A 40,676-nucleotide genomic window follows, 5' to 3' on the forward strand; every position below is an offset into this window, starting at 1 on the left:
CCATTTCAAGGTTATGCCAAGAACTCATTGAAAATCAAATCAATGATACCGAGACAGTCATATTAGGACTTCAACCCCGAGGAATATATTTCGCCGAAAGAATTGCCAAAGAATTAAGTCAACTATTGGGTTTCAACATACCATCAGGGAAATTAGATGCCACCTTTTATAGGGATGATTTTAGACGTAGAGACCCTGTTTCTCCTAATAGCACAGATATCCCCTTTTTAATTGAAAACAAAAGGGTCATTTTGGTCGATGATGTTTTAGCTACTGGCCGAATGGTACGTGCTGCCTTAGATGCCTTGAATTCATTTGGTCGTCCAGCAAAAGTTGAACTTTGTGTCTTAATTGACAGAATATATAATAGAGATTTGCCCATCCACGCTGATTATGTAGGTAAGAATGTCAACACATTACCTACGGAAAAAGTATTGGTAGAATGGAAAGAACAAGGCCATGAGGCTGATAAAATTTGGTTAATAACGCATCAATGATCCTTTAAATATGTTGAAATCGCCACATTTACTGGGAATAAAAGATTTGGATGAAGAATCCATTCATTTAATTGTAAAAACAGCCAAAGAGTTCAAAGAAGTTTTAAATCGACCTATCAAGAAAGTTCCTTCTCTAAGAGATGTGACAATCGCGAATGTTTTCTTTGAAAACTCCACCAGAACAAGATTATCCTTTGAATTAGCCGAAAAAAGACTTTCCGCAGATACCATCAATTTTTCAGCTTCAGGAAGTTCGGTAAAAAAAGGTGAAACTTTATTGGATACCGTTAATAATATCTTAGCCATGAAAGTGGATATGATCGTGATGAGACATGCTAGTCCCGGAGCGCCACACTATTTAGCAAAGCATATTAAAGCCAATATTATCAATGCAGGCGATGGAACGCATGAACATCCCACACAAGCCTTATTAGACACATTTTCATTGAGAGAAAAATTAGGGGACTTGGGTGGCAAAAAAATAGCTATTATTGGGGATATTCTGCATTCTCGAGTAGCATTATCGAACATTTATGCCCTAAAAAAACAAGGAGCAGATGTCCGATTATGCGGCCCTAGCACACTGATACCTAAACACATTCAATCCTTAGGCGTAGAAGTTTCTCACGACGTAAAATCTACTTTAGCTTGGTGCGATGCAGCCAATGTGTTGAGAATACAATTAGAAAGACAACAAATTAAATATTTCCCAAGTCTTAGGGAATACGCACAATTTTTTGGAATTAATCGACAAATGTTAGAAGAATTACCCAAAGAAATTGTTTTGATGCACCCTGGTCCGATCAATCGAGGTGTAGAATTAAGTTCAGATGCAGCTGATTCGCCACATTCTATTATACTAGATCAAGTGGAAAACGGAGTAGCCGTCAGAATGGCCGTTCTTTACTTACTTGCTTCGATGAGGTAATAGGTAAAAGGTAATAGATAATAGGTAATAGGTAAAAGTTTTCTATTTTCTATTTTCTATTTTCTCTTTTCTATTTTCTATTTTCTCTTTTCTATTTTCTATTTTCTTTTCACAGCATCTGCTTCACATCAATTCCAAAGCCACATTGATAATGTCCTAGTGGACATTTAATTTTTCCATGATCCCCACAGGGGCGACAAGCAAGATTTTCTTTTGTTTCAATGATGGTGCTATCATCTGCTAGCGGACCAAAACCAAAAGCAGGAATGGTAGAGCAAAAAATAGCTACAGTGGGTACATTTACTGCAGAACAAATATGCATGGGACCTGAATCATTCACATAGCTTTTTTTACTTTCTTTGAAAATATAGGCGGAGGCTAACAAAGGATGTTTCCCTGTTTCATTATAAATAGGTCGATCAGTTCCCTCAAAAGCTAAAGCAATTTCGTTTGACAAATCCTTTTCATTTGGAGAACCCATCAAAACTATGGATTGATTGATTGGTAACAATTGAATAAATTCAATCCATTTCTGAATAGGAAAACGCTTAGTTTCCCACACACTCCCAGGGGAAATACAGATATATTCTTTAGGTATTAAACCTTCCGGCAATTCAATTTTGGGTGGATTCAAATAGGGTTTATATATCTTATCCCCTAACCAATCCTTTAATAAACTGGAATTTCGTTCAATTTCGTGGTCACCATTGCCGAAATAATGAGCCATTTTTTTTGTAAATAACTTAGAAAGTGGATTCTTATCAAATCCAACAACCGATTTTGCACCAATACTGAGACTTAACAAACCCATCCCAAAAAAGCGTTGCACAACAAAAACTTGGTCAAAATTTTCCCTACATAAATCTCTTCTTAATTCTTGCCAATTTCGGAATTTATTTTTTTTATCGTAGGTCCAAACTTTTTTCAAATTATCATGATCATAGGCTTGAAAAACACTTTCATTTCCTTTCCGGACTACAATTTGAATTTGAGTTTCAGGAGACTCCAAACGAATTTTTTCTAGCAAGGATGTGGCTAAAATGGCATCCCCTAAAAATGCTGTTTGTATAATTAATACTTTGGATGAGAAGCCCATTTGAAAAAAAAGAATGAATTGGCCATAAATTTAGTTAAATTTGAGACATTTTTAGTCAATTTCCCCTACATGAATTCAATTCAAAGCATAACTCTTTCTAATGGAATCACCATTGTTCACCGACAAGTGGTTCACACAGAAATATCCCATATGGGAATTATGTTAGATATAGGTAGTAGAGATGAGAATTTAGATAACCAAGGAATCGCTCATTTTTGGGAGCATTTAGCATTTAAAGGAACTAACAAGAAAAACAACATCGATATCATCAATCGATTAGAAGTCATTGGCGGTGAATTAAATGCTTATACAACCAAAGAAAAGATTTGTTTTCACGCCTCTGTTCTTTCTCCGTATTACGAGAGGGCATTAGAATTATTAACAGATATCACCTTTCATTCAACCTTTCCAAGTAAAGAATTAGAGAAAGAACGTAGTGTAATTTTGGAAGAAATGTCCATGTATTACGATGCTCCTGAAGAAGCTATCCAAGATGATTTCGACGAATTATTATTCCCTAACCATCCTTTAGGGATGAACATTTTGGGTACCAACCAGACGGTTAATTCTTTTCAAAATACCGATTTAAATCAATTTATTGAGAATAATTTAGATACCTATCGAATTGTATTTTCATCCATTGGAAAACTTGATCATCAAAAAGTTTTCAAATGGGCAGAAAAACATCTAGGCAATATTCCAGCCAAAAAACAAATTCAAAAAAGAATCATTCCAGCTGAAATGATTCCATTGGAAAAAGTGGTAAAAAGAGGAATTACTCAATCGCATGTTGCCATTGGAAGGCAATCGTTTGGAATTGAACATCCAGATCGTTTAGCCTTTTTTATGCTAATCAATTTGTTGGGCGGACCTAGTATGAATTCATTATTAAATGTCTCTGTTCGTGAAAAACATGGTTTGGTATATTCGATTGAAGCAAGTTTCACCTCATATATGGATGCTGGATTTTGGGCTATCTATTTTGGCACAGAACCCAATCAAGTCAAAAAGTCAATCAAATTAATCCATCGAGAATTTGAAAAGCTACAAGATAAAATACTTAGTCCCAATCAATTGCAAAAAATAAAGTCACAATTAAAGGGACAATTAGCTATGGCTGAGGAAGGGAATTTGAATTTTATGTTGATGATGGCCAAAAGTTTATTAGATCGCGAAAAAATAGAGAGTTTGGAAGAAATTTTCGAACAAATCAACGTCATAGAAGCAAAAAAAATCCAGGAATTAGCTATTGAAATGCTAGATCCAAAGCGTTTAAGTTGTTTGATATTTGAACCCTAAATTCAACATTTTGCATCTTTACTTACATATTCCTTTTTGTAGACAAGCTTGTCATTATTGCGACTTTCATTTTTCAACTCAATTAAGTGGTAAGAGGCAGTTGATTAATGCAATTTTAAAAGAAATTGAGTTGCAAAAAAATTACTTACACCATACCACTTTATCAACCATCTACTTCGGTGGAGGTACTCCTTCCCTATTAAATTCTTCCGAATTAGATGAAATTTTCGATAAAATACATGCACATTTCTATGTATCACATGATGCAGAAATTACCTTTGAAGCAAATCCAGAAGACCTAAGCAAAGAATATTTAGCCATTTTGAAACATAAAGGAATCAATCGATTAAGCATTGGTATTCAAAGCTTTCAAGACAAAAATTTAGTTTTCCTTCATCGAAATCACAATACAGAATCCTCTAAATTAGCCATCCAAAATGCTCAAATGGCTGGATTTAAAAACATTAGCGTAGATTTGATTTTCGGAATTCCTGGAAGCACTCGCTTAGAATTGGAAAAAGATATTTTGACAGCGGTAGAATTAGATGTGCAACATATATCGGCTTATAGTTTAACAATTGAACCCAAAACAGTCTTTGGAGTTCGCAAGAGTAAAAATCAATTTCAAGAAATTCCAGATGGTGAAATGGCGAAACAATTTCAAATTACCCATGATTTATTGGAAGAAAATGGCTTTGAAGGATATGAAATTTCCAATTTTGCCAAAAATGGAAAATATTCCCAACACAATACAAGTTATTGGATGCAAGAAGAATACTTGGGAATTGGACCATCCGCCCATAGTTTCAATGGAATCAGTAGACAATGGAATGTTTCCAACAATATCAAATATTGCCAATCTATCGAAAATTCATTGATTAATGCGGAAATCGAACATTTGAGTGAGGCAGATAAATTGAATGAATACATCATGACTCGATTGAGGACCCAATGGGGAATAGACCTTGAATATATCAAAAATGCAGGTTCCAATGAACAAATTGAAACCATTCATGGATGGGTTATTGACAAATATGGTAAAATTGAAAGGAATCACTTTATACTAAATCAAAAAGGCAGAATTATTGCTGATAAATTAAGTAGCGATATTTTCATCGTTTAGTTCATGAATTAAAAAGAGAATTGTATTTTTGCAATCTGAAAATTAACCCTCCAAAATAGTATGGCCCAACGAATTGATATATCGAATACCAAACGCAACAAAAAAACAGCGTCAAAATTCGAAAAAATCATTTCGAATGAAATAGATCCGAAGCCTAAACATACCCTAAAATACTATTTTAAAAAATTACTGAAAGTTTTATTTTATTTATGGATAGCATCCATAATAGCCATTTTCTTACTCAAATTCATTCCAGTTTATTTTACTCCAACCATGTTTGTACGTAAAATAGAAGCATTGAAATCTGGGGAAGAAAGTAAAATTTATAGTAATTGGACCCCCTATCATGAAATTGATAAAAATTGCGCTTTGGCAGTCATTGCCTCGGAAGACCAAAGATTCCCTACTCATAGCGGATTCGATTTTGAGGCCTTACAAGGAGCATTAAAGAATAATTTAAAGGGGAAAAAGATTAAAGGTGCAAGTACAATTTCCCAGCAAGTAGCCAAAAATGTATTTTTATGGCAAGATAGAAGTTATTTAAGAAAAGGATTAGAAGTTTACTTCACCTTTATGATTGAACTAATTTGGGGCAAAGAGCGAATTTTAGAGGTTTATTTAAATGTGGCAGAAACAGGCAAAATGACTTTTGGTGTAGAAGCAGCTTGCCGTCGATATTACCAACATTCAGCTCTCGAAGTTAGTCGATCAGAGGCCGCAAGAATCGCTGCTGTTTTACCAAATCCTATTCGATTTTCGATTGAAAACCCTTCCAATTATGTGCTAAGAAGAACTAATTCCATTCAACGACAAATGCGAATGCTTGGAGGTAAAAAATACCTGAACGAACTTAAATAAGTTCTTTGGATGGATCCCAAAACACTTGAGAAAAGTTAACAATTTGGTCATCGATCACAATAATCCCTTCGGATTCCAGTAATTTTTGCATTCTATTTTCTCCGAAATGAGACTTTCCAGTTAAAAGACCCATACGATTAACTACTCGATGAGCCGGCACATCAGTTAAGGTATGACTAGCATTCATAGCCCATCCAACCATTCTTGCCCCTCCTTTCATACCTAAATAAGATGCAATCGCACCATATGAACTAACACGTCCATATGGAATTAATTGAACAACCTCATAGATGGGATCAAAAGAATTCATTAGGAATAAATTTAGATTTCTTCCTTCCTTTCCGCAATTTCTTTTTCTAACTCAGCATACCATTTGGTACCAAATTTACGAATGAGCGGATCTTTTAAGAATTTATAAACAGGAACACCTAATTCTTTTCCATGCGAACAAGCATCCGAACAAATGGTCCATCTTTCATAATTAATTGCCTGATATTCCGCTAATTTAGCAATTCGAATGGGATATAAGTGACAAGAAATAGGTTTACGAAAATCGGTTTTACCTGCAAAATATGCTTGCTCAATTCCGCATTTCAGATATCCTTTTTCATCGTAAATGGCATAGGCACATTCTCTACCTTTAATGATAGGAGTTGAAAAGTCACCATCTTCATCCTTTACCCAAGTACCCGATTGCGCAATTTCTTGCAAGCCAATTTCAGACAAAAAAGGTTTAATATCGTCTTGTATACGTTCCAATATCCCTAATTCTTCTTCTTCCAGAGGTGCGCCTAAATCTCCCTCCACACAACAGGCACCTTTGCATTTCGCTAAATCACAAACAAAAAACTCATCAGCTACATCTTCACTGATTACCGTATCATCTATTAAAATCATATTAGTTAATTTGTCAACAAAGGTAAAAGAAGTTCGGGCATACAAACAAAAGATTTACACAATTTAAGGTCACCAAAAAACGTTCTAGTCAAATAAATTTGATATTTTTGTCATTAGAATAATTATTACTTGCATTGATTATTACTTTTATCCCATAACATGCTAAAAAAGAACTTGTTTCTTTTCCTGTTGATATTTCTAACTCTTCCAGGTTTAGCTTATCAAAATATTCCAGATAGTGTCTCTATTGGAAATGTTAAGGTACACATACATCCTTCGGCAAAACCTATTTTGGAAAAAGAATGGAATATGATTAGTGGCAACCGTAAATATGTCGCGGGATTAATTGCAAAAATGAGGTTATACTTCCCCGTAATTGAACCCATTTTAAAACAAGGAAATATTCCAGATGAGTTCAAATATTTGTGCGTTCAAGAAAGTAGCTTAAATCCAAACGCAGTATCTACTTCCCAAGCAGTCGGATATTGGCAATTTAAACTGGAAACAGCGAAAGATGTGGGGATGAAGGTTAATCAAGATGTAGATGAAAGAAAACATATTATAGAAGCAACTAAAGGTGCAGTTAACTATTTTACTCGGAATAATGGTGTTTTGAATAATTGGCTAAGTACATTACTATCGTATCGGGTAGGCTTAGGGACTTTAAAGAAATCAAACTATTATCCTAATTGGATTAATAAAACTGAAATTGAAGTCGACTCATCCACTGATTGGTACGTTTTACGTTTTCTAGCGTACAAGAATTTTTGGGAGGATCAAGTTGGATGTTACAGCGATCCTTCCGCTGAAAAAAATGATGTTAGTTTAGTGTGTTATAATAATGTCGAAGGTAAGAATCTTTATGAACTTTCAGATGAACTAAAAATTAGTTTTGATGAATTAAAAAAACACAATCCATGGATTCTTAAAGATTATTTACCTAACGATAAATCCTACACGATTTATCACCCATCCAATGTTTCAGAATTTGTTTCAGAAACACAGTCTCAACCCATAATTAGTCAGACAGGCATAAAAGATGTCAATCCGATTGATGATGATAACTTAACTGCTTCCATTGATTCAACTAAATTATATTTACCGGTACAAAAAGATAAAGGATTATATCCCAAAAAGAAGTACAAGGAAATCTTAAGTAATGAGGTGGAAGTTAAAATTCACAAAATTGTACCAGGTGACAATTTAACTGGCATTGCGCATAAATATGGTATGAGCTTAGATGCTATTTTAAAGCTGAATGATTTAGAAATGAATTCATTATTGAGCATAGGTCAACCCATTAAGTACTTGAGAAAAATTCCCATGTTAGAACTTATTTCTCAAAAATTGGATGAAAAAGCGCAAAGATTAGCTGAAAAACTACCCAAAAAAGAAGAAGAAATAGAGGAGAAAATTGTCGTAGAAGAGCAAAAGGAAGATTTTACTAAAAGAAAAGTTAGCACTAAAATCGACAAAGAACCATTGTTGATCGAACCTGCTATTAGCAGAGAAATAAATATTCAATCGGAAAAAGAGGCAAAATCCAATTGGGTGGATTCTCAATTACCTCAGAAAAAAGTGGATACAAGTATCCATAAAGTAGCACCTTTAATTGTAGAGAAAGAGATAAAAACGACTGAAAAATTATTGCAAAAAAAACCTGCTTTTCATGTAGTGAAAGGAGGAGAAAATCTTTTCAGAATTGCCAAAATGTATCAAATATCCCTCGAGGATCTCCGAAAATGGAATTCTTTGGGTGCTAATCAAGCTATCAGTGTTGGACAAAAAATCCAATTAACACCTCTTAAATAACTCGAAGCAAATACAAGCCATCTCTTAGAGGCAATAACATCTTTTCCACACGGGGATCTTCAACACATTTTTGATTAAATGCTCTTAAAGCATTGGTTGATTTATCATTGGCGTTTTCTTGAACCACTTTACCACTCCACAAAACATTATCAACTAAAATTAAACCACCTTGACGCATTTTAGAGATAACTAAATCAAAATACATGGCATAATTTCTTTTATCTGCATCAATAAATACCAAATCAAAAGGGCCTTCAATATTAGCTATTTCATTTTTTGCATCGGCGATGCGATAATCAATTTGATTTTTCCAAGGTGATTGATCAAAAAAGGAACGTGTAAAGGTTTCTAATTCTTCATTGACATCAATGGTAATCAATTTTCCAGCGTCCGTAAGTCCTTCAGCTAAACACAAAGCCGAATATCCAGTGTAGGTTCCTATTTCAAGAATTAAATTCGGTTGAATCAATTTGGATATCATGGATAAAAACCGACCTTGCAAATGACCTGACAGCATCCGAGGTTGCAAAACCATGGCATGAGTTTCCCGATTTAGCCTTTTTAATAAATCACTTTCCGGATCCGAAAAAAGAGTGGAATAATCTTCTATTTCCTCATTGATAAAATCCATGGCTTATTTAATACCCGTATAAAAGAAATCAAAAGAAGTATCAGGTTGGTCATTCAAATAATAATCATCCACTTGGATGGAATTAACTAATTGATGATTTGATTTGGAAGCGATAACCCGACTTAAACGGTTCGCAATATCATAAGGAACTTGTAACCAGGTTCTTGGTAAATTATACTGAAGATTAAAAATATCAAATCGAGTAATTTTTTGAACTGATTTTTTATTTTCTTCGTAGTAAGATAAAACTTTTTCATTCCCATGAATTCCTTGTGTAATAACCTGAGAAAAATGTTTTTTCATGATATTTTCCAAGGAAATAGCTTCGTATTCTCTTACATGCCAAGGGTTTCTGGTTAAAGAAAATTTTTTATTAACGGTGGTAAGATATAATTTTCCACCTGGCTTTAACACGCGAGCTGCCTCTTGTAAAAAGAAATCATCATTCTCTATATGTTCTATTACTTGAAAGGTCACTACAAAATCATAGGTATCTGAAGGTATATCCTTCAATGGTGGCAAAAACATATCAATAAACTTGAAAGCAGGATATTCTCCACTCAATTTTTCAAGTAATTCCGTATTTTTATCTATACCTGTATAGTGATCAATTTTATCTGAAAGTACGGCTACACCCCTGCCTGTTCCACAACCAATTTCCAACAAATTTCCATTGACCAAAGAACTGACATAATTGTAAGGAAACAATAAACGTTGATGGATAGGATTATCAGACGCGATTTCAGAGGAGGCTATTTCAGTCGTTTTATACATATTTTAAAATTTGAGTACAAAGGTAATCATTATTCTAAAATGAGTTAATAGATTAATCAAGCTAAACTTAAAAAGCCATAAATAAAAGAATAAAAAAAATACCGAAAAAATTACCGAACTTTGTACAAAATCAAGATAACGTCGTGTCAATAGAGAAAGATCAAAATTCATTTAGAAAGCCATTCAGACATTTTACAACTCCAAAAACAGATAATAAAGAATTTGTATTTGGCATTCAATCCGTTTTAGAGACATTAAGGTCTGGAAAAGAAATTGATCGTTTATTGGTTCAACGAGAATTAGGGAATGTGGAGATTTTGGATTTAGCAAAGGAAAAAGGAGTTCAAGTTCAAAAAGTTCCCTTAGAAAAGCTTAACCGAATTACTCGTAAAAATCACCAAGGTGCAATAGCTTTCGTATCTGCTATTCATTATGCTAAATTAGAAAATGTCATTGCAGATACCTTTGAAAAAGGACAAATTCCATTGATTTTGGTCTTGGACCGTATAACAGATGTAAGAAACTTTGGTGCAATTGCTAGAACAGCCGAGTGTGCTGGAGCACATGCGATTGTTATTCCTTCTCGAGGAGCCGCTCAAATTAATGCGGATGCAATGAAAACATCTTCTGGAGCATTGAATTTTTTACCCGTTTGTAAAGAAGAAAGTCTCATTACATCGGTTGAATTCCTACAAAATTCAGGTTTAAAGGTGTTGGCTTGTACCGAAAAAACCAAAAATTCCATTTATCAAATGGACTTAAAAGAACCATTAGCCATTATAATGGGTTCAGAAGAAGATGGTATATCTGATGAATTACTTCGAAAAGTGGATGAATTAGCATCCATTCCTCAAAGTGGTCAAGTAGGTTCCTTAAATGTATCTGTGGCAGCTGGCGTTATAATATTCGAAGCAGTTCGTCAACGACTTAATTAAGCATCTCGTTTTATTTGTGAAGCTGAAGCTTGAGCGCTAGGCAATATGGTTACGTCGGCAATATTTACATGTGCAGGCGCCAAAACGATATACTTTATTAAATCCGCTATATCTTCAGCAATCAAAGGGGTAAATCCTTGATAAACAGCATCCGCCTTAGCTTGATCTCCCTTAAAACGAACGGAAGAAAATCCAGTATTGACAGCTCCTGGAGCTACATTTGAGACCTTGATACCAAAAGTGTTTAGATCTTGGCGCATACCTTGAGAAAGGGCTTCTACGGCAGCTTTAGACGCACAATACACATTTCCATTGGGATATACTTGTTTTCCTGCGATGGAGGAAATATTAATGATATGACCCTTTTTGTTTTGAATCATCAAAGGAATAATGGCTTTTGAAACATGCAATAAACCCATCACATTACTATTCATCATAGCTTCCCAATCTGTTAATTCACCATCCTGAATGGCTGACAAACCATGCGCATTACCTGCATTGTTCAATAAAACATCAATGTTTTTCCAATCGGATGGCAAGGAATCAATGGAATTGACCACTTGAAGATTATCACCAACATCAAAAGTTAATAGTAAAGTAGAAGTTCCGATTTCTTCAGCCAACTTAGATAAAGCGTCTACTCTGCGACCACAAAGAATTAAATCAAAGCCCTCTTTGGCTAAGGAAAGAGCACTAGCACGACCTATACCCGAACTAGCTCCTGTGATAAACGCAATTTTTCTCATGAAAATTAAATTTTTAACGAAGTTAAGTCCAAAGTCCGCTTCTAAAAAATTTGAATGTATTTTTGTAAAAAAAATGGTAAGATGAATTATTTAATTGTAGGATTAGGGAATATTGGACCTGAATATTTGTTTACCCGACATAATATTGGATTTATGGCTTTGGATTATTTATCCAAACAAAAAGACATTTCATTTTCCAATGATCGATTAGGTTCAATCAGCCAATATCGATTAAAAGGAAATCAAATTTATATATTAAAGCCCAATACATTCATGAATTTAAGTGGAAAGGCGGTGAATTATTGGTGTCAACAATTAAAAATAGAAAAAGAAAACCTACTCATATTAACCGATGATATAGCGCTACCATTTGAGACACTGCGCCTCAAACCAAAAGGATCAGCAGGCGGACATAATGGATTGAAGAGTATAGAAGCATCACTAAATACGCAAGAATATGCTCGTCTAAGAATGGGAGTAGGAAGTGAATTTTCAAAAGGACGTCAGGTAGATTATGTTCTTGGTAACTTTTCGGAGAAAGAATTTGAAGTAATTCCTTTCATTCTGGATAGGACAATTACAATTATCGAGAATTTCTGCTTAGAGGGCATTCAAAAAACAATGAACAAATACAACCAATAATTGTACTTTTAAAAGAATATTATAATTTTTCCGAAAAAATAAAATTAGAATTATTCAAAAGATAAAAACAAATGAGCCAAATAATATTTGGTTTATTTAAAAAATATATAATTAAAATTCCGAAAAGTCATTAAATTAAAGAATTTTTAATCCTAAGCATTCAAAAATTGTTCAAAACAAAGTTTGGTGATATAAAAAAAATACAATAATTTTGCATTGTTGATTTAAGTATTAAATATAACAAATCTTATGAAAAGCAAAATTTTAACGATTAGCTGCTTAGTTGGACTAAGCATAATCACAACAGCGGTAAATGCAAGCGGTAATACTTCTAATGTAGAAGGTTCGACAGTAAAAATGTCAGTAAACAAAGAGACTCTTTCTGAAAAAATTCAGACTTTAATAAATAAGAATAATTCAAAAACACAATCATCTGCAGCAAGTTTGACCATCTCCATCTTAGAAGATTATCAAAACAATCAGATGAATTATTTAGTTATTAACAAAGAGGAAAAAGCAATATTCAATCAAACAATTAAATCGATTTTTAGCCAGGCACAAAATATTTCTGATGAAAAGTCGTTGAATTGGATAAAAGAAATTAACAAATCGGCAAAGGCTATCAATGCAATTTGGGCTTCTTTAGATCAAAATCCAGTTGTAGAAAATGAGTTAAATCCACTTTCTGAGAATCAAGTAGAATTGATAATTGTTTTATAAAAATAGATTGTTAGTAGTTTTCATAGTTAAATAGGTTTAGAGGTAATCAAAAAAGGTGTCGTTCATAACAACACCTTTTTTTTATTTTTTTTTGCACTAAACTTATATAATTAACAAAAATGTACTATATTTGTATAAATTTTCATAGTTAAATAGGTTTAGAGGTTAACAATAAGGCAAGAAGTTTCTTCTGGCCTTATTTTTTTTAACTAGCTTTTTAGAAAAATTTAATTGATACTCGCACCATTCCACATCTTGGAACCTGGCATCAAAAAGTCCAATTTCCCATCTTGTCCTTCTGCCATTAAAATCATTCCTTCACTTTCTAAACCCATCATTTTACGTGGTGCTAAATTGGCTAAAAAAGTTACTTGCTTACCTATTACCTCCTCTGCAGTAAAGGATTCAGCAATTCCACTTAGTATAATACGAGTTTTAAAACCATCATTTACACTCAATTTTAATAGTTTTTTACTTTTTTCCATTTTTTCAGCAGCCACTATTGTTCCCAAACGAAGATCCAACTTCGCAAAATCATCGTAGCTAACCGTTTCCTTTATTTCAGGCAATAATTTACTAGCCATTTCCATCGATTTTTTTGTGTCATTTAATCGATCCACTTGAACTTGAATGACAGAATCTTCAATTTTCTCGAATAATAAGCCTGGATTAATTAATTGTTGACCATCTGAAATGCAGGTAAAATTCCCAATCATAGACCAATCACAATCTGCCAAACCTAAAGCATTCCGTAATTTAAGAGCTGTGAATGGCAAGAATGGTTCTAAAGCAATACTTACATGAGCAACCAATTGAACAGCATAGTTCAAAACAGAACCTGCCTTAGCAGTATCTTCCTTCATTAATTTCCAAGGTTCCGTCTCTGCTAAATATTTATTCCCCAGCCTTGCTACTTCCATTGCTAAAACCAAAGCATCTCTAAATTTATAATTCTCTAAAGCGAAGGCCAATTTCCCGGGAATCTCATTTACCGCTTCCATTAAATCCTTATCTAATGAGGTCAAATCCCCTTTGGTTGGCACCTTGGAATCAAAATTCTTATCTATTAACACAAATGCTCTATTTACGAAATTTCCCAAAATAGCTACTAATTCCGAATTATTTTTCGTCTGAAAATCAGCCCAAGTGAAGTCTGCATCTTTACTTTCAGGACTAGAAGCTGTCAAGGCATACCTCAAAACATCCTGTTTGCCCGGAAAGTCCTGTAAATATTCATGCAACCAAACAGCCCAATTCCTTGAAGTGGAAATTTTATCGCCTTCTAAGTTCATAAACTCATTGGCTGGCACTTGGTCAGCCAATTGATAATCGCCGTGCGCCATGCACATGGCTGGAAAAATCAAGGTGTGAAAGACAATATTATCCTTACCGATAAAATGTACAATTCTAGAGTCTTCCGATTTCCAATACTTCTCCCAATCGGGCCTTAATTGGCTTGTCATGGAGATATAACCAATAGGGGCATCAAACCATACATACAAAACTTTACCATCCGTGTCAGGCAAAGGAATTGGAACACCCCAATTTAAATCACGTGTCATAGCACGAGGACGCAAACCTTCCTGCAACCAAGATTTAACTTGGCCCGTCACATTCGATTTCCACTCAGGATGTGAAGCAATGTATTTTTCCAAAGCAGGTTGAAACCTATCCAGAGGCAAAAACCAATTTTTGGTTGGCTTTAAAACAGGTGAAGAACCACTTAATGTAGATTTTGGATTTAACAATTCATTGGGCGACAAAGTAGTACCACATTTTTCACATTGATCTCCATAAGCACCCGATTGCTTACAAGATGGGCAATCACCCACAATGTAACGGTCTGCCAAAAATTGTCCCGCTTCTTCGTCATAAAACTGCTGAGTTATTTCCTCTACAAATTGACCGTTATTGTATAAATTCAAAAAGAATTCCTGAGATAATTGATGATGTACGGAATCAGATGTTCTGCCATATATATCAAAAGAAATACCAAAATCCTCAAAGGAAGATTTAATAACTCCATAATAATGATCTACTACCTCCTGAGGCGTCTTACCCTCTTTTTGAGCCTTAATCGTAATGGGAACTCCATGCTCATCTGTTCCTGAAACAAAAATAACATCCTTTTTTTGCAGACGTAAAAATCTTACATAAATATCTGCAGGAAGATAACATCCGGCTAAATGCCCAATATGTATGGGGCCATTGGCATAAATCAAAGCTGCTGTTACGGTTGTTCGAGAAAATTGAGACATCATAAAATTTAATTTAACACAAAAATAGTTAAAAAAATCGGACCGACTTGTGAAAAAATATGGATAAAATATAGAATCACTTATTGTATTTTAAAAATCCTATTCGTATATTTGCGGACAATTTAAAAATCAATACGTACATGTTAATTATTTCAATCAAAGAAAACGAGTCGATAGATAAAGCTTTAAAGCGTTTCAAAAAGAAATTTGAGAAAACTGGTGTAGTAAAAGAATTACGTAGAAGATCAGCTTTCGAAAAGCCTTCAATTGCTCGTCGTACTGAATTAATTCGTGCATCTTACAAGCAAAAGACTTACGGAAACGTAAACAACTAGTTTCTCGTATTTTCATAAATAATTGACTATTTTCGATTATGAATCGCGAAATAGTCAATTTTTTTTTGGAACACCTAGCCATAGAAAGGCGACTAAGCCAGCATACCATCACCTCCTACTCTACTGACTTACAACAGTTTAGCCAATTCCTAGACACCTTTCTTCCTCCCAAATTACTAATTGAATTAAACCACAAAGACATTCGACAATGGATTATTGAATTATCCAATCAGTCCATTGAAAACAGGAGTATCAATCGAAAAATTGCCACCTTACGCACGTTTTATAAATATTTACTTCGAACTGGGAGAATTAGTGACAATCCAATGAGTTCGATAAAAATGGTCAAAACTCAAAAAAAACTACCTCAATTTTTACGAGAAAGTGAAACAGAATCACTACAACAAGATATTGTATTAAGCACATTTGAAGAACATCGAAACTATTTGGTTTTTCTATTATTATATGGAACAGGTATTCGATTAGCTGAATTAATTTCTATCCAACGTAGTTCTGTTAATTTCATCAACCATACACTCCGGGTTTTAGGAAAAAGAAACAAGGAACGAATCATTCCAATTCCACATATGTTGACGGACTTAATTATCAAATATCTGGAAATCTGTCCATTTGAACATGAAAATTTACTTTTAACAGATAAAGGAGAGGCTCTTTACCCGATGTTCGTTCAGCGATTAATCAAAACCAAATTATCGGAAGTAAGTACATTAGAGAAATTATCACCGCATACCTTGCGACATACCTATGCCACCCATTTATTGAATCAAGGAGCAGATTTAAATGCAATTAAGGAATTATTGGGGCATGCCAATTTAGCAGCAACACAAGTTTATACGCATAATTCGATGGAAAAGATGAAACAAATTTATCAACAAGCACATCCCAAAGCTTAATTGGGCAAAATCATTGGACCTTGTTGATTAATATTTGAAACATAGCTTTCCGAACCTATACCCACTTTAGCAAATTCATTTTCCATAGCCTTCGCAACTAGTTGAGCGGTTTCTTTCCCTTTAGACAAGGCAAATAAAGATGGTCCTGAACCCGAGATAGAACAGCCCAAAGCTCCTGCAAGAAGCGCTGCTGCTTTCACTTCTGCAAATTGAGGAATCAATATAGAACGGGAAGGTTCAATGATCACATCCACCAAAGATCGGCCAATCAAATCATAATCTGGCAATAATAATCCAGCAACCAAACCGGCTACATTTCCCATTTGTGTAATGGTTGTAGATAAGGATATTTCTTTATCCAAAATTCCACGAGCATCTTTTGTATTTACCTCTATTTGAGGATGCACAATACTAGCAAATAAATCAGCAGGAGTTTGTATTTGAACGATATCTAAGGGATTGTAGGAACGGATAATAACAAATCCTCCTAATAAAGATGGCCCAACATTGTCAGCATGAGCAGAACCACAAGCAACCCGTTCTCCTTCCATGGCAAAAGGAAGCAATTCTTTCTGAGTTAATGGTTTGCCCATCAATTCATTGGCAGCAAATACGCCAGCAACCGCTGAAGCAGCGGAAGAGCCTAATCCAGAACCCAATGGCATATCTTTATGTAAAGAAATACTGAATCCTTGTTCTGGCTTTCCGATAAATGCCAAATATTTTTGAATAGCTATGCCAGCGGTATTTTTTTCAACTTCTAAAGGCAATCGGCCATCATCACCAGTAATTTCTTTGATGATTATTCCTGGCTCATTTCGTTTTTCCAATACAATTTCATCACCGGGATGGTTAACCGCAAAACCAAATATATCAAAACCACAAGCAACATTAGCGACAGTCGCTGGGGCGTATACACGTATCTTTTCCATTATTATGCTAAATTACTTCCCAGTGAAACAATATCAGCAAAAACACCAGAAGCTGTCACCTCTGCCCCTGCTCCAGGTCCTTTGATTACCAAAGGTCGATCATGGTACCTTTTTGTTGTGAATGCAATTACATTATCTGCCCCATCCATTTGAAAGAAAGGGTGTTTTTCATCTACTGCTCGTAAGCCAATAGTTATTTTTTGATCCTCTAAAGTAGCAATGTAACGAAGCACCTTACCTTGATGATAAGCTTCATTGATCATTTTTTCAAAAAAGTCATTTGAATACGCTAATTGATCAAAAAATGCTTCCACTGATTCCGCTTTTTCGCAATTTTCTGGAATAATTTTCTCTATGGTAATATCTTTGAATTCCAATTTTAAACCTATTTCCCGACTCAAAATCAATATTTTTCTTGCGACATCCATCCCACTCAAGTCTTCCCGTGGATCAGGTTCCGTATAGCCTTTTTCTTTAGCTTGTTTGACCACTTCGGCAAAAGATTTCCCTGGTTTAAATTGATTGAAAATAAAAGATAAAGTCCCTGATAAGACACCTTCAATTTTAGTAAAACGATCACCAGAAGCAATTAAACCTTGTAGCGTATTGATCACAGGCAAACCCGCTCCAACATTGGTTTCATACAAAAATTTAACCCCTTTCGCTAAAGCAGTTTGATGCAATTCAGCATATAAATCATATGGACCAGAATTTGCAACTTTATTAGGAGTTACTACGGAAATATTGGACTTAAATAATCCCAAATAATGTTGGTAAATATGCTTATCCGCTGTGCAATCAGCAAAAACTGAATTAGGTAAATTGAATTCTTTAATGCCTTGAACAAAATTGGAAATATTATTTTCAATACCCTTGGTATTTAGGATCTCAATGGCTTCTGTGAAAGAAATACCATCTCTATCAATCCATTGCTTTTTACTATTCGCAATTCCGATTAACTTAATTCTTAGTCCCTTATATTTCTCCAAATATTTCTCTTGTCCAGACAATTGATTCAACAATGTTTTACCAATGAGTCCCGCACCTACCAAAAATAAATGAATGGTTCTAATTTGAGAAAAGAAAAAAGTCTCATGAATCACATTCAATGCTTTCGACAAGTCTTTTTGCTCAATAACAACAGAAATATTTAACTCAGATGAACCTTGGGCTGTAGCAACAATATTAATGCCATTTTTACCTAGGACAGAAAATAATTTGCCACTAACACCAGTATGTTGTCGCATTCCTTCTCCAACTACTGCTATTACGGAAAGATTTGTTTGAATATCAATTCCTTCAATATCTCCCATTTCAATCTCTTGCGAAAACTCTTTTTCTAAAAGATCTTTTACGACACCTGCCATTTGTGGCTCGATAGCAAAACAGATCGAATGTTCAGAAGAAGCTTGGGAAATTAAAATAACAGATATCTTTTCTCTGGAAAGGACTGTAAATAATTTAGCAGAAACACCTGCCACACCAATCATTCCTGAACCTTGAAGATTCACCAATGCTAAATGATCAATAGAAGAAATACCCGTAATGATATAAGGTGTTTTAGTCGCTTCACGACTTACGACAGTTCCATTAAACGAAGGATTAAAGGTATTTAATACTCGAATAGGAATATTTTTAGCAAAAGCAGGTTGCAAAGATGGAGGGTAAATCACTTTGGCACCAAAATGAGTTAATTCCATCGCTTCCGCATAACTAATGAAGGGAATTGTAAAAGCGCTAGAAACTTTTCGAGGATCTGCCGTCATCATTCCATCCACATCCGTCCAGATTTCAATTTCCTTCACCGACAAAACTGCTCCTAAAATGGAAGCCGTGTAATCTGACCCTCCACGACCTAAAGTGGTCGTTTCTCCAACAGAATTTGAACCAATAAAACCAGTAATTAAACCAATTTTATCTTCATTCTTCTCAAAGAAATGTTGTACTAGGTTATTTGTTTGAATAAAATCTACATCTGATTTACCGAATACGTCATTGGTTTTGATTATTTCTCGAGAATCTATATAAAGAACAGGTAATCCCTTTTGAGCTAATATAGCTGTTATTAAAGAGGTAGATAATCGTTCACCAAAACTCACCAACAGATCGGATGATTTGGGAGAAAGTTCTTTCAATAGGCTTATTCCCTTTAAAACATCCCGCAACTCATTCACTAAAGTCCGGACAGAAGCAATCACTTGTGATTGTCCGGTCACAGGAATAAAATGCTTAATTAATTCAAAATGCCTATTTTCTATCGTAGAAATAAGATCCTCTGCAGGTTTTTTACCTGTGGATGCTAATTTGCCAGCTTCTAACAACTGATTGGTAACTCCACTCATCGCGGAAAATACAACGGCAAATTTTGTTTTAGAACTCCAATTGGATTCAATGATGGTTAAGACTGACTGAATACTGTCAACACTCCCGCAGCTCGTTCCTCCGAACTTTAATATTTTTTCCATTAATATAGAAGAGAAAATGATTCCCACCTTTACAAACAGGTGAGCAATTCACAAAGATACAAGTTAACGGTTATTTTCACCTATAATTCGGTGTCCTTTATGGCTTCTTTTACTTGATTTTTTATAATTATCCGATAAAACAGAAATATTTCCATCTGTTTCAAGTATAGATAAGTTGACATGAGAAATATCGTCTACACCATGTTCTCTGATGGCAGCATTTAATTCATCCATACTTATCTGTGCTTTCACTAATCCTTCTTGATTTAATCGGCCTTCATAAACCAAAAGAATGGGCTCCCCCTCCACCAATGCTTTTAAGGCGGAATTATTCTGTGTAAATTTTTTCAATAAAAAATTCATCAGAAACAATGCAAAGGCTGCGACTAAACCACCTATTAATGAGGAGTCAGACCCGACCATGGCATTTTGAACTGAATTAGAAATTAAGAGGATGAATACCACATCCACAACCGATAATTGCGCAAATTCCTTTTTCCCAAAAACACGAATAGCCGCTACGATAAACACGTAAACGGCTATTGATTTAAGGGCTATGATTAAGTAGCCTTCCATAATTTTTATTTTTTCTTTTCTGCTGCCATCACCATTGCAAGGTTTAATTTAGCAGCCAAATCATAGACATTTGTTAAGTCTTGGACAGTTTGGTTTCGATCCATTCGAACAATTAAAGTAACCGCTTTTTTAGCTTGAACATCTTTAGTCAATTCTACTTCTAAATTGGCAAAATCAATTTGACGATCATCAATGAAATAATTTTTATTTTCATCCACCGTTAAACGGATAACCTCATTAGCTGGAGTACTCTGAGGCTTACTAGTTTCAGGCAATAACAATTTAATGGCATCAGGAGAAGCCAAAGTTGAAATCATTAAAAAGAACATCAATAAGAAAAATAGAATATCGGCTAATGCCCCCGTTTCTACCTCCGATGCTTCTCTATGTCTTTTTCTAAAATTCATACGAATTAATTAAAAATTAGGCCTTATTAGCTGGCTTATGAAGAATATCTAAAAAGTCGATAGCTGTAATTTCCATTTTATTGATGGTTCTATCAATCATCGTCGTCAATAAAGTAAATAGCACATAAGCAATAATACCTACAATTAATCCAGATGCCGAAGTAACCATTTTTTCATAAATACCCCCTGCAATAGTTGCAATATCAATTTTATTGGAAGTTGAAATATTATGGAAGGTACGAATCATACCCGTTACTGTTCCCAAAAACCCAAACATCGGGGCAATTCGAGCAATAGCGCTTAAAATACCCAGGTTTTTCTCCATGTTATAAATTTCCACTTTCGCTTTATTTTCAATAGCTGATTCAATATCGCGTATAGGTGAACCTAAACGAGAAAGTCCTTTTTCTAATAATTTTGCAATAGGATATTGAGAAGTTTTACAATAATTAATGGCACTTTGAACATTACCAGCTACCAACATATCATTGATGGTATGTAAAAAATTCTCATCCAATTTGGCTGTTTTACGGATATATAAATATCGCTCAATAAACAAGAAAACAGCTCCAGCAAATAGCAATCCGATAGGATACATGACATATCCACCTTTGCCTAACAAGTCTAAAATTGAAAATTCCTCTACTACTTTAGCCGCTTGTTGAATTGGCTCTGAATTGACTAATGAATCTGCGACAGCGGCAGAAGAATCAAGGGCTTGTGTGCCTGCTTGAACTAATATGGTAGCTAGCGAAAATGCCATAAATGATTTGACTATTTAGAAAATTGATTAATTTCAGAATGATTTACAAGTTTACGATTTTTTTTTCACAATTTCTATGTCTTAGGCTTGGATAAAACCCTATAACTTAAAAACCCTTCTTTTAAACTATAATTAGACATGTATAATTGTTTAATGTGAAGCTCTTTCATTACTACTTCAATCAAAATATTTGCATAAGGAAAAATACTGGCTCTAAACTTTTTCATTCCAGGTAATTGAATTCGGCCTGAGTAATCCAATTCTTCTATCAAACGTTTGTGATGATCAAATATTTCAAGGTCCAATTGTTGAAAAGCATTTAATGTAGAAGAATCCATATTCTTGGAAGCTTTTTCTAAATCCCAAATCGTTTCAAATGCTCCTGCAGCTCCTATGAGCACTTTTGGTTGAAACCTTTGAACTTGAAAAAACAATTCTTGAAGATGTTCTTTAATATAATGAATCAATTGAGGTTTAAACGATTGATCAAATTCATTCTTCACTTGAAACAAGGATTGCAATTTTAATCCTCCTAATTCAAAACTGCTTCGCCACATAATTTGATCCGATTGAAATAATATGAATTCCACACTTCCTCCTCCAATATCCATCACCAAACTTGTATCAGACCAATGGCTGGGAAGTGATTGATAAATTCCTTTAAAAATATATTCCGCTTCTTCTTCACCTGTTATGACGAAAACTTGAAAACCAAATTCATCTTCAATCAAACGAATGAAATCAGGGGAATTTTTGGCATTTCGAATGATACTAGTACCTACCGCCAAGACTTGATCGGTCTTATACTTTTCTGTTAAATCCTTAAATTCTGTTAATGCTAAACGAGCTCGATTGAAGGCCTCTTCTTGAATTACGTACCCATTCATCGCTCCTTTTCCTAATTGCACCGCACGTTGAAGATTTTCATGGATGATTAATTTTCCATCGAAAGAATTAAAAGAAGCAATTAATAATTGGAAAGTATTGGTACCTAAATCGACGACTGCGAATTTTTTTGACATTTGAACATAAATTTGAACAAAATTAAACCAAAATATGGTTTAAGTCTTAAATTAATTTCTTTAAATTAGAGGAAATGTTCATCAATCCCATCTCAAATCATTTTTATGCTTGATCCAGAATATAACGAAGATAGAGAAGATATCGAATCCTCTTTATTGCGTTTTGAAAAAATGATCAATCAAGAAGAGGACTCTTTTTTTGATATGGATACGCTGGAGAAAATTGCAGACCATTATTTCACATTGGCCAACTTTGATCAGGCATTAAAAGCTTGCAATCTAGGATTGAATCATTTTCCTTATGCCATGGAATTAATCATCCTAAAAGCTCAAATATTAGGCGAATTGCAAAAACCTGATGAAGGAATGGAATTGATCGAAACGGCTATTTTATTATTCCCAACTGATATTGAATTGGTTTTAGTAAAAGCCTCACTTCTTGCTCAATTAAATGAATTTGAATCTTCCATCCAGTTGCTTTTAAATAGCTTGGAACAAACAAATGAGAAAGATGAAGTTTATTTCCGTTTAGGTTTAACCTACATTTTATGGTCCAAACCAAGGGAGGCCATTGATATGTTTAAAAAATCGCTAGAGATAAATTTTGAAAATGAGAATGCATTGATCGAATTAGCGAATGCCTTGGATGAAGTGGGAAAAATCGAGGAAAGTATTCCTTATTATCAAAAATTTATCGATAAAGATCCTTTTTCATTTACGGCTTGGTATAATTTGGGCATTGCCTATTCGAAATTGAAAATGTTTGAAAAGGCAATAGATGCCTATCAATATTCCCTTGCTATTGAACCCACTTTTGCCTCTTCTCTTTATAATTTAGGTAACACTTACCTCAATACAAAAGATTATGTAAGTGCTGAAGAGGCTTTTAGAGAATGTCTAAAATACGATGATCCTAACCCTGAGTTGTATTGTAGTTTGGCATTAAGTTTAGAGAGACAAAAAAAATTAAAAGAAGCCTTGTCATATTACAAAGAATCGGTCAAAATTGATCAATTATGGGACGAAGGATATTATGGTATGGCTTTTTGCTTAAGTGAACTAGACAACTGGTTTGAAGCCTTGCATTTTATCAAAAAAGCACTCAAGTTAAATGCTTTAAATCCATTATATTGGACGGGCTTGGGTGATATTGAGGGATATTTAGGTAATACTGTTTCAGCGGATGAGGCATATCAAAAATCCATTGATTTAGATTCTTTTTTTGCTCAAACATGGATTAAATGGTCACAATTGCATTATGACCTAAATGATTTTGAAAAATCAGCAGACATTATGTTATCTGCAATTGATGAATTACCAGAAGAAGCGGAATTCTATTATCGCTCTGCCATATTTTTAATCAAGGCTGGACAATTCAAAGAAGCATTTCATTTTTTGGAGTCTGGATTACTCTTGGATTATGATAAACATGAAATCATTTTCGAATATTTTCCAAATATTGAAACACAAAAGGCCATCTTTAAGTTAATTCAACAGTATAAAAAATAAGAACACCATTTATACTCAATCCTAACCCTTTATATAAATCTATTTTCAATTAATATAAAATCCAAGCAATTTAATTTCCCTAAACAAATCAATTTCCATTTATGAAGAAATTATTCCTTTCGATTCTTCTGCTTTCTTGCGGAATTTCGAGTTTGCAAGCGCAACAAAAACCTGCGCCAACCACTAAAACCAGTAGTTCTAGTTTAGCCATTCCTGAAAAAGTGACTTCCGCAGAAGGAATTACGGAATACAAATTAGCCAACGGATTAAAAGTTTTATTATTCCCTGATCCATCTAAACAAACCATTACGGTGAATATTACCTATTTGGTGGGTTCTAGACACGAAGGTTATGGTGAAACGGGTATGTCACACCTATTGGAACATATGGTTTTCAAAGGGACAAAAGAAAAGCATAAAGAAGTAGCCAAAGAAATTTCTGATCACGGTGCACAATTTAACGGAACTACTTGGTTAGACCGTACGAATTATTTTGAAACCTTTGCATCAACAGATGAAAATCTGGATTGGGCATTGGATATGGAGGCAGATCGTATGATCAACTCAAGAATAGCTAAAAGTGAATTAGAAACGGAAATGACCGTGGTTCGAAATGAATTCGAGTCGGGTGAAAACGATCCTGGAAGCGTATTGATGGAAAGAATTGTTTCAACTGCTTTTTTATGGCATAATTATGGTAATTCGACCATTGGAGCAAGATCGGACATAGAAAAAGTGCCTATTGAAAATCTTCAAGCATATTATAAAAAATATTACCAACCAGACAATGCTGTCTTATTGGTTGCAGGGAAATTTGACCCCATCAAAACCTTGAAATTAATCAATGAAAAATTTGGAGTTATTCCACGTCCAGAACGTGTTTTGACCAAAACCTTTACAGCTGAACCTACTCAGGATGGAGAAAGAGAAGTTACTCTTCGTCGCGTTGGAGATGTTCAGGTAGTTGGAATGGCCTACCACATCCCTTCAGGTTTACATCCAGATTATATCGCATGTGATGTTATGGCAGATTTATTAACGGATGCACCCTCTGGAAGATTATACAAAGCCTTAATTGATACGAAAAAAGCTTCTTCTCAATTCGGATTTTCTTTCCAATTAAAAGAACCGGGTATCAGTTATTTTGGAGCTGAGGTTTTGAAAGGAAAATCATTGGATTCAGTCAAAAATATCATGATTGAAACCATTGAGAATTTTGCAAAAACTCCACCAACGCAAGAAGAAGTAGATCGTATCAAAGCGAAAAACATTAAAAATGTGGAATTATTATTGAATAATGCACAACGGGTTGGGGTTGGTTTGTCTGAATACATTGCACAAGGAGATTGGCGATTATTGTTTCATACTAGAAATATGATGGAAAAAATTACGCCAGCCGATATTCAACGCGTAGCTGAAAAATACTTTAAATCTTCGAATAGAACTTCAGGCGTATTTTACCCAACAGAAAAACCTGAAAGATCTGAAATTCCTGAATCCCAAGATGTAGCGGATATTCTTAAAGACTTTAAAGGAAAAGCCGCTGTAGCAGAAGGAGAAGCTTTTGATCCGTCCCCAAGTAACATTGATAACAGAACCAAAAATGAAGTAATTGGTGGTATCAAATTAGCTCTTTTAGCTAAAAAGACGAGAGGAAATTCCGTTTATGCGAAAATGACTTTGCGTTTTGGTGATGAAAAATCATTGCTAGGAACGACTACAGCTGCTGATTTAGCAGCTGACATGTTATCAAAGGGAACAAAATTACATACACGCCAACAATTCCAAGATGAGTTGGATAAAATCAAAGCTAGAGTAAGTATTTCGGGAGGTCCAACTCAAGCAAATGTTTCCATTGAAACGACTAGAGAAAATTTAGTACCAGCTTTAAAATTAGTAGCAGAAGCGTTAAAGCAACCTGTTTTCCCTGCTGATGAATTCGAAAAGTTGAAACAAGAAAATCTAACAGCCATTGAATCGCAAAAAAGCGAACCATCGGCAAAAGCAAGTGACGTATTGAATCAATTACGTACAGGGCATTATCCGAAAAATGATGTTAGATATCAACCTAGTATGGAAGAAACCACAGCGAATTATAAAGCCGCAAAATTAGAAGAATCCGTTAATTTTTATAAAAACTTTTACGGTGCTTCCCATGCAACATTCTCAGTTGTAGGTGATTTTGACGAGAATGCTGTAAAAGAACTATTGAAAACTGAATTTGGATCATGGAAATCGCCAAAACCATTTACACGTGTTACTGATTCATTCAAAGAAATCAAAGCTCAATCGACATCCATTGAAACTCCTGATAAAGCTAACGCATTCTTTTTAGCCTATCAACCTTTGAAAATTTCAGATAATGACCCTGATTTTGCAGCTTTGGAATTAAGTAATTATATGTTGGGTGGTGGCAGTGGATTAAGTTCTAGATTAATGAACAGAATTCGCCAAAAGGAAGGTTTGTCTTATGGAGTAGGATCACAATTTGCTGCAAGTCCATTGGATAACACTGGGGCATTTATCGGTTATGCCATTTATGCACCTGAAAATATCACCAAATTAGAAGCAGCATTCAAAGAAGAAATCGAGAAAGTATTAAAAGAAGGATTCACTCAAAAAGAAATTGATGAAGCGAAAAAATCTTGGACACAAGCCAAACAAGTAGCTCGTTCTCAAGACAATTCATTAAGTAACACCTTGAATTCAAACTTATACTTAGGTAGAACTTTAAAATGGTCAGAAGATTTGGAAAAGAAAATCAATAGCTTAACTCCTGATCAAATATTACAAGCTACCAGAAAGTCCATTGATTTGAATAAAATGTCTTTCATTAAAGCTGGAGATTATCAAGGAGCTGCTAAAAAATTAGCGGAAAAAGCCAAAGACAAGCCATCTGATACAGGTGCTGTAGGAGGTGCTCCAAAATAATATTGGTCAAGCTTAAGATTTCAAAAAGCCTAAGCTTCGCTTAGGCTTTTTTTTAAGATTCATCCCATTGCCTACAAGAACAATACTCCTTACCAAATGGGCAATTACTTGTATTATAATCACACAATTCTACATGAACCGTTCCCATGGTGATGATAGGCGCCTTCCTATTCAATACAGATAAAAGAAATCGGTATTTCATATCAGGAGGTAATCCTAATGGCATATCCACTTCTAAGGACCATGTTTTAAGTAATCGAATATACGATTTATTGATGGCCCGTATTTGAGCTACAGTTAAACGTGATACCGGAGGAAATTGAATTTCTTCCAAACCGATGATCTCTGAAATAGATTGCAAACCATCTACTTTACAATATTTTTCAATTTCATGTATGTAATCTTCTATCGATTGTTCGTCGTCAATTTCTACGACATTGGATGAATGATAAGCTTCAATTGGCCTCTCAGCCACCTTCATATCTTCAATTAATTGTAGTACATAATTTTCCATCTTGTTAGGTATTTTGATTTACCCAAAAATAAATACAAGGCAGAAAAGTGAAGTTAAAAAAACTGATAATTAGATCAAATTATCAAAAAACAGATTTTATTAGGTAAAAGGTAATAGGTAATAGGTAATAGGTAATAGATGAAGGGAATTAAAAAAATATTCAACCCGTCTAACACGGATTTATGTTTTTTTTAAATAGGATTTTGACTCTTAATTCGAATTATACCTTACTTATTACCTATTACCTTTTACCTATTACCTTTATCTTGCCTATTTAAGCGTGTAAAGCTCTTTTACTTGTAGCTGCTAAGCAAGCCTCTTTCATAGCTTCGGTGTAGGTTGGATGGGCATGGGACATTCTAGCGACATCTTCAGCACTTGCACGGAATTCCATGGCTACTACCGCTTCCGCTATCATATCAGCAGCACGTGCACCAATAATATGTACTCCTAAAATTTCATCTGTCTGAGCATCAGCCAATACCTTAACCAATCCATCAACATCCATGGAAGCAACAGCTCTTCCTAAAGCTTTAAATGGGAAAGAACCTTCTTTATATGCGATACCTGCAGTTTTCAATTCTTGTTCTGTTTTTCCAACCGAAGCAACCTCTGGCCAAGTGTAAACAACACCTGGGATTAAATTATAATTAATATGAGGTTTTTGTCCAGCAATCACCTCCGCAACAAACACACCTTCCTCTTCCGCTTTGTGTGCTAACATGGCACCTCTAACCACATCACCTATGGCATAAATACCTGGAACCGAAGTTTGTAGAGTATGTTCGTCAATAGCAATTCTACCTCTCTCATCAGCTGACAATCCAGCAGCAGCCAAGTTCAATCCATCTGTATAGGGTCTTCTACCAATGCAAACTAGACAATAATCTCCTTTTATTTCGATCTCCTCCCCTTTTGAATTTTTTGCTTTTACGACGACCTCTTTTCCTTTATTTTCAACTCCAGTTACTTGATGAGAAAAATAATATTCAGCACCTAATTTGGCAATGGATTTTTGTAATTCCTTACCCATTGTTTTATCCATCGTTGGAATCATGCCTTCTGCAAACTCCACAAAAGAAACCTTTGAACCCAATCTAGCGTAAACGGATCCTAATTCAGCACCGATAACACCAGCACCAATGACGATTAAGTGTTTAGGAATTTCGGTCATTTTCAAGGCTTCGGTTGAAGTAATGATTCGTTTTTTATCAACCGGAATAAATGGCAATATAGTGGGTTTAGAACCCGTAGCAATGATGATATTTTTGGCAGAAATCACTTCAGAAGATCCATCTTCTTTCGTAATTTTCACTGTTTTGGAACTATCAAATGAACCTAATCCATGAAAAGTCGTAATTTTATTTTTTTTCATCAAATAAGTAATACCGCCATTCATTTTTTCAACCACGCCCGTTTTTCGAGCAATCATTTTTGCCAGATCCACTTTGGGTTTATTAATGACGATACCATGTTCTTCAAAACTATGAACAGCATTGTAATAATGCTCTGAAGAATCTAATAAGGCTTTGGAAGGGATACAACCTACATTTAAGCAGGTACCACCCATGACCGCATACTTTTCAATGATGGCCGTTTTTAAACCCAATTGAGCAGCTCTAATAGCTGAAACATATCCACCAGGTCCTGAACCAATTACTACTACGTCGAATTCTTGCATAAAGGCTAAAAGAAAAAAGGAATAGGCTCAAAAGGAGCCTATTCAAATATTAAATATCTAATAATAAACGAGCTGGATCTTCTAATAGTTGTTTTACACGAACCAAGAAGCTAACTGACTCACGACCATCAATGATTCGGTGATCATACGATAAAGCTAAGTACATGATTGGACGAACAACTACTTGACCATCAACAACCACAGCTCTTTCCACGATATTATGCATTCCCAAAATTGCTACTTGAGGAGCGTTGATGATGGGAGTTGATAACATTGATCCAAAAACTCCACCATTGGTGATGGTAAAGGTTCCACCTGTCATTTCTTCTAATGTAAGCTTATTTTCACGAGCTTTCACTGCCAAACGAACAACTTCAGATTCTATACCTGCTAAACTTAAATTCTCGGCATTTCGTATTACTGGAACAACCAATCCTTTGGGTGCTGATACAGCAATGGAAACATCACAAAAATCATTGTATACGATTTCATCTCCATCAATTTTTGCATTGACTGAAGGGAATTCTTTTAAAGCAACACAAACTGCTTTGGTAAAGAAAGACATAAAGCCTAAACCAACTCCATGTTTTTCCTTGAATTTATCTTTGTATTTCGCACGAATATCCATGACAGGCTTCAAGTCAACCTCATTAAAGGTCGTCAACATGGCTGTTTCATTTTTCACTGCTACCAAACGTCTTGCAACTGTTTTACGAAGTGAACTCATTTTTTCACGACGTGTACCTCTCGTTTCAGAACTACTACTTGTTACTGCAACAGATGTGCTTGGTGTTGATACCGCAGCCGCAGGTTTAGGTATATTCGCTTGAATAGCATCCTCTTTCGTAATTCTACCGCCTACACCAGTTCCTGTAACACTTGATGAAGAAATACCTTTTTCATCCAATATTTTAGCAGCTGCAGGTGAAGGATGACCTGATGCATAATTACTAACGGAAGTATTTGAATCATTTGATTGTACGCTCGCTGAAGGAGAAGAAACAGGTGCTGAAGCAACAACACTCGATGCACCAACTGTTATTTTGGCTAATATTCCTCCGATTGGTACAACAGAACCAGATTCTGACACAATTTCCAAAATACCTGCAGATTCTGCTGGTAACTCAAAAGTCGCTTTATCAGACTCTAATTCACATAAAACCTCATCTAAATTAACAGAATCACCTGTTTTTTTATTCCAAACAGACACTGTAACTTCTGAAATAGATTCTCCAACGGGTGGAACCTTAACTTCTAAAACTTGTGTAGCCACTGGAGCAGCTGAACTTGCTTCGATTTTCACATCAACAACCGGAGTGGTTTCTTGAACGGCTACTGGTGCAGAATTTTGGGCACCTACTACTTCAATGGAGCAAATTACTGCACCAATCGGTAATACATCACCTTCATTCGCAACAATGTGTAGAATCCCTTCTGCTTCTGCAGGTAGTTCAAACGTTGCTTTGTCTGATTCAAGTTCACAAAGAACTTCATCTAACTTAACTAAATCGCCTTCTTTTTTATTCCAAGTTGCGACAGTTACTTCTGTGATCGATTCGCCCACTGCGGGCACTTTCATTTCTATGGCCATTTTAATGAGGCTTTCGTTTATTTAATTATTCAAATGCTTTATCAATTAATGCAGCTTGTTCAACTCCATGTACTTTTAAGAAACCCGTAGCTGGTGATGCACTTTTCTTACGTGCGATCAAACCTTTGAAACGACCCCATCCAAATTCACGAATGATATATGACCAATATCCCATATTTTCAGGTTCTTCTTGAACAAAATATACATCCGCATTTTTATACTTGGCCAATTCAGCTTCTATTTGAGCAATTGGTAGAGGATGTAATTGTTCAATACGAACAATCGCAACATCTTTTCTAGTATCTTTTTCTTGGCGCTCCAATAAATCAAAATAAACTTTACCACTGCATAATAATACTTTCTTTACCTTGGATTTATCAACAAATCCGTCACCAATTACTTCTTGGAAACTTCCTTTTATGAAATCTTCCACAGGTGAAACCACTTTTGGATGACGGAAAATAGACTTAGGTGACATCACCACCAAAGGTTTACGGAATGGCCAAATTAACTGCCGACGTAAAGCATGAAATATATTAGCAGGCGTAGTAAGATTGGCAACAATCATATTTTCTTCAGATGCCAATTGTAAAAATCTTTCCGGACGAGCATTTGAATGCTCTGGCCCTTGGCCTTCATAACCGTGTGGCAATAACATAACCAATCCATTTTGAGTCCCCCATTTAGATTCATGAGAACTAATAAATTGGTCAATCATGGTTTGCGCACCATTGGCAAAATCTCCAAATTGAGCCTCCCAAATAACCAATGCATTGGGATTGGCTAAAGCATATCCAAATTCAAAACCAAGAACGCCATATTCAGATAACAAAGAATTATAAATATGCAATTTCTCTTGACCTTCTTGAATATGATCCAGCGAATTATAATTTTCGTTGGTATTTGCATCATGCAAGACAGCATGGCGGTGAGAGAATGTACCACGTTGTACATCTTGTCCCGACAATCGAACCATTTTACCTTCTGCTAATAAAGAACCATAAGCCAATAATTCAGCAGTTGCCCAATTCAATTGGCCCTTTTCAAAATAATTCTTACGATCAGCAATTACCTTTTCAATTTGCTTTAAAGCCACAAAATCCTTCGGCAAGCTAGTCATAGCTTTCGCAACTTTGTCGATTAAATCTTTCGTTATACCCGTTTTAGGTGATTTTTTGAAATCATTTGATTCAGCATAGCGTAATTCTGACCATGCATTATCTAATTTCAAAGGAATGTAGGGGGGGCGAACTTTTTGCTTCACCTGATCCAAACGTGCTTGTAATTCAGCTTTAAAGGCAGAATCCATTTGTTCAGCTAATTTGGCATCGATATCCCCTCTTTTGATTAATTTTTGGGTATAAATTTCTCTTGGATTAGGGTGATTAGTGATATTCGCATAAAGTGTCGGTTGTGTGAATCTTGGCTCATCAGATTCATTATGTCCATTTCGGCGATAACAAACCATATCAACAAAAACATCCCGATTAAATTCTTGTCTGAATTCCGCTGCAATTCTTGACACAAAAACAACAGCCTCTGGATCATCACCATTCACGTGGAATACCGGAGCATCTATTATTTTAGCCACATCCGTACAGTAAATGGCCGAACGAGCATCTTCAAAATCTGTGGTAAATCCTACTTGATTATTAATCACAAAATGAATGGTTCCACCCGTTTTATAACCTTTCAATTTGGCCATTTGAGTTACCTCATACACAATTCCTTGGCCAGCAACAGCTGCATCACCATGGATTAAAATGGGTAAAACTTTATCATAATCACCTCCATAATGAGCATCCGCACTTGCGCGACAAAAGCCTTCTACTAGCGGATTTACAGCCTCAAGGTGAGAAGGATTAGGTGCTAATTTCAAGGAAATTTCACTGCCATTAGGAGAAATATGTTTACTCGAATAACCTAAGTGATATTTAACATCTCCGTCTCCATGAATTTGCTCAGGAACATTACCTTCAAATCCATCAAAAATAGATTCATAGGACTTGTGCATGATATTGGCTAGAACGTTTAATCGACCTCTATGAGCCATTCCAATCATTGCCTCTTTTACTCCCGCATCAGCTGCAGCATTGATGATAGCATCTAATCCAGCAATGGTACTTTCTCCACCCTCTAAACCAAAACGTTTTTGACCTAAATATTTTGTTCCTAAGAAATTCTCAAAAACAACGGCCTCATTCAATTTTTGTAAAATCTGCTTTTTTTCATCCAAACTTGGATTAAATGCCAAAGCTTCTTTTTCAATTTTATTTCTCAACCACTCCTTTACATCTACCTCTCGGATATAAGAATATTCAAATCCAATGGCCCCAGCATAAATCGTATGCAAAGAAGAAATAATTTTTCTTAAACTAGATGGGCCAATACCTAAAAAAGAACCTGCTTGAAATACAGTATCTAAATCAGCTTCTGTCAATGAATAATCTGTATAATCTAATCGAGGACGACGATCTTTTCGCTCTCGAACAGGATTTGTCTTTGATAATAAATGTCCTCTTGAACGAAATGCTTTTATTAAGCTAATCACTGACATTTCTTTTTGAACATGACTTGCATCTGCAGAAACACCTGAAACAGGGCTTCCAGACTCTCCTTGCCATTTTTGTGCAAAATCGAAGCCCTTGAAAAAGTCCTTCCAAGTGGAATCAACCGAATTGGGATCTTGTTGGTAAGCCTCGTATAGGTCAGCGATGACCTGCGTGTCTGCGTTAGCTATAAAGGAAAATGAATCCATAATTTATATATTCTGAAAAAATCAGAAAAAGTTTCAAACGTTAATAAATTGGTTAAGAGCAATATTCTCTTTTAAAAAAATCCTCGCAATTTACGAAATGAAAATGTATTTAATTCAAATAAATCACGTGTTTTTTCCAAAAAAGAGAACAAATTTTAATTGAAAAAATTCTAAAGTAAAATAGTACTCTGAAAACTTATAAAAGTCAAATTTTATCTACTTAAAGTCAAAGTAATAAGAGATTTACTCAAGGACGAAATTCTCTTATTCGACCATTACCGAGATCAATTTCATACCTCAGAAAAATTTGGTGAAACCCCGTGTTCAAATCTGAGTTGATGGATGATGTAGAACCTGAAATGGAAGAGTTAACATTTTTACCTAAAAAGTCGTAGGCATACCCGACTCTAAAATGACCTAAAGGAACTTCGACACTACCCAGCATGGCTTCATTCCCTAATTCAGAACCGGTATTTTGATACCAAATTCCTATACCTAATTTCTCTTTGTACCAAAAAACACCGTTAAAATCCGTTTTGATTTGAGAAGTTGATGCAGTCGAAATATATCGAATCAATGTGCCGGCCTTTAAAGCATTATCTCCTTGTAAATGAATCACATAACTCATTTTTCCATAAATGGGATTGGAACTTTGCCAAGACAAATTCGCTAAATTAATGGTTGGAATACTCAATCCTAGGGAAAAATCTTCCGCCAAAAATGTAGCCCCTAAACCCCAGCTTGCTCCCATGACTGTGCTACCTAAACCTGCACGTATGGGGAATTGATTCAATCCCACATTGGCCCCTAATCGTATATGTTTATCTCGTCCTAGAAAAAAATCTTTGGAAAGTATACCTACCAAACCTAGATTGGAAGAAATACCTCCCGTTGGAATACCAAATGATTGATCTGTATTAAATGCCAAAAAGCCGATACCGAAAGATTCTTTCCGAATAGGCATATCAAAACTAAAATATTGTTGGGAAGAAGTGATTAATCCGGTATTTTGGAACAAGGGTTTTTTGCGATAAATACCTGTCAAAGAAGCCACACCTTTCGCACCGGCATCCGCTGGATTAATGGCTAAAGGTAAAAATGGATAAACCATTCTAAGTGATTCTTGCTGAGCTTTCAACTGAATTAGTAAACAATTAGTCAAAAGTATCCAAATGATTTTTTTCATGGAATTAAGTGATTGTATGCAAAGAAAGGTGATTTTTTGTTGTCAGAAAAGTGTCAGTTGAAAAAATCACAGATCACAATTGATCTTTTTTTCATGTAAGTTAAAACTGACAAAATGACATAAAACCCATGAATGGATTTGTATTTGTTTACAAAAGAAATTAATTGAAGATTTTTAATTTAACATTTTATGAAAGAAACCGGTAACATCTCCATTCACACTGAGAATATTTTCCCCATTATTAAAAAATTTCTCTATTCAGATCACGAGATTTTCCTTCGTGAGTTAGTTTCCAACGCAGTAGATGCCACTCAAAAAATCAAAAGACTGGGTGCCATAGGAGAATACAATGGCGAATTAGGCGAATTAAAAGTCAAGGTAAGTTTTGATAAAGAAGCCAAAACCATTACGATATCAGACAATGGTATTGGTATGACGGCAGATGAAATCAAAAAATACATCAACCAAATTGCATTTTCAGGAGCAACGGAATTTGTTGAGAAATATAAAGACAAGGGTGACGACAAAGGAATTATCGGCCATTTTGGATTAGGATTTTATTCCGCATTTATGGTCGCCAAAGAGGTAGAAATCATCTCTAAATCATATCAAGACAATTCAGAGGCTGCACGTTGGGTTTGTGATGGTTCAACCGAATATAGTATCACATCTGCTGAAAAATCAGATAGAGGAACTCAAATCATCTTACATATTGCAGAGGATTCCGAAGAATTTTTAGAAGAATTCAGATTAAAATCTATTTTGGAAAAATATGGTAAATTTTTACCTATCGAAATTGAATTTCAAGACAAGGTCATCAATAATCCAAATCCCATTTGGACTAAATCTCCATCAGAATTAACAGATGAAGATTATTTGAAATTTTACGACGAATTATACCCTTTCCAAGAAAAACCTCTTTTTTGGATTCATTTGAATGTGGATTATCCTTTCAACTTAACCGGTATCCTGTATTTTCCGAAAGTAAAAAATGAATTACAACTTCAAAGAGAAAAAATTCAATTGTACAGCCGACAAGTCTTTATTACGGATGAAGTCAAAGACATCGTGCCTGAGTTCTTGATGTTATTACATGGAGTAATTGATTCACCAGATATTCCATTAAACGTATCAAGAAGTTTCCTACAAGCGGATTCTAATGTCAAAAAAATCAATTCATATATCACTAAAAAAGTTGCTGATAAATTACAAGAATTATTCAAAGCAGATAGAACATCATTTGAAGAGAAATTCGAAAACATCGGTATGTTTGTCAAATATGGAATGATTTCAGATGAAAAATTCTTTGATAAAGCGAAAGATTTTTGTCTACTACAAGATACAGACGGCAAATATTTCACTTTGAATGAGTACGATGAGGCTGTCCAAGCAGCACAAACGGATAAAGACGGCAATAAAGTCTACTTATATACAACCGATAGAAACCAACAAGACTCCTTTATTCAATCTGCCAAAACAAAAGGATATTCTATTTTACAATTAGGTTCTATTATTGATAGTCATTTCATCAACACCATGGAATCAAAGATTGAGAAAACCCAATGGAAACGCGTTGATGCCGATGCAATTGACAAATTAATTGATTCGGGTATACAATTAGAAGCAATCCTTACAGATGACCAAAAGGATTCAGTCAAAAAGATTTTCGAAGAAACATTCAACGATAAACAAAAAATCGTTAGTGTAGAAGCGATGTCTCCAGATGAACTACCTGTGTTAGTCACTCAAAATGAATTCATGCGAAGAATGAGCGATATGTCTAAATCTGGAGGTGGCGGAATGGGCATGTTTGGTAGCATGCCAACAAGTTATCAAGTTAGTGTGAATGCCAATCATCCCATTATTAGTAAATTAATCCATTTACCATCGGAAGATGAGAAAAAGGATTTAGTGAAGCAGTTAGCTGATTTAGCTCTGTTATCACAAAATTTATTAACGGGAGCTGATTTGACGGCCTTCATCAAAAGAACCATAGGAACTTACTAATTCCTAATTAATCAGGGGTGAAATAACCCCTGATTAATTTTTACGAACAATGATTTTTTTACTAGCGATTGAGCGACCGTCAATCATAAGTTGATAGATATACATACCACTATTCACATCTCGTAATTGCCAACGCACATTTATCTGATACGGATCTAAAACAATATCCTTTATTTCTTGACCTAAGATATTATACATAACTAAGCGAACCTCCATTCCTACATTAGAAATTTGATAGTCAATATCTACGTAATCAATGGCTGGATTGGGATACAAATTACTTACTTGTAAACGATCATTGATAAAAAGATAACGATCGTTCTCATCTGTTTCAAATGCTTTTTTTTCTACAATAACTTCCTGTTTTGGATTGGAATTGACTGCATAAGATGATTTTAAAAACTGACTAATGTAATTGTTGGATTTAATATCCAAATTGGTTTCCAACGTAGTTTTCACTTGAAAACTACGTTTAGCCAATAAAATAGGTAATTTGGGAATATAGGCGGATTGATTTTTCTTAAGACTTAAACGAGATTTCTGTTGATCATTTTGAGCTAAAACGGAATTTCCACCAAAAAAAATGGCCATTGACGTCAAAACAAAAAGAAGATATATAGAAATTCGTTTCATAGGAAAAATGATGTCACGAATTTACGATGCTTTATTGTTCAAAAAAATGATAATTAGGCAAACAGCTTGATTTCAGGGACAAAAGGCATTAATTTAAGGTTTTTTAACTTTTTTAAGCTCTTTTTTAGGCTTCAAAATGATGGGTTGTATCTCTTTCTCTTCCACTTTCACCTGATTTAATGGGGCTGAAACTTTTTCCATCACCATAGCCAAAGTGATTTTTTCTCGAATTCGCCAATTAAATCCATCCAAGACCTGCAAATCTTCATTCCATTGTGTAGGTGGTGCAAATTTTGCTTCCGGTTTGGTGATAAAGGTAATCTTCTTGACTTGATTATCTTCAAAATACATATTCATTCGGCTGCATTCCACCCGATTCAAACCAGTGGTATTTTTTTTGTCATCAATAACATAATAAATACTTTCACCATTACCTTCGACATTGACTCGTTTGATTTTAGAATCCTCCTGAAAATTGACCCAAATTTTACGACCTTTGATTTGATTAAAATGAGCTAAGGAATCTTTAGAAATTACAAAAGAATGACCTCTTAGTCGCATTTCACGTAATTTTTGATTCACCAAAAATAAAGAAATGGAATCTGCTTGAGATTGAGAGTCATTTGTCCAAATAATCGGCTTTTGATAAAAATGAATCACCGAATCTTTTACATCATATCCGAGTGAGTCGCATTTTCCTGATAAGTCCGATTTATAAATTTTAACATTTTTATAGGCGTACAATTTACGAATGGAATCTTTTTTTGAATTGATAGACACTAAGGTGTCAGCCGTTAAATACAAGGTATCTTTTTCCATGGCATTTTTCATCAAAGCATGCCCATATACTCTTGTAATTCCTGTTTTGCCTGCATAACGACCATGGTCTCCCAATAAAATAACTTGATCCTTTTGACTCAAAAACTCCACTCGACCTTTGGCCACCCCAATTTGGGTTGGACTATCAAAAAACAAGGTATCAGCAGACAAAATATATTCATCTGTTTTCGCTGTTGAGCGACCCGTGAAATTGGATACCTTGGTCTGAGTATTGTAAAATCCCGCTGAGGTGTAAACAGTATCTTTTTTGTTAATTATTTCGGTAGGGCAAATAAAATAAGCCTCTTTACTAGCTGTGTTGTATCGCAATGAATCTGCTTTTAAACCTCCACCCTCTTTATCCACCACTTTTACATTTTTCTTGAATAAAAAGTTTTTCGAAACCGTATTGTAAATCCCCTCCTTACTAGTTAAAGTGGATTTTTTGTCAATAATTTTTGCGCCTGTGTTGTAAACAGCCGTTTTAGTGTTAAGATCATAATCCAATTTATTCGTATTTAATAAAATCGTGTGATCATCCAATTTCACATGACCAGCAACAAAGGCCTGACGCATATCTCCATTGTAAGTTGCAGAATCACCTGTAATAATTACCGTATCAGCTTGTACAATACGTACTTTTCCATAGGCCTCAACATTATTTGTTAGCTCATTAACGACTGCTCTGACACAACTTAAGGTAGTTGTCCCCTGCTGTAACAAAACGTGTCCCACCAAATTTTTCATATTGGGACTACCGTTCAAACTATCGGAATTAATGATACGCACTTGGTTTTGGGCAAGACCAATAAAAGTAATAAACAAGAAGAGAATTTGTAAAATAATTACCTTTTGACGCATTCCTAATAGCGATTGATTAATTTCGCAAATAATTTGATTACGCAATTTACCAATTTTATGCTGGAAGACTTCATTAACTTCAACCGAAAAGAGAATTTATTCTCAGAAGATCAAAAAATTTTACTAGCTGTTAGCGGTGGAATAGATTCAATCATCCTTTCCAAGCTATTTCAATTGGCTAAATTAAATTTTGGAATAGCACATGTCAATTTTGGTTTACGCGGAGAAGAATCGTTAGCGGATGAAATATTCGTCAAAAAATGGGCCAAAACATTAAAAGTACCCTACCATACCATCTATTTTGATACGAATGCATATGCTGAAAAGGAAAAATTATCTATTCAAATGGCGGCCAGAATTCTAAGGTATCAATGGTTTGAAGAAATAAGAGTCCAAGAAAAGTATGATTTAATTGCCACCGCCCATCACCAAATGGATAACGCTGAGACAATTTTCATTAATCTCTTGCGAGGAACTGGATTAGCAGGTTTTCATGGAATTCCGATTAAAAATGGAAACATCATTCGTCCAATGGCATTTGCTAGTCAGGAAGACATTTTCGACTTTGTGGTACAACATAAATTAGCCTGGCGAGAAGACTCCAGTAATTCATCTACCAAATATCAACGGAATTTCATCCGACATGAAATCATGCCAAAATTGATTGAATTAAATGATCATTTGGAAAAAACAATGTCTGAGACGTCCGAAAAAATCAGAGATATCGAATATTGGATCAAGGAGGAATGTGATATTTGGAGCCAACAATTTGTAACAGTAGACGAAAATGGAAATCAGTTTGTTGCCTTAACAGAAAACAACCCATCCAAAAAATCAAAAGTAATTAACCAGCGCTTTTTGAGCGAATTAAATTTCAATCACGAACAAATTAACCAAATTATTGCCTGTCAAGGTGAAGAAAAAACTGGCAAAATATTTGAATCTCCAAGCCATGTGTTGAATATTGACCGAAATCAATGGGTGATCAGTAGCAAAGATTATTCTGAATTTAGACCCACACTGATCCAAGAGGAAGATGAAAAAATTGCATTCGGAAATCAAACAATCCAAATTTATTGGGAAGAAAAAGATGCCAATTTTGTCCCTTCTACATCTTCCAAAATAGCATGTTTGGATGCAGATAAATTAGAATTTCCCTTAGAAATCCGAAAAGCACAAGAAGGCGATTGGTTTTGTCCTTTGGGAATGAATCAAAAAAAACTGGTTAGCGATTTTTTAACGGATAAAAAGGTGCCATTAAACATTAAAAAACAAACCATGGTACTTTTAAGCAAAGGTTCCATTGTTTGGATTATCGGGCATCGAATTGATAATCGATTCAAAGTGACCGATAAAACCGAAGGGGTTTGTTTTTTGGAAATTAAATAAGAGAGAAGAGAGAAGAGAGAAGAGAGAAGAGAGAAAAAAACGACACTATCCCATAAACTGTGTAAGTAAAAAACAGGGGCTTCGGATTTGCTTTTAAATTCGGAGCCTTTTTTCAAATATAGCCAAAAATTGATTCAAAATAATTCCCCAGTTGTGAATTGGCATACC

Annotated in this window: 35 protein-coding genes (1 of these 35 cut by a window edge); 15 read left to right on the forward strand and 20 right to left on the reverse strand. The window is 34.9% G+C overall.

The genetic code is table 11. The features are described from left to right. Both pyrR and V7S76_RS07295 read left to right on the forward strand, forming a co-directional pair. Window positions 1–497, forward strand: the 3' portion of a protein-coding gene (gene pyrR, locus V7S76_RS07290) for a bifunctional pyr operon transcriptional regulator/uracil phosphoribosyltransferase PyrR (RefSeq protein WP_459509397.1). Its footprint begins 43 nt before the window's first position; 497 of the gene's 540 nt are visible here — the last part of the coding sequence; its start codon lies beyond the left edge, outside the window; the stop codon is at window positions 495–497. Window positions 498–507: 10 nt separating this feature from the next. After that, window positions 508–1,425 (forward strand): aspartate carbamoyltransferase catalytic subunit, encoded by a 918-nt coding sequence (locus V7S76_RS07295; protein WP_459509399.1) that lies wholly within the window; start codon window positions 508–510, stop codon window positions 1,423–1,425. A gap of 109 nt (window positions 1,426–1,534) precedes the next feature. Here V7S76_RS07295 and V7S76_RS07300 read toward each other — a convergent pair whose 3' ends face one another. After that, window positions 1,535–2,521, reverse strand: coding sequence for a glycosyltransferase family 9 protein (locus tag V7S76_RS07300; RefSeq protein ID WP_459509400.1), 987 nt, complete (start codon window positions 2,519–2,521; stop codon window positions 1,535–1,537). Between the two features lie 69 nt (window positions 2,522–2,590). Between V7S76_RS07300 and V7S76_RS07305 the strand changes: the two genes are divergently transcribed. From V7S76_RS07305 to mtgA, 3 genes are read left to right on the forward strand one after another with little or no spacing between them, the layout of a single operon-like run. Further along, window positions 2,591–3,820: a M16 family metallopeptidase gene (locus V7S76_RS07305; RefSeq protein ID WP_459509401.1), complete on the forward strand. Its 1,230-nt coding sequence runs from the start codon at window positions 2,591–2,593 to the stop codon at window positions 3,818–3,820. Window positions 3,821–3,830: 10 nt separating this feature from the next. Beyond that, on the forward strand, window positions 3,831–4,943 hold the full coding sequence (hemW, locus tag V7S76_RS07310) for a radical SAM family heme chaperone HemW (RefSeq protein ID WP_459509402.1): 1,113 nt from the start codon (window positions 3,831–3,833) through the stop codon (window positions 4,941–4,943). Window positions 4,944–5,003: 60 nt separating this feature from the next. Next, window positions 5,004–5,801 carry a monofunctional biosynthetic peptidoglycan transglycosylase gene (gene mtgA / locus V7S76_RS07315; RefSeq protein ID WP_459509403.1) on the forward strand — a complete coding sequence of 266 codons (798 nt, stop codon included), beginning with the start codon at window positions 5,004–5,006 and terminating at the stop codon, window positions 5,799–5,801. On the opposite strand, the gene V7S76_RS07320 is transcribed toward mtgA, so the two are convergent. Next, window positions 5,794–6,111 (reverse strand): MGMT family protein, encoded by a 318-nt coding sequence (locus V7S76_RS07320; RefSeq protein ID WP_459509404.1) that lies wholly within the window; start codon window positions 6,109–6,111, stop codon window positions 5,794–5,796. The two genes, mtgA and V7S76_RS07320, sit on opposite strands and share 8 nt — an antisense overlap. An 11-nt stretch (window positions 6,112–6,122) precedes the next feature. After that, complete coding sequence (locus tag V7S76_RS07325; protein ID WP_459509405.1) at window positions 6,123–6,698, reverse strand: DUF3109 family protein; 576 nt, start codon at window positions 6,696–6,698, stop codon at window positions 6,123–6,125. A gap of 159 nt (window positions 6,699–6,857) precedes the next feature. On the opposite strand from V7S76_RS07325, the gene V7S76_RS07330 reads away from it, so the two are divergent. After that, window positions 6,858–8,510: a LysM peptidoglycan-binding domain-containing protein gene (locus V7S76_RS07330; protein WP_459509406.1), complete on the forward strand. Its 1,653-nt coding sequence runs from the start codon at window positions 6,858–6,860 to the stop codon at window positions 8,508–8,510. On the opposite strand, the gene V7S76_RS07335 is transcribed toward V7S76_RS07330, so the two are convergent. After that, the gene (locus V7S76_RS07335; protein WP_459509407.1) at window positions 8,503–9,141 is read right to left on the reverse strand and encodes an O-methyltransferase; all 639 of its coding nucleotides are present in this window, start codon (window positions 9,139–9,141) and stop codon (window positions 8,503–8,505) included. The two genes, V7S76_RS07330 and V7S76_RS07335, sit on opposite strands and share 8 nt — an antisense overlap. Before the next feature lie 3 nt (window positions 9,142–9,144). Further along, the gene (locus V7S76_RS07340) at window positions 9,145–9,915 is read right to left on the reverse strand and encodes a class I SAM-dependent methyltransferase (protein ID WP_459509408.1); all 771 of its coding nucleotides are present in this window, start codon (window positions 9,913–9,915) and stop codon (window positions 9,145–9,147) included. Between the two features lie 149 nt (window positions 9,916–10,064). On the opposite strand from V7S76_RS07340, the gene rlmB reads away from it, so the two are divergent. Next, window positions 10,065–10,850: a 23S rRNA (guanosine(2251)-2'-O)-methyltransferase RlmB gene (gene rlmB / locus V7S76_RS07345; RefSeq protein ID WP_459509439.1), complete on the forward strand. Its 786-nt coding sequence runs from the start codon at window positions 10,065–10,067 to the stop codon at window positions 10,848–10,850. On the opposite strand, the gene V7S76_RS07350 is transcribed toward rlmB, so the two are convergent. Then, on the reverse strand, window positions 10,847–11,596 hold the full coding sequence (locus V7S76_RS07350) for an SDR family NAD(P)-dependent oxidoreductase (RefSeq protein ID WP_459509409.1): 750 nt from the start codon (window positions 11,594–11,596) through the stop codon (window positions 10,847–10,849). The genes rlmB and V7S76_RS07350 overlap by 4 nt on opposite strands. 81 nt (window positions 11,597–11,677) lie before the next feature. Here V7S76_RS07350 and pth point away from each other — a divergent pair, with 81 nt between their 5' ends. Both pth and V7S76_RS07360 read left to right on the forward strand, forming a co-directional pair. Beyond that, entirely contained in the window at window positions 11,678–12,238 is a 561-nt protein-coding gene (gene pth / locus V7S76_RS07355) for an aminoacyl-tRNA hydrolase (RefSeq protein WP_459509410.1), read from the forward strand. 249 nt (window positions 12,239–12,487) lie between these two features. Then, a complete protein-coding gene (locus V7S76_RS07360) occupies window positions 12,488–12,958 on the forward strand; it encodes a hypothetical protein (RefSeq protein WP_459509411.1) in 471 nt (156 codons plus the stop codon). A gap of 227 nt (window positions 12,959–13,185) precedes the next feature. On the opposite strand, the gene metG is transcribed toward V7S76_RS07360, so the two are convergent. Next, entirely contained in the window at window positions 13,186–15,219 is a 2,034-nt protein-coding gene (metG, locus tag V7S76_RS07365) for a methionine--tRNA ligase (protein ID WP_459509412.1), read from the reverse strand. Between the two features lie 137 nt (window positions 15,220–15,356). Between metG and rpsU the strand changes: the two genes are divergently transcribed. After that, the gene (gene rpsU, locus V7S76_RS07370) at window positions 15,357–15,551 is read left to right on the forward strand and encodes a 30S ribosomal protein S21 (RefSeq protein ID WP_459509413.1); all 195 of its coding nucleotides are present in this window, start codon (window positions 15,357–15,359) and stop codon (window positions 15,549–15,551) included. Window positions 15,552–15,589: 38 nt separating this feature from the next. Then, on the forward strand, window positions 15,590–16,465 hold the full coding sequence (locus tag V7S76_RS07375; protein WP_459509414.1) for a tyrosine-type recombinase/integrase: 876 nt from the start codon (window positions 15,590–15,592) through the stop codon (window positions 16,463–16,465). On the opposite strand, the gene V7S76_RS07380 is transcribed toward V7S76_RS07375, so the two are convergent. The 6 genes from V7S76_RS07380 to V7S76_RS07405 form a co-directional block, all read right to left on the reverse strand. Beyond that, window positions 16,462–17,397 carry a homoserine kinase gene (locus V7S76_RS07380; protein ID WP_459509415.1) on the reverse strand — a complete coding sequence of 312 codons (936 nt, stop codon included), beginning with the start codon at window positions 17,395–17,397 and terminating at the stop codon, window positions 16,462–16,464. The two genes, V7S76_RS07375 and V7S76_RS07380, sit on opposite strands and share 4 nt — an antisense overlap. A 2-nt stretch (window positions 17,398–17,399) precedes the next feature. Next, window positions 17,400–19,862, reverse strand: a complete 2,463-nt coding sequence (thrA, locus tag V7S76_RS07385) for a bifunctional aspartate kinase/homoserine dehydrogenase I (RefSeq protein WP_459509416.1) — start codon at window positions 19,860–19,862, stop codon at window positions 17,400–17,402. A 63-nt stretch (window positions 19,863–19,925) separates the two neighbouring features. Further along, the gene (locus V7S76_RS07390; RefSeq protein ID WP_459509417.1) at window positions 19,926–20,438 is read right to left on the reverse strand and encodes a DUF421 domain-containing protein; all 513 of its coding nucleotides are present in this window, start codon (window positions 20,436–20,438) and stop codon (window positions 19,926–19,928) included. A 5-nt stretch (window positions 20,439–20,443) separates the two neighbouring features. Then, entirely contained in the window at window positions 20,444–20,845 is a 402-nt protein-coding gene (locus tag V7S76_RS07395; RefSeq protein WP_459509418.1) for an ExbD/TolR family protein, read from the reverse strand. A gap of 16 nt (window positions 20,846–20,861) precedes the next feature. Beyond that, window positions 20,862–21,608, reverse strand: a complete 747-nt coding sequence (locus V7S76_RS07400) for a MotA/TolQ/ExbB proton channel family protein (protein WP_459509419.1) — start codon at window positions 21,606–21,608, stop codon at window positions 20,862–20,864. Between the two features lie 74 nt (window positions 21,609–21,682). Further along, the gene (locus tag V7S76_RS07405; RefSeq protein ID WP_459509420.1) at window positions 21,683–22,630 is read right to left on the reverse strand and encodes a Ppx/GppA phosphatase family protein; all 948 of its coding nucleotides are present in this window, start codon (window positions 22,628–22,630) and stop codon (window positions 21,683–21,685) included. Window positions 22,631–22,735: 105 nt separating this feature from the next. Between V7S76_RS07405 and V7S76_RS07410 the strand changes: the two genes are divergently transcribed. After that, the gene (locus tag V7S76_RS07410) at window positions 22,736–24,139 is read left to right on the forward strand and encodes a tetratricopeptide repeat protein (protein ID WP_459509421.1); all 1,404 of its coding nucleotides are present in this window, start codon (window positions 22,736–22,738) and stop codon (window positions 24,137–24,139) included. A gap of 101 nt (window positions 24,140–24,240) precedes the next feature. After that, window positions 24,241–27,069, forward strand: a complete 2,829-nt coding sequence (locus V7S76_RS07415; RefSeq protein ID WP_459509422.1) for a M16 family metallopeptidase — start codon at window positions 24,241–24,243, stop codon at window positions 27,067–27,069. Window positions 27,070–27,121: 52 nt separating this feature from the next. On the opposite strand, the gene V7S76_RS07420 is transcribed toward V7S76_RS07415, so the two are convergent. The 5 genes from V7S76_RS07420 to V7S76_RS07440 all read right to left on the reverse strand — a co-directional run bounded on the left by V7S76_RS07420 (window position 27,122) and on the right by V7S76_RS07440 (window position 34,799). Then, the gene (locus tag V7S76_RS07420; RefSeq protein ID WP_459509423.1) at window positions 27,122–27,583 is read right to left on the reverse strand and encodes a hypothetical protein; all 462 of its coding nucleotides are present in this window, start codon (window positions 27,581–27,583) and stop codon (window positions 27,122–27,124) included. Window positions 27,584–27,857: 274 nt separating this feature from the next. Then, window positions 27,858–29,264 carry a dihydrolipoyl dehydrogenase gene (lpdA, locus tag V7S76_RS07425; protein ID WP_459509424.1) on the reverse strand — a complete coding sequence of 469 codons (1,407 nt, stop codon included), beginning with the start codon at window positions 29,262–29,264 and terminating at the stop codon, window positions 27,858–27,860. Between the two features lie 49 nt (window positions 29,265–29,313). Continuing rightward, the gene (gene odhB, locus V7S76_RS07430; RefSeq protein ID WP_459509425.1) at window positions 29,314–30,855 is read right to left on the reverse strand and encodes a 2-oxoglutarate dehydrogenase complex dihydrolipoyllysine-residue succinyltransferase; all 1,542 of its coding nucleotides are present in this window, start codon (window positions 30,853–30,855) and stop codon (window positions 29,314–29,316) included. A gap of 25 nt (window positions 30,856–30,880) precedes the next feature. Continuing rightward, window positions 30,881–33,613: a 2-oxoglutarate dehydrogenase E1 component gene (locus tag V7S76_RS07435; protein WP_459509426.1), complete on the reverse strand. Its 2,733-nt coding sequence runs from the start codon at window positions 33,611–33,613 to the stop codon at window positions 30,881–30,883. A 247-nt stretch (window positions 33,614–33,860) separates the two neighbouring features. Beyond that, a complete protein-coding gene (locus V7S76_RS07440; RefSeq protein ID WP_459509427.1) occupies window positions 33,861–34,799 on the reverse strand; it encodes a type IX secretion system membrane protein PorP/SprF in 939 nt (312 codons plus the stop codon). 189 nt (window positions 34,800–34,988) lie between these two features. Between V7S76_RS07440 and htpG the strand changes: the two genes are divergently transcribed. Next, on the forward strand, window positions 34,989–36,806 hold the full coding sequence (gene htpG, locus V7S76_RS07445) for a molecular chaperone HtpG (protein ID WP_459509428.1): 1,818 nt from the start codon (window positions 34,989–34,991) through the stop codon (window positions 36,804–36,806). A gap of 33 nt (window positions 36,807–36,839) precedes the next feature. Here htpG and V7S76_RS07450 read toward each other — a convergent pair whose 3' ends face one another. Continuing rightward, a complete protein-coding gene (locus tag V7S76_RS07450) occupies window positions 36,840–37,439 on the reverse strand; it encodes a T9SS type A sorting domain-containing protein (RefSeq protein WP_459509429.1) in 600 nt (199 codons plus the stop codon). Between the two features lie 93 nt (window positions 37,440–37,532). Then, a complete protein-coding gene (locus V7S76_RS07455) occupies window positions 37,533–39,119 on the reverse strand; it encodes an OstA-like protein (protein ID WP_459509430.1) in 1,587 nt (528 codons plus the stop codon). Window positions 39,120–39,176: 57 nt separating this feature from the next. Here V7S76_RS07455 and tilS point away from each other — a divergent pair, with 57 nt between their 5' ends. Beyond that, a complete protein-coding gene (gene tilS / locus V7S76_RS07460) occupies window positions 39,177–40,508 on the forward strand; it encodes a tRNA lysidine(34) synthetase TilS (RefSeq protein ID WP_459509431.1) in 1,332 nt (443 codons plus the stop codon). Window positions 40,509–40,676 lie beyond the last annotated feature (168 nt).

Source organism: Aquirufa sp. ROCK2-A2 (assembly GCF_054558485.1).

Bases quoted from the DNA above. Each gene is read 5' to 3' on its own strand.
- V7S76_RS07420 (WP_459509423.1), bottom strand. From the start codon at position 27,583: ATGGAAAATTATGTACTACAATTAATTGAAGATATGAAGGTGGCTGAG.
- V7S76_RS07360 (WP_459509411.1), top strand. From the start codon at position 12,488: ATGAAAAGCAAAATTTTAACGATTAGCTGCTTAGTTGGACTAAGCATA.
- V7S76_RS07305 (WP_459509401.1), top strand. From the start codon at position 2,591: ATGAATTCAATTCAAAGCATAACTCTTTCTAATGGAATCACCATTGTT.
- V7S76_RS07455 (WP_459509430.1), bottom strand. From the start codon at position 39,119: ATGCGTCAAAAGGTAATTATTTTACAAATTCTCTTCTTGTTTATTACT.
- V7S76_RS07450 (WP_459509429.1), bottom strand. From the start codon at position 37,439: ATGAAACGAATTTCTATATATCTTCTTTTTGTTTTGACGTCAATGGCC.
- rpsU (WP_459509413.1), top strand. From the start codon at position 15,357: ATGTTAATTATTTCAATCAAAGAAAACGAGTCGATAGATAAAGCTTTA.
- V7S76_RS07410 (WP_459509421.1), top strand. From the start codon at position 22,736: ATGCTTGATCCAGAATATAACGAAGATAGAGAAGATATCGAATCCTCT.
- thrA (WP_459509416.1), bottom strand. From the start codon at position 19,862: ATGGAAAAAATATTAAAGTTCGGAGGAACGAGCTGCGGGAGTGTTGAC.
- htpG (WP_459509428.1), top strand. From the start codon at position 34,989: ATGAAAGAAACCGGTAACATCTCCATTCACACTGAGAATATTTTCCCC.
- tilS (WP_459509431.1), top strand. From the start codon at position 39,177: ATGCTGGAAGACTTCATTAACTTCAACCGAAAAGAGAATTTATTCTCA.
- V7S76_RS07330 (WP_459509406.1), top strand. From the start codon at position 6,858: ATGCTAAAAAAGAACTTGTTTCTTTTCCTGTTGATATTTCTAACTCTT.
- V7S76_RS07325 (WP_459509405.1), bottom strand. From the start codon at position 6,698: ATGATTTTAATAGATGATACGGTAATCAGTGAAGATGTAGCTGATGAG.
- V7S76_RS07400 (WP_459509419.1), bottom strand. From the start codon at position 21,608: ATGGCATTTTCGCTAGCTACCATATTAGTTCAAGCAGGCACACAAGCC.
- V7S76_RS07405 (WP_459509420.1), bottom strand. From the start codon at position 22,630: ATGTCAAAAAAATTCGCAGTCGTCGATTTAGGTACCAATACTTTCCAA.
- odhB (WP_459509425.1), bottom strand. From the start codon at position 30,855: ATGGCCATAGAAATGAAAGTGCCCGCAGTGGGCGAATCGATCACAGAA.
- V7S76_RS07295 (WP_459509399.1), top strand. From the start codon at position 508: ATGTTGAAATCGCCACATTTACTGGGAATAAAAGATTTGGATGAAGAA.
- V7S76_RS07435 (WP_459509426.1), bottom strand. From the start codon at position 33,613: ATGGATTCATTTTCCTTTATAGCTAACGCAGACACGCAGGTCATCGCT.
- V7S76_RS07380 (WP_459509415.1), bottom strand. From the start codon at position 17,397: ATGGAAAAGATACGTGTATACGCCCCAGCGACTGTCGCTAATGTTGCT.
- V7S76_RS07300 (WP_459509400.1), bottom strand. From the start codon at position 2,521: ATGGGCTTCTCATCCAAAGTATTAATTATACAAACAGCATTTTTAGGG.
- V7S76_RS07350 (WP_459509409.1), bottom strand. From the start codon at position 11,596: ATGAGAAAAATTGCGTTTATCACAGGAGCTAGTTCGGGTATAGGTCGT.
- metG (WP_459509412.1), bottom strand. From the start codon at position 15,219: ATGATGTCTCAATTTTCTCGAACAACCGTAACAGCAGCTTTGATTTAT.
- pth (WP_459509410.1), top strand. From the start codon at position 11,678: ATGAATTATTTAATTGTAGGATTAGGGAATATTGGACCTGAATATTTG.
- V7S76_RS07335 (WP_459509407.1), bottom strand. From the start codon at position 9,141: ATGGATTTTATCAATGAGGAAATAGAAGATTATTCCACTCTTTTTTCG.
- lpdA (WP_459509424.1), bottom strand. From the start codon at position 29,264: ATGCAAGAATTCGACGTAGTAGTAATTGGTTCAGGACCTGGTGGATAT.
- mtgA (WP_459509403.1), top strand. From the start codon at position 5,004: ATGGCCCAACGAATTGATATATCGAATACCAAACGCAACAAAAAAACA.
- V7S76_RS07340 (WP_459509408.1), bottom strand. From the start codon at position 9,915: ATGTATAAAACGACTGAAATAGCCTCCTCTGAAATCGCGTCTGATAAT.
- V7S76_RS07440 (WP_459509427.1), bottom strand. From the start codon at position 34,799: ATGAAAAAAATCATTTGGATACTTTTGACTAATTGTTTACTAATTCAG.
- V7S76_RS07375 (WP_459509414.1), top strand. From the start codon at position 15,590: ATGAATCGCGAAATAGTCAATTTTTTTTTGGAACACCTAGCCATAGAA.
- V7S76_RS07320 (WP_459509404.1), bottom strand. From the start codon at position 6,111: ATGAATTCTTTTGATCCCATCTATGAGGTTGTTCAATTAATTCCATAT.
- V7S76_RS07395 (WP_459509418.1), bottom strand. From the start codon at position 20,845: ATGAATTTTAGAAAAAGACATAGAGAAGCATCGGAGGTAGAAACGGGG.
- V7S76_RS07390 (WP_459509417.1), bottom strand. From the start codon at position 20,438: ATGGAAGGCTACTTAATCATAGCCCTTAAATCAATAGCCGTTTACGTG.
- V7S76_RS07415 (WP_459509422.1), top strand. From the start codon at position 24,241: ATGAAGAAATTATTCCTTTCGATTCTTCTGCTTTCTTGCGGAATTTCG.